Source organism: Pseudomonas sp. EA_5y_Pfl2_R50 (assembly GCF_963970475.1).
Lineage (GTDB): Bacteria > Pseudomonadota > Gammaproteobacteria > Pseudomonadales > Pseudomonadaceae > Aquipseudomonas.
The window spans coordinates 401,073-458,743 of record NZ_CAXAPT010000001.1; the positions used below are offsets into that span (position 1 = coordinate 401,073).

44 protein-coding genes (1 of these 44 only partly in view) are annotated in these 57,671 nt (G+C 59.8%); 22 read left to right on the plus strand and 22 right to left on the minus strand.

The annotated features are described in order from the left end of the window. The 15 genes from AACY19_RS01800 to AACY19_RS01870 form a co-directional block, all read left to right on the plus strand. Positions 1 to 16, plus strand: partial view of a NuoB/complex I 20 kDa subunit family protein gene (locus AACY19_RS01800; protein ID WP_003223809.1) — the 3' end only. It extends 659 nt beyond the left edge of the window; only the last 16 of its 675 coding nucleotides appear in the window; its start codon lies beyond the left edge, outside the window; it ends in the stop codon at positions 14 to 16. A gap of 74 nt (positions 17 to 90) precedes the next feature. Then, positions 91 to 1,875: an NADH-quinone oxidoreductase subunit C/D gene (gene nuoC / locus AACY19_RS01805; RefSeq protein ID WP_339447357.1), complete on the plus strand. Its 1,785-nt coding sequence runs from the start codon at positions 91 to 93 to the stop codon at positions 1,873 to 1,875. A 2-nt stretch (positions 1,876 to 1,877) separates the two neighbouring features. Then, entirely contained in the window at positions 1,878 to 2,375 is a 498-nt protein-coding gene (nuoE, locus tag AACY19_RS01810) for an NADH-quinone oxidoreductase subunit NuoE (protein ID WP_122590307.1), read from the plus strand. Continuing rightward, positions 2,372 to 3,727: an NADH-quinone oxidoreductase subunit NuoF gene (gene nuoF, locus AACY19_RS01815; protein WP_339447361.1), complete on the plus strand. Its 1,356-nt coding sequence runs from the start codon at positions 2,372 to 2,374 to the stop codon at positions 3,725 to 3,727. Before nuoE ends, nuoF begins: the two co-directional genes overlap by 4 nt. A 136-nt stretch (positions 3,728 to 3,863) precedes the next feature. Then, a complete protein-coding gene (gene nuoG / locus AACY19_RS01820; RefSeq protein ID WP_339447363.1) occupies positions 3,864 to 6,578 on the plus strand; it encodes an NADH-quinone oxidoreductase subunit NuoG in 2,715 nt (904 codons plus the stop codon). Then, positions 6,575 to 7,582: an NADH-quinone oxidoreductase subunit NuoH gene (nuoH, locus tag AACY19_RS01825; RefSeq protein ID WP_007920179.1), complete on the plus strand. Its 1,008-nt coding sequence runs from the start codon at positions 6,575 to 6,577 to the stop codon at positions 7,580 to 7,582. Before nuoG ends, nuoH begins: the two co-directional genes overlap by 4 nt. An 11-nt stretch (positions 7,583 to 7,593) precedes the next feature. Next, positions 7,594 to 8,142 carry an NADH-quinone oxidoreductase subunit NuoI gene (gene nuoI / locus AACY19_RS01830; protein WP_075120557.1) on the plus strand — a complete coding sequence of 183 codons (549 nt, stop codon included), beginning with the start codon at positions 7,594 to 7,596 and terminating at the stop codon, positions 8,140 to 8,142. 9 nt (positions 8,143 to 8,151) lie between these two features. After that, complete coding sequence (gene nuoJ / locus AACY19_RS01835) at positions 8,152 to 8,652, plus strand: NADH-quinone oxidoreductase subunit J (RefSeq protein ID WP_007951462.1); 501 nt, start codon at positions 8,152 to 8,154, stop codon at positions 8,650 to 8,652. Between the two features lie 3 nt (positions 8,653 to 8,655). After that, positions 8,656 to 8,964, plus strand: a complete 309-nt coding sequence (gene nuoK / locus AACY19_RS01840; RefSeq protein ID WP_003180046.1) for an NADH-quinone oxidoreductase subunit NuoK — start codon at positions 8,656 to 8,658, stop codon at positions 8,962 to 8,964. Further along, positions 8,961 to 10,814 (plus strand): NADH-quinone oxidoreductase subunit L, encoded by a 1,854-nt coding sequence (gene nuoL / locus AACY19_RS01845; protein WP_339447367.1) that lies wholly within the window; start codon positions 8,961 to 8,963, stop codon positions 10,812 to 10,814. Before nuoK ends, nuoL begins: the two co-directional genes overlap by 4 nt. A 39-nt stretch (positions 10,815 to 10,853) precedes the next feature. Next, a complete protein-coding gene (gene nuoM, locus AACY19_RS01850) occupies positions 10,854 to 12,386 on the plus strand; it encodes an NADH-quinone oxidoreductase subunit M (protein ID WP_203418622.1) in 1,533 nt (510 codons plus the stop codon). 7 nt (positions 12,387 to 12,393) lie between these two features. After that, a complete protein-coding gene (nuoN, locus tag AACY19_RS01855; RefSeq protein ID WP_339447371.1) occupies positions 12,394 to 13,857 on the plus strand; it encodes an NADH-quinone oxidoreductase subunit NuoN in 1,464 nt (487 codons plus the stop codon). Between the two features lie 415 nt (positions 13,858 to 14,272). After that, on the plus strand, positions 14,273 to 14,623 hold the full coding sequence (locus AACY19_RS01860) for a toxin (protein WP_339447874.1): 351 nt from the start codon (positions 14,273 to 14,275) through the stop codon (positions 14,621 to 14,623). Further along, positions 14,613 to 14,927: a helix-turn-helix domain-containing protein gene (locus AACY19_RS01865; protein ID WP_007964870.1), complete on the plus strand. Its 315-nt coding sequence runs from the start codon at positions 14,613 to 14,615 to the stop codon at positions 14,925 to 14,927. The genes AACY19_RS01860 and AACY19_RS01865 overlap by 11 nt, the downstream gene beginning before the upstream one ends. 173 nt (positions 14,928 to 15,100) lie before the next feature. Continuing rightward, a complete protein-coding gene (locus AACY19_RS01870; RefSeq protein WP_339447374.1) occupies positions 15,101 to 16,426 on the plus strand; it encodes an OprD family porin in 1,326 nt (441 codons plus the stop codon). Between the two features lie 768 nt (positions 16,427 to 17,194). Here the strand turns inward: AACY19_RS01870 and AACY19_RS01875 are convergent. From AACY19_RS01875 to AACY19_RS01895, 5 genes are all read right to left on the minus strand, one after another. Then, complete coding sequence (locus AACY19_RS01875; protein ID WP_339447376.1) at positions 17,195 to 17,527, minus strand: DUF2790 domain-containing protein; 333 nt, start codon at positions 17,525 to 17,527, stop codon at positions 17,195 to 17,197. 78 nt (positions 17,528 to 17,605) lie between these two features. After that, positions 17,606 to 17,809 carry a co-regulatory protein PtrA N-terminal domain-containing protein gene (locus AACY19_RS01880; RefSeq protein ID WP_150693910.1) on the minus strand — a complete coding sequence of 68 codons (204 nt, stop codon included), beginning with the start codon at positions 17,807 to 17,809 and terminating at the stop codon, positions 17,606 to 17,608. Positions 17,810 to 17,945: 136 nt separating this feature from the next. Continuing rightward, positions 17,946 to 21,095 (minus strand): CusA/CzcA family heavy metal efflux RND transporter, encoded by a 3,150-nt coding sequence (locus tag AACY19_RS01885; RefSeq protein ID WP_339447381.1) that lies wholly within the window; start codon positions 21,093 to 21,095, stop codon positions 17,946 to 17,948. 15 nt (positions 21,096 to 21,110) lie between these two features. Next, positions 21,111 to 22,298, minus strand: a complete 1,188-nt coding sequence (locus AACY19_RS01890) for an efflux RND transporter periplasmic adaptor subunit (RefSeq protein ID WP_339447383.1) — start codon at positions 22,296 to 22,298, stop codon at positions 21,111 to 21,113. Positions 22,299 to 22,347: 49 nt separating this feature from the next. Then, the gene (locus AACY19_RS01895; protein WP_339447385.1) at positions 22,348 to 23,595 is read right to left on the minus strand and encodes a TolC family protein; all 1,248 of its coding nucleotides are present in this window, start codon (positions 23,593 to 23,595) and stop codon (positions 22,348 to 22,350) included. 411 nt (positions 23,596 to 24,006) lie between these two features. Here AACY19_RS01895 and AACY19_RS01900 point away from each other — a divergent pair, with 411 nt between their 5' ends. Further along, a complete protein-coding gene (locus AACY19_RS01900; RefSeq protein ID WP_007920164.1) occupies positions 24,007 to 24,681 on the plus strand; it encodes a heavy metal response regulator transcription factor in 675 nt (224 codons plus the stop codon). Then, a complete protein-coding gene (locus tag AACY19_RS01905) occupies positions 24,678 to 26,111 on the plus strand; it encodes a heavy metal sensor histidine kinase (RefSeq protein WP_339447387.1) in 1,434 nt (477 codons plus the stop codon). The genes AACY19_RS01900 and AACY19_RS01905 overlap by 4 nt, the downstream gene beginning before the upstream one ends. Before the next feature lie 128 nt (positions 26,112 to 26,239). Here AACY19_RS01905 and AACY19_RS01910 read toward each other — a convergent pair whose 3' ends face one another. Genes AACY19_RS01910 through AACY19_RS01935 form a run of 6 tightly spaced genes read right to left on the minus strand, consistent with a single transcriptional unit; the run spans position 26,240 to position 32,190 of the window. Beyond that, a complete protein-coding gene (locus tag AACY19_RS01910) occupies positions 26,240 to 27,982 on the minus strand; it encodes an ABC transporter substrate-binding protein (protein WP_339447389.1) in 1,743 nt (580 codons plus the stop codon). Positions 27,983 to 28,030: 48 nt separating this feature from the next. Further along, on the minus strand, positions 28,031 to 28,303 hold the full coding sequence (locus tag AACY19_RS01915; protein ID WP_339447391.1) for a DUF2160 domain-containing protein: 273 nt from the start codon (positions 28,301 to 28,303) through the stop codon (positions 28,031 to 28,033). 10 nt (positions 28,304 to 28,313) lie between these two features. Next, positions 28,314 to 29,114 carry a carbohydrate ABC transporter permease gene (locus tag AACY19_RS01920; RefSeq protein WP_123450806.1) on the minus strand — a complete coding sequence of 267 codons (801 nt, stop codon included), beginning with the start codon at positions 29,112 to 29,114 and terminating at the stop codon, positions 28,314 to 28,316. 9 nt (positions 29,115 to 29,123) lie between these two features. After that, the gene (locus AACY19_RS01925; RefSeq protein ID WP_007912484.1) at positions 29,124 to 29,990 is read right to left on the minus strand and encodes a carbohydrate ABC transporter permease; all 867 of its coding nucleotides are present in this window, start codon (positions 29,988 to 29,990) and stop codon (positions 29,124 to 29,126) included. Next, complete coding sequence (locus AACY19_RS01930; protein ID WP_339447394.1) at positions 29,987 to 31,096, minus strand: ABC transporter ATP-binding protein; 1,110 nt, start codon at positions 31,094 to 31,096, stop codon at positions 29,987 to 29,989. Before AACY19_RS01930 ends, AACY19_RS01925 begins: the two co-directional genes overlap by 4 nt. Beyond that, positions 31,096 to 32,190, minus strand: coding sequence for an ATP-binding cassette domain-containing protein (locus tag AACY19_RS01935; RefSeq protein ID WP_122590316.1), 1,095 nt, complete (start codon positions 32,188 to 32,190; stop codon positions 31,096 to 31,098). Before AACY19_RS01935 ends, AACY19_RS01930 begins: the two co-directional genes overlap by 1 nt. Positions 32,191 to 32,511: 321 nt before the next feature. Here AACY19_RS01935 and AACY19_RS01940 point away from each other — a divergent pair, with 321 nt between their 5' ends. Beyond that, positions 32,512 to 34,350 carry a sigma-54-dependent Fis family transcriptional regulator gene (locus AACY19_RS01940; protein ID WP_339447397.1) on the plus strand — a complete coding sequence of 613 codons (1,839 nt, stop codon included), beginning with the start codon at positions 32,512 to 32,514 and terminating at the stop codon, positions 34,348 to 34,350. 124 nt (positions 34,351 to 34,474) lie between these two features. Here the strand turns inward: AACY19_RS01940 and cysS are convergent, their stop codons facing one another. Both cysS and AACY19_RS01950 read right to left on the minus strand, forming a co-directional pair. Beyond that, on the minus strand, positions 34,475 to 35,857 hold the full coding sequence (cysS, locus tag AACY19_RS01945; protein ID WP_077573639.1) for a cysteine--tRNA ligase: 1,383 nt from the start codon (positions 35,855 to 35,857) through the stop codon (positions 34,475 to 34,477). Between the two features lie 21 nt (positions 35,858 to 35,878). Next, positions 35,879 to 37,576, minus strand: a complete 1,698-nt coding sequence (locus AACY19_RS01950) for a glutamine--tRNA ligase/YqeY domain fusion protein (RefSeq protein WP_339447402.1) — start codon at positions 37,574 to 37,576, stop codon at positions 35,879 to 35,881. Between the two features lie 265 nt (positions 37,577 to 37,841). Here AACY19_RS01950 and AACY19_RS01955 point away from each other — a divergent pair, with 265 nt between their 5' ends. Both AACY19_RS01955 and lpxH read left to right on the plus strand, forming a co-directional pair. Beyond that, on the plus strand, positions 37,842 to 38,348 hold the full coding sequence (locus tag AACY19_RS01955) for a peptidylprolyl isomerase (protein ID WP_339447404.1): 507 nt from the start codon (positions 37,842 to 37,844) through the stop codon (positions 38,346 to 38,348). Continuing rightward, on the plus strand, positions 38,345 to 39,097 hold the full coding sequence (gene lpxH, locus AACY19_RS01960; protein ID WP_339447406.1) for a UDP-2,3-diacylglucosamine diphosphatase: 753 nt from the start codon (positions 38,345 to 38,347) through the stop codon (positions 39,095 to 39,097). Before AACY19_RS01955 ends, lpxH begins: the two co-directional genes overlap by 4 nt. Positions 39,098 to 39,381: 284 nt before the next feature. Here lpxH and AACY19_RS01965 read toward each other — a convergent pair whose 3' ends face one another. From AACY19_RS01965 to AACY19_RS02000, 8 genes are all read right to left on the minus strand, one after another. Then, a complete protein-coding gene (locus AACY19_RS01965) occupies positions 39,382 to 42,228 on the minus strand; it encodes an Ig-like domain-containing protein (protein WP_339447408.1) in 2,847 nt (948 codons plus the stop codon). 329 nt (positions 42,229 to 42,557) lie between these two features. Then, positions 42,558 to 44,087, minus strand: a complete 1,530-nt coding sequence (locus tag AACY19_RS01970; protein ID WP_339447410.1) for a DHA2 family efflux MFS transporter permease subunit — start codon at positions 44,085 to 44,087, stop codon at positions 42,558 to 42,560. A gap of 51 nt (positions 44,088 to 44,138) precedes the next feature. Next, on the minus strand, positions 44,139 to 45,341 hold the full coding sequence (locus AACY19_RS01975) for an HlyD family secretion protein (protein ID WP_339447412.1): 1,203 nt from the start codon (positions 45,339 to 45,341) through the stop codon (positions 44,139 to 44,141). A gap of 15 nt (positions 45,342 to 45,356) precedes the next feature. Then, entirely contained in the window at positions 45,357 to 46,826 is a 1,470-nt protein-coding gene (locus AACY19_RS01980; RefSeq protein ID WP_339447414.1) for an efflux transporter outer membrane subunit, read from the minus strand. After that, complete coding sequence (locus AACY19_RS01985) at positions 46,816 to 47,298, minus strand: MarR family winged helix-turn-helix transcriptional regulator (RefSeq protein ID WP_339447416.1); 483 nt, start codon at positions 47,296 to 47,298, stop codon at positions 46,816 to 46,818. Before AACY19_RS01985 ends, AACY19_RS01980 begins: the two co-directional genes overlap by 11 nt. A 265-nt stretch (positions 47,299 to 47,563) precedes the next feature. Further along, a complete protein-coding gene (locus tag AACY19_RS01990) occupies positions 47,564 to 51,238 on the minus strand; it encodes a translocation/assembly module TamB domain-containing protein (RefSeq protein WP_339447418.1) in 3,675 nt (1,224 codons plus the stop codon). Next, positions 51,235 to 52,962 (minus strand): autotransporter assembly complex protein TamA, encoded by a 1,728-nt coding sequence (locus AACY19_RS01995; RefSeq protein ID WP_339447420.1) that lies wholly within the window; start codon positions 52,960 to 52,962, stop codon positions 51,235 to 51,237. Before AACY19_RS01995 ends, AACY19_RS01990 begins: the two co-directional genes overlap by 4 nt. Before the next feature lie 66 nt (positions 52,963 to 53,028). Beyond that, positions 53,029 to 53,679, minus strand: coding sequence for a GNAT family N-acetyltransferase (locus tag AACY19_RS02000; RefSeq protein ID WP_339447422.1), 651 nt, complete (start codon positions 53,677 to 53,679; stop codon positions 53,029 to 53,031). 240 nt (positions 53,680 to 53,919) lie between these two features. On the opposite strand from AACY19_RS02000, the gene xthA reads away from it, so the two are divergent. Both xthA and AACY19_RS02010 read left to right on the plus strand, forming a co-directional pair. Then, positions 53,920 to 54,732: an exodeoxyribonuclease III gene (gene xthA, locus AACY19_RS02005; protein ID WP_339447423.1), complete on the plus strand. Its 813-nt coding sequence runs from the start codon at positions 53,920 to 53,922 to the stop codon at positions 54,730 to 54,732. A gap of 192 nt (positions 54,733 to 54,924) precedes the next feature. Then, positions 54,925 to 56,259, plus strand: a complete 1,335-nt coding sequence (locus AACY19_RS02010; RefSeq protein WP_339447425.1) for a phosphate ABC transporter substrate-binding/OmpA family protein — start codon at positions 54,925 to 54,927, stop codon at positions 56,257 to 56,259. 131 nt (positions 56,260 to 56,390) lie between these two features. Here AACY19_RS02010 and AACY19_RS02015 read toward each other — a convergent pair whose 3' ends face one another. Then, positions 56,391 to 57,620, minus strand: a complete 1,230-nt coding sequence (locus AACY19_RS02015; RefSeq protein ID WP_339447427.1) for an acyl-CoA dehydrogenase — start codon at positions 57,618 to 57,620, stop codon at positions 56,391 to 56,393. Between the last annotated feature and the right edge of the window lie 51 nt (positions 57,621 to 57,671).

Below are 57,671 nucleotides of genomic sequence, written 5' to 3' on the forward strand. Positions count from 1 at the left end.
CCCTGACGAAGTCTGATCCAGATCTGTTCTTACAAAAGAAACGAGAAGCTGGCTTCATTCTTTACGTTGACCGAAAGCGAAAAAATAACCATGACTACAGGCAGTGCTCTGTACATCCCGCCTTACAAGGCAGACGACCAGGATGTGGTCGTTGAATTGAACAACCGTTTTGGCGCCGAGGCGTTCACCGCTCAGTCGACCCGCACCGGCATGCCGGTGCTGTGGGTTGCGCGCGCCAGGCTCGTTGAAGTCCTGACTTTCCTGCGCAACCTGCCCAAGCCTTACGTCATGCTCTATGACCTGCACGGCGTGGACGAGCGTCTGCGCACCAAGCGTCAAGGGCTGCCGAACGGCGCCGACTTCACCGTGTTCTATCACCTCATGTCGCTTGAGCGTAATAGTGACGTGATGATCAAAGTCGCCTTGTCCGAGTGCGACCTCAGCTTGCCGACTGTCACCAGCATCTGGCCGAACGCCAACTGGTACGAGCGTGAAGTCTGGGACATGTACGGCATCGACTTCAAAGGCCACCCGCACCTGTCGCGCATCATGATGCCGCCGACCTGGGAAGGTCATCCGCTGCGCAAGGACTTCCCGGCGCGCGCTACCGAATTCGATCCGTACAGCCTCAACCTCGCCAAGCAACAGCTTGAGGAAGAAGCCGCGCGCTTCCGTCCCGAAGACTGGGGCATGAAGCGTTCCGGTGCCAACGAGGACTACATGTTCCTCAACCTCGGCCCGAACCACCCTTCTGCACACGGTGCGTTCCGCATCATTCTGCAGCTGGACGGTGAAGAAATCGTCGACTGCGTCCCGGACATCGGTTACCACCACCGTGGTGCCGAGAAGATGGCCGAGCGTCAGTCGTGGCACAGTTTCATTCCGTACACCGACCGTATCGATTACCTCGGCGGCGTGATGAACAACCTGCCCTACGTGCTCTCGGTCGAGAAGCTGGCCGGCATCAAGGTGCCTGAGAAGGTCGACGTCATCCGCATCATGATGGCCGAGTTCTTCCGGATCACCAGCCACCTGCTGTTCCTGGGGACTTACATCCAGGACGTCGGCGCCATGACTCCGGTGTTCTTCACCTTCACCGACCGCCAGAAGGCGTACACGGTGATTGAAGCCATTACCGGTTTCCGTCTGCACCCGGCCTGGTACCGCATCGGTGGCGTTGCCCACGACCTGCCGCGCGGCTGGGAAAAACTGGTGAAAGACTTCGTTGAATGGCTGCCAAAACGCCTCGACGAATACACCAAGGCTGCCCTGCAGAACAGCATTCTCAAGGGCCGTACCATCGGCGTCGCCCAGTACAACACCAAAGAAGCCCTGGAATGGGGTGTCACCGGTGCCGGCCTGCGTTCGACCGGCTGCGACTTCGACCTGCGTAAAGCGCGCCCGTACTCGGGCTATGAGAACTTCGAGTTCGAAGTACCGCTGGCGGCCAACGGCGATGCCTACGACCGCTGCATGGTCCGCGTCGAAGAGATGCGCCAGAGCATCAAGATCATCGATCAGTGCATGCGCAACATGCCGGAAGGCCCGTACAAGGCGGATCACCCGCTGACCACGCCGCCGCCGAAAGAGCGCACGCTGCAGCACATCGAAACCCTGATCACGCACTTCCTGCAGGTTTCGTGGGGCCCGGTGATGCCGGCCAACGAATCCTTCCAGATGATCGAAGCGACCAAGGGCATCAACAGTTATTACCTGACGAGCGACGGCGGCACCATGAGCTACCGTACCCGGATTCGTACTCCGAGCTTCCCGCATCTGCAACAGATCCCTTCGGTGATCAAAGGCAGCATGGTCGCGGACTTGATTGCGTACCTGGGTAGTATCGACTTCGTTATGGCCGACGTGGACCGCTAAGCATGAACAGCACGCTTATCCAGACAGACCGTTTCACTCTCAGTGAAACCGAGCGCTCGGCCATCGAGCACGAGCTGCATCACTACGAAGACCCGCGCGCGGCGTCGATCGAAGCCCTCAAGATCGTTCAGAAAGAACGCGGCTGGGTGCCGGATGGCGCCTTGTACGCAATCGGCGAGATGCTCGGCATTCCGGCCAGCGACGTCGAAGGTGTGGCGACGTTCTATAGCCAGATTTTCCGTCAGCCGGTTGGCCGTCACATCATTCGCGTCTGCGACAGCATGGTCTGCTACATCGGTGGCCACGAATCGGTGGTCAGCGAAATCCAGAACAATCTGGGCATCGGCCTGGGTCAGACCACCGCCGACGGTCGTTTCACCCTGCTGCCGGTCTGCTGCCTCGGCAACTGCGACAAGGCGCCGGCGCTGATGATCGACGACGACACCTTTGGCGACGTACAGCCTGCTGGCGTCGCCAAACTGCTCGAGGGCTACGTATGACCCTGACATCTTTCGGTCCTGCCAACCGCATCCAGCGTTCGGCCGAGACTCACCCGCTGACCTGGCGTCTGCGCGATGACGGCGAAGCCGTGTGGCTCGACGAGTACCAGGCCAAGAACGGTTACGCCGCTGCACGCAAAGCCTTCGCCGACATGGATCAGGACGCCATCGTCCAGACCGTGAAAGACGCCGGCCTCAAAGGTCGCGGCGGTGCAGGCTTCCCCACGGGCGTGAAGTGGGGCCTGATGCCCAAGGACGAATCCATCAACATCCGCTACCTGCTGTGCAACGCGGATGAAATGGAGCCGAACACCTGGAAAGACCGCATGCTGATGGAGCAGCTGCCCCATCTGCTGATCGAAGGCATGCTGATCAGTGCCCGCGCGCTGAAAACCTACCGTGGCTACATCTTCCTGCGTGGCGAATACACCACCGCCGCCAAGCACTTGAATCGTGCCGTGGAAGAAGCCAAGGCTGCGGGCCTGCTGGGTAAAAACATTCTGGGCAGCGGCTTCGATTTCGAGCTGTTCGTCCACACCGGCGCCGGGCGTTACATCTGCGGTGAAGAAACCGCACTGATCAACTCCCTCGAAGGCCGCCGCGCCAACCCGCGCTCCAAGCCGCCCTTCCCTGCCGCCGTGGGCGTATGGGGCAAGCCGACCTGCGTGAACAACGTCGAAACCCTGTGCAACGTGCCGGCGATCATTGCCGACGGCGTTGACTGGTACAAATCGTTGGCCCGCGAAGGCAGCGAAGACATGGGCACCAAGCTCATGGGCTTCTCCGGCAAGGTGAAGAACCCGGGTTTGTGGGAACTGCCATTCGGCGTCACCGGTCGCGAGCTGTTCGAAGACTACGCCGGCGGCATGCGCGACGGCTTCAAGCTCAAGGCCTGGCAGCCAGGGGGCGCCGGTACCGGTTTCCTCCTGCCGGAACACCTCGACGCACAAATGTACGCCGGCGGCATCGCCAAAGTGGGCACCCGGATGGGTACCGGCCTGGCCATGGCGGTGGACGACAGCGTCAACATGGTCTCCTTGCTGCGCAATATGGAGCAGTTCTTCGCTCGCGAGTCGTGCGGTTTCTGCACCCCGTGCCGCGATGGCTTGCCATGGAGCGTCAAGCTTCTGATGGCCATCGAACAAGGCCGCGGCCAGCCAGGCGACATCGAGACCCTGCTCGGTCTGGTCGGTTTCCTAGGCCCGGGCAAGACCTTCTGTGCTCACGCACCGGGTGCCGTTGAGCCGCTGGGCAGTGCCATCAAATACTTCCGTCCAGAGTTCGAAGCCGGTATCGCGCCTGCAAGCGCCGCCGTCCCGCCTCTGGCAAGGCCGATCGTAATCGGCGCGTAAACGCTTAAAAAGGCGAAGGGTCCGTGCCCTTCGCCTTTCGTCCGATGACGCCTTTCGGGGCTGACTGGATTCGGACGGATAACAAGATTCCATTAGCCACGCCCGCTGACACCGGGCCAACGAAGACCTTTGAACCATGGCCACTATCCACGTAGACGGCAAAGCGCTCGAAGTCGACGGGGCAGACAACCTGTTACAGGCATGTCTGTCGCTGGGCCTCGACATTCCATATTTCTGCTGGCACCCCGCGCTTGGTAGCGTCGGGGCCTGCCGCCAGTGCGCGGTCAAGCAGTACACCGACGAGAACGACACCCGTGGTCGCATCGTCATGTCCTGCATGACCCCGGCCACTGACAACACCTGGATCTCCATCGACGATGAAGAATCCAAGGCGTTCCGCGCCAGTGTTGTCGAATGGCTGATGACCAACCACCCGCACGACTGCCCTGTGTGCGAAGAAGGCGGTCACTGCCACCTGCAAGACATGACAGTGATGACCGGCCACAACGAGCGCCGTTATCGCTTCACCAAACGGACTCACCAGAACCAGCAACTGGGCCCGTTCATTTCCCACGAAATGAACCGCTGCATCGCTTGCTACCGCTGCGTGCGTTTCTATAAAGACTACGCTGGCGGCACCGACCTCGGTGTGTTCGGTGCCCACGACAACGTGTACTTCGGTCGCGTTGAAGACGGCACCCTCGAAAGCGAGTTCTCCGGCAACCTCACCGAGGTCTGCCCGACCGGCGTGTTCACCGACAAGACTCACTCCGAGCGCTACAACCGCAAGTGGGACATGCAGTTCTCGCCGAGCATCTGCCATGGCTGCTCGAGCGGTTGCAACATTTCCCCGGGCGAGCGTTATGGCGAACTGCGTCGCATCGAAAACCGCTTCAACGGTTCGGTGAACCAGTACTTCCTGTGCGACCGTGGCCGTTTCGGTTATGGCTACGTCAACCGCACCGACCGTCCACGTCAACCGCTGCTGGCCGACGGCACCAAGCTGGGCCTCGACGCCGCGCTGGATAAAGCCGCTGATCTGCTGCGCGGTCGCAACATCGTCGGTATCGGTTCGCCGCGCGCCAGCCTCGAAAGCAACTACGCGTTGCGCGAGCTGGTCGGCGCCGAGCACTTCTATTCGGGCATCGAAGCCGCCGAACTGGAGCGCATCCGTCTGGTTCTGCAAGTGCTGAAAGACAGCCCGCTGCCAGTGCCGAACATGCGCGACATCGAAGACCACGACGCTATCTTCGTCCTCGGTGAAGACCTGACCCAGACCGCCGCCCGCATGGCGCTGGCACTGCGTCAATCGGTCAAAGGCAAAGCTGAAGACATGGCCGAAGCCATGCGCGTTCAGCCTTGGCTCGACGCAGCGGTGAAGAACATCGGTCAGCACGCGCTGAACCCGCTGTTCATCGCCAGCCTGGCTGAAACCAGGCTCGACGACATCGCCGAAGAATGCGTTCATGCAGCCCCGGACGATCTGGCACGCATCGGTTTTGCCGTTGCTCATGCTCTGGATGCCAGCGCTCCGGCCGTTGAAGGTCTGGACGCTGAAGCACTGGAACTGGCCCAGCGCATCGCCGACGCCCTGCTCGCGGCCAAACGTCCGCTGATCATCGCCGGTACTTCGCTGGGTTCCAAAGCCCTGATCGAAGCGGCGGCGAACATCGCCAAGGCCCTGAAGCTGCGCGAGAAGAACGGCTCGATCAGCCTGATCGTGCCGGAAGCCAACAGCCTCGGTCTGGCCATGCTCGGTGGCGAATCGGTCGACGCGGCGCTGCAAGCCGTGATCGATGGCAAGGCCGACGCTATCGTCGTGCTGGAAAACGATCTGTACACCCGCACCGCCAAAGAGAAAGTCGATGCGGCGCTGAACGCGGCGCAGGTGGTGATCGTTGCCGACCATCAGAAAACCGCTACCACTGACCGCGCGCACCTGGTTCTGCCAGCCGCGAGTTTTGCTGAAGGCGACGGTACGCTGGTCAGCCAGGAAGGCCGCGCCCAGCGCTTCTTCCAGGTTTTCGATCCGCAATACCTGGATGCGAGCATTCTGGTTCACGAAGGCTGGCGCTGGCTGCACGCCCTGCGCGCGACCCTGCTGAACCAGCCAATCGACTGGACGCAACTCGACCACGTCACCGCTGCCGTGGCTTCGAGCACCGAGCAACTGGCGCGTATCGTCGACGCGGCACCCTCGGCGGCGTTCCGCATCAAGGGTCTGAAACTGGCGCGTGAGCCGCTGCGTTATTCCGGTCGCACCGCAATGCGCGCCGACATCAGCGTTCACGAACCGCGCACCCCGCAAGACAAAGACACCGCGTTCGCCTTCTCCATGGAAGGTTACTCGGGCTCTGCCGAACCGCGCCAGCAAGTACCGTTTGCCTGGTCGCCGGGCTGGAACTCGCCACAAGCGTGGAACAAGTTCCAGGACGAAGTCGGTGGTCACCTGCGTGCCGGCGACCCAGGCACCCGCCTGATCGAAAGCACTGGCGACTCGCTGAACTGGTTCGCCGCTGCACCACGCGCGTTCAATCCGGCGCCGGGCACCTGGCAGGCCGTGCCGTTCTTCCACCTGTTCGGCAGCGAAGAAAACTCTTCGAAAGCCGCTCCGGTTCAAGAGCGTATTCCGGCTGCCTACGTTGCTCTGGCCAAGTCCGAAGCAGATCGTTTGGGCGTCAACGACGGTGCCCTGCTGAGCCTGAACGTGGCCGGTCAGACCCTGCGTCTGCCGCTGCGCATCAATGAAGAACTGGGCGCCGGTCTGGTGGCATTGCCTGCGGGCATCGCCGGCATTCCACCGGCATTCGCCGGCGTATCCGTCGACGGTCTGCAGGAGGCAGCGCAATGACCTGGTTCACCCCTGAAGTGATCGATGTGATCCTCTCGGTCGTCAAAGCCATCGTGATTCTGCTGGCCGTTGTGGTGGCAGGCGCGTTGCTCAGCTTTGTCGAACGCCGCCTGCTGGGCTGGTGGCAGGACCGTTACGGTCCGAACCGCGTTGGCCCGTTCGGCATGTTCCAGATCGCCGCCGACATGCTGAAGATGTTCTTCAAGGAAGACTGGACCCCGCCGTTTGCCGACAAGGTGATCTTCACCCTGGCGCCGGTGGTGGCCATGTCCGCTTTGCTGATCGCCTTTGCGATCATCCCGATTACCCCGACCTGGGGCGTCGCGGATCTGAACATCGGCCTGCTGTTCTTCTTCGCCATGGCCGGTCTGTCGGTCTACGCGGTGTTGTTCGCCGGTTGGTCGAGTAACAACAAGTTCGCCCTGCTCGGCAGCTTGCGTGCTTCGGCGCAGACCGTGTCCTACGAAGTGTTCATGGGCCTGGCCCTGATGGGCATCGTGGTGCAGGTCGGCTCGTTCAACATGCGCGACATCGTCGAGTACCAGGCGCAAAACCTGTGGTTCATCATTCCGCAGTTCTTCGGCTTCTGTACTTTCTTCATCGCTGGCGTCGCCGTGACTCACCGTCACCCGTTCGACCAGCCGGAAGCAGAACAGGAACTGGCCGACGGTTACCACATTGAATACGCCGGTATGAAATGGGGCATGTTCTTCGTCGGTGAATACATCGGCATCATCCTGATCTCGGCGCTGCTGGTCACCCTGTTCTTCGGTGGCTGGCACGGTCCGTTCGGCATCCTGCCGCAACTGGCATTCGTCTGGTTCGCACTGAAGACCGCGTTCTTCATCATGCTGTTCATTCTGCTGCGCGCTTCCATTCCGCGTCCGCGTTATGACCAGGTGATGGATTTCAGCTGGAAATTCTGCCTGCCACTGACCCTGATCAATTTGCTGGTGACCGCTGCAGTCGTGTTGTGGAACACGCCAGCAGTCGCGGTTCAGTGAGGATTTGACCCATGTTCAAATATATTGGCGACATCGTTAAGGGTACTGGTACCCAGTTGCGCAGCCTGGTCATGGTCTTCGGCCATGGCTTTCGCAAGCGTGACACCCTGCAATACCCGGAAGAGCCGGTCTACCTGCCGCCACGCTACCGTGGCCGTATCGTCCTGACCCGCGACCCCGATGGCGAAGAACGTTGCGTAGCCTGCAACCTGTGCGCCGTGGCTTGCCCGGTGGGTTGCATCTCGCTGCAGAAAGCTGAAACCGAAGACGGTCGCTGGTACCCGGACTTCTTCCGTATCAACTTCTCGCGCTGCATTTTCTGCGGTCTCTGCGAGGAAGCCTGTCCGACCACCGCAATCCAGCTGACACCGGATTTCGAGATGGCCGAGTTCAAACGTCAGGATCTGGTGTACGAGAAAGAAGATCTGTTGATCTCCGGCCCCGGCAAAAACCCTGATTACAACTTCTATCGTGTTGCAGGTATGGCAATTGCTGGCAAGCCGAAAGGCGCCGCGCAGAACGAAGCCGAACCGATCAACGTGAAGAGCTTGCTGCCTTAAGGAAGAACGATGGAATTCGCTTTCTATTTCGCATCGGGTATCGCGGTGGTGTCCACGCTTCGTGTGGTCACCAACACCAACCCTGTGCACGCCCTGCTCTACCTGATCATCTCGTTGATCGCCGTGGCCATGACCTTCTTCGCACTCGGCGCCCCGTTCGCCGGCGTGCTGGAAGTGATCGCCTACGCCGGCGCCATCATGGTGCTGTTCGTGTTCGTGGTGATGATGCTGAACCTGGGTCCTGCCTCGGTTCAGCAAGAACGCACCTGGCTCAAGCCCGGCATCTGGGCAGGACCGGTGATTCTCGCCGCCCTGCTGCTGGCCGAACTGCTGTATGTGCTGTTCGCTCACCAGAGCGGGCAGGCCATCGGCCACACCACCGTAGACGCGAAAGCCGTGGGCATCAGCCTGTTCGGCCCGTACCTGCTGGTGGTCGAACTCGCCTCGATGCTGCTGCTCGCTGCAGCCGTCACGGCGTTCCATTTGGGCCGTAACGAGGCGAAGGAGTAAGACATGCCTGCTATCCCTCTCGAACATGGTCTGGCGGTTGCCGGCATCCTGTTCTGCCTTGGTCTGGTCGGCCTGATGGTCCGCCGCAACATTTTGTTCGTGTTGATGAGTCTGGAAGTGATGATGAACGCCTCTGCCCTGGCCTTCATCGTGGCGGGCGCCCGCTGGGCGCAACCGGATGGACAGATCATGTTCATCCTGGTGATCAGCCTTGCAGCAGCCGAGGCCAGTATCGGTCTGGCGATCCTGCTGCAACTGTATCGCCGCTTCCACACGCTCGATATCGACGCTGCCAGTGAGATGCGCGGATGAACCTGATCTTTCTGACTTTCGTATTCCCTCTGATCGGTTTCCTGCTGCTGTCGTTCTCCCGTGGACGCTGGTCGGAAAACCTCTCTGCGCTGATCGGCGTGGGTTCCATTGGCTTGTCGGCGATTGTCGCCGCCTACGTCATCTGGCAATTCAACGTCGCGCCACCTGAAGGCGGTCACTACACCCTGGTGCTGTGGCAGTGGATGGCGGTGGAAGGCTTCAAGCCAGACTTCGCCCTCTACGTCGACGGCCTGTCGATCACCATGCTCGGCGTGGTGGTGGGTGTGGGCTTCCTGATCCACCTGTTCGCGTCCTGGTACATGCGCGGTGAAGCGGGTTACTCGCGCTTCTTCTCGTACACGAACCTGTTTATCGCCAGCATGCTGTTCCTGGTGCTCGGCGATAACCTGTTGTTCCTGTACTTCGGCTGGGAAGGCGTGGGCCTGTGCTCGTACCTGTTGATCGGTTTCTACTACAGCAACCGCAACAACGGTAACGCCGCACTCAAAGCCTTCATCGTGACCCGGATCGGCGACGTGTTCATGGCCATCGGCCTGTTCATCCTGTTCCAGCAAGTGGGCACGCTGAACATCCAGGAACTGCTGGTACTGGCACCGCAGAAATTCCAGGTCGGCGACTTCTGGATCACTCTGGCGACCCTGATGCTGCTGGGTGGTGCGGTCGGTAAATCGGCACAACTGCCGCTACAAACCTGGCTTGCGGATGCAATGGCTGGCCCGACCCCGGTTTCGGCACTGATCCACGCTGCAACGATGGTGACCGCTGGTGTCTACCTGATCGCCCGTACCCACGGTCTGTTCACCCTGGCGCCGGACATCCTGCACCTGGTCGGCATCGTGGGTGGTGTGACGCTGGTACTGGCCGGTTTCGCCGCGCTGGTACAAACCGACATCAAACGTATCCTTGCTTACTCGACCATGAGCCAGATCGGCTACATGTTCCTGGCGCTGGGCGTTGGCGCCTGGGATGGCGCGATTTTCCACCTGATGACCCACGCCTTCTTCAAGGCCCTGCTGTTCCTTGCTTCCGGTGCGGTGATCGTTGCCTGCCACCACGAGCAGAACATCTTCAAGATGGGCGGTCTGTGGAAAAAACTGCCACTGGCCTACGCCAGCTTCATCGTCGGCGGCGCGGCACTGGCGGCCCTGCCACTGGTCACCGCAGGTTTCTACTCCAAGGACGAAATCCTCTGGGAAGCGTTCGCCAGCGGCAACCACGGTCTGCTCTACGCGGGTCTGGTCGGCGCGTTCATGACGTCGCTGTACACCTTCCGCCTGATCTTCATCACCTTCCACGGTGAAGCCAAGACCGAAGCTCACGCCGGTCACGGCATCGCTCACTGGCTGCCACTGTCGGTGCTGATCGTGCTGTCGACCTTCGTCGGCGCCATGATCGTTCCTCCGCTGCACGGTGTTCTGCCGCAAAGCGTTGGTCATGCCGGTGGCGAAGCCAAGCACAGTCTGGAAATCGCCTCGGGCGCCATCGCCCTGGCCGGTATCCTGCTGGCAGCGCTGCTGTTCCTCGGCAAGCGTCGTTTCGTCACGGCCATCGCCAACAGCGGCATCGGCCGTTTCCTTTCGGCCTGGTGGTTCGCTGCCTGGGGCTTCGACTGGATCTACGACAAACTGTTCGTCAAGCCGTACCTTGCGATCAGCCACGTACTGCGCAAAGACCCGCTCGACCAGACCATCGGTCTGATCCCGCGTATGGCCAAGGGTGGTCACACCGCCCTGAGCCGCACCGAGACCGGTCAACTGCGTTGGTACGCTGCTTCGATGGCCGCTGGTGCCGTGCTGGTGATCGGCGCCATCGTGCTGGTAGCGGTCTGATATGAACCTTGCGAATTTGCGAAAGGAAACGAGCCCGTCATGATTCTGCCTTGGCTAATCCTGATCCCCTTCATCGGCGGCCTGCTGTGCTGGATGGGTGAGCGCTTCGGCGCTACCCTGCCCCGCTGGATTGCGCTGTTGACCATGACCCTGGAACTCGCCCTCGGCCTCTGGCTGTGGGCCCACGGTGACTATTCATTTGCTCCGGCGCCTGGCGCCGATCCGACCTGGGCGCTTGAGTTCAAGCATGTCTGGATCCAGCGCTTCGGCATCAACGTGCACCTGGCCCTCGACGGCCTGTCGCTATTGATGATCCTGCTGACCGGTCTGCTGGGTATTCTCTCGGTACTCTGCTCGTGGAAAGAGATTCAACGTCACGTTGGCTTCTTCCACCTGAACCTGATGTGGATTCTGGGCGGCGTTGTCGGCGTGTTCCTCGCCCTCGACCTGTTCATGTTCTTCTTCTTCTGGGAAATGATGCTGGTGCCGATGTACTTCCTCATCGCGCTCTGGGGTCACAGTTCTTCGGACGGCAAGAAAACCCGGATCTACGCAGCGACCAAGTTCTTCATCTTCACTCAGGCTTCCGGCCTGATCATGCTGGTGGCGATCCTCGGTCTGGTGCTGGTCAACTTCAACAACACTGGCGTGATTACCTTCAACTACGCCGACCTGTTGAAAACCAAGATGTCGATGACCACCGAGTACATTCTGATGCTCGGCTTCTTCATCGCCTTTGCGGTCAAGCTGCCAGTCGTACCGTTCCACTCCTGGTTGCCTGATGCCCACGCCCAGGCGCCGACTGCAGGTTCCGTCGATCTCGCCGGTATCCTGTTGAAAACCGCTGCCTACGGTCTGCTGCGTTTCGCCCTGCCGTTGTTCCCGAACGCTTCGGCCGAGTTCGCGCCGATTGCCATGACCCTCGGTCTGATCGGGATCTTCTACGGTGCGTTCCTGGCTTTCGCACAAACCGACATCAAGCGTCTGATCGCCTTCTCTTCCGTTTCCCACATGGGTTTCGTGTTGATCGGCATCTACTCCGGCAGCCAACTGGCACTTCAGGGTGCCGTGATCCAGATGCTCGCGCACGGTCTGTCGGCGGCAGCACTGTTTATCCTCAGCGGTCAGTTGTACGAGCGCCTGCACACTCGGGACATGCGTGAGATGGGCGGTCTGTGGTCGCGTATCGCTTACCTGCCGGCCATCAGCCTGTTCTTTGCAGCCGCGTCCCTGGGCTTGCCGGGTACCGGTAACTTCGTTGGTGAGTTCCTGATCCTGATCGGTTCCTTCGCCAGCGCTCCATGGGTCACAGCGATTGCGACTTCCGGTCTGGTGTTCGGCTCGGTCTACTCGCTGATCATGATCCACCGTGCTTACTTCGGCCCGTCGAAATCGGACGCGGTGCTGCACGGCATGGACGCTCGCGAACTGATCATGGTGCTGGGCCTTGCGGTGCTGCTGATTTACCTCGGCGTTTACCCGCAACCGTTCCTCGACACGTCTGCCGCCACGATGCATGGCGTACAGCAGTGGCTCGGCACCGCCTTCACTCAACTCGCTTCGGCCCGGTAAGAGCGCTATGGAATTCACGATTCAACACTTTATTGCGCTTGCGCCACTGTTGATCACCAGCCTCACCATTATCGTGGTGATGCTGGCAATCGCCTGGCGCCGCAACCACTCGCAGACCTTCCTGATCTCGGTCGCCGGTCTGAACCTGGCCTTGCTGTCGATCCTGCCAGCCCTGAAAGTCGCGCCTCTGGCCGTGACCCCATTGCTGCAAATCGACACCTTCGCTTGCCTGTACATGGCGCTGATCCTGGTCGCCACCCTCGCCTGCGTCACCCTCGCCCACGCTTATCTGGGCGATGGCGGTTCGGGTTACCCGGGCAACCGTGAAGAACTCTACCTGCTGATCCTGATGGCCGCCGCCGGTGGTCTGGTTCTGGTCAGCGCGCAGCACCTGGCCGGCTTGTTCATTGGTCTGGAACTGCTCTCGGTACCGGTTTACGGTCTGGTGGCTTACGCCTTCTTCAACAAGCGTTCGCTGGAAGCCGGCATCAAGTACATGGTGCTGTCGGCGGCCGGTTCCGCGTTCCTGTTGTTCGGTATGGCGCTGCTGTACGCAGACTCGGGTTCGCTGAGCTTCGTTGGTATTGGTCAGGCCCTGGCTGCGACTGGCCTGCCTAGCTCGCTGGCACAACTGGGCCTGGGCATGATGCTGATCGGTCTGGCGTTCAAGCTGTCGCTGGTTCCGTTCCACCTGTGGACGCCGGACGTCTACGAAGGTGCTCCGGCACCGGTCGCCGCGTTCCTCGCGACGGCTTCGAAGGTTGCGGTGTTTGCGGTGATGGTGCGTCTGTTCCAGATCTCCCCTGCTGCCAGCAGTGGCGTACTGAGCGACGTACTGACCGTCATCGCCATCGCCTCGATCCTGTTCGGTAACCTGCTGGCCCTGACCCAGAGCAACCTCAAGCGTCTGCTCGGTTACTCGTCCATCGCGCACTTCGGCTACCTGCTGATCGCCCTGGTGGCGAGCAAGGGTCTGGCGGTGGAAGCCATCGGCGTTTACCTGGTCACCTACGTGATCACCAGCCTCGGCGCCTTCGGCGTGATCACCCTGATGTCCTCGCCGTACAACGGTCGTGACGCGGATGCCCTGTACGAATACCGCGGCCTGTTCTGGCGCCGTCCGTACCTGACCGCCGTGCTGACCGTGATGATGCTGTCGCTGGCGGGTATCCCGCTGACCGCAGGCTTCATCGGCAAGTTCTACATCATCGCTGCCGGTGTTGAATCGCACCAATGGTGGCTGGTCGGTTCGCTGGTTCTGGGCAGCGCCATCGGCGTCTTCTACTACCTGCGCGTGATGGTCACCCTGTACCTGATCGAGCCAAACCTGCGTCGCCACGACGCCCAGCTGCACTGGGAACAGAAGGCAGGCGGCGTGATGCTGCTGGCCATCGCCCTGGTCGCATTCTTCCTGGGTGTGTACCCGCAGCCATTGCTGACACTGGTTCAGCAAGCGGGTCTGGCGGGCTGATTGCTCCGTCGCTTTTAGCTACAAATAGAAACGGCACCTTCGGGTGCCGTTTTTGTTTTTGCGGGCAAGCCCGGCTCCCACAGGTTTCGATGGTGTTCACAAAGTCTGTAACCACCCTGGACCACAGTGGGAGCGAGCCTGCTCGCGAAGGCGTCGGCGCATTCAACCTCTTCTTAGCCTGACACCCTGCCGCTATCGCCATTCGGCGTTGAGCACTGCTGCGGGATTGTTCCGACACGGCTGCCGCGAAGCCTCTTCATAGATCAGTCGAACGTTCCCACCGCCCCCGTCAACTCGTCCTACAGGTGTTTCCACGACCGGCGTCTACCGTTGAAAAAGGGATGAAAAGCAAGGCCAGGAGGCCTTGACCGATTCGATTATCGAGACAAAACTATACGCAGGTAACGTACAAAGCATAGATGCTCTATTTATCGAATTGCCTGTGTTTCAGAAGCACCGAGACGACTATCTGGATGACGATCTGTTCCGCAGCTTTCAACTGGAGCTGCTGAAAAATCCGGAAGCGGGCGATCTCATCGAGGACATAGGCGGGCTTCGTAAAATTCGCTTTGGCGACCAACGAAGAGGGAAAGGTAAGCGCAGCGGATTACGAGTGATTTATTACTGGTGGTCAGGCTTCGATCAGTTCTGGCTCTTTACCGTCTACAACAAAAACGAGCAGGACGATTTGACGCCTGCCCAGAAAAAACTGTTCAGAAAAACACTGGATAGAGAACTCAACGCGAGAACCCACTATGAAACGTGACATTTTTTCCGAACTGATGGATGGACTGGAAGCACTGGCCGATGAACGCCAAGGCAAAATCACTTTGCGTACCCACAAGGTTCAGTTGCCAAAACTGATGCCGATCACTGCGGAGGAAGTGGTAGCCATCCGTCAGCAACTTAATCTTTCCCGGTCAGTATTCGCGATGTATCTACGCACCAACACGCGGACGCTCGAAAACTGGGAGCAAGGACGAGCAACGCCCAATGCTCAGGCCACAACCCTGATCCGTCTGGTCGAGCGTTTTCCACAGACAATCGAACAGCTCGCAGCCTTGACCTGATACAGGGTTTACATTCCAGACACATGACGAAATTGTAATTCCCTCATCACCTTGGCGTTATCCGCAGCTTGCAACGATGTGACCCGGCGACCCTGCCGGCGGGCCCTGCCCCGCCGAACAATAAAACCCACGCCGACGCACGTTCCCGTTCTGCCGAACCCAAGGAGTGTTTGATGGTTAACAATACAAAAATGTCGATGGCCGCTTTAGCGGTGGTGGTCGGCGCCGGGCCGTCCACGGTGTTTGCAGAGGACAAGCCCGAGGGCTTTGTCGAAGGCAGCAGCCTGACGGTGCTCAACCGTAACTTCTATTTCAATCGTGATCATCGCAACGGCCAGTCCAGCCCGACCGGCGACGGTTATTCCGAAGCCTGGGCGCATGCCGTGATCAGCAAGTTCGAATCCGGTTTTACCCAAGGCACCGTCGGGGTCGGGGTTGATGCGTTTGCGATGATCGGTCTGAAGCTCGATACCGGTGACGGGCGAAACGGCGGGCGCAGTTCGTTTGATGTGTTGCCGGTCACCAGTGATGGTGAGGCGCGAGACGAATACACCAAGGTGGGTGGCGCCGCGAAAATTCGGGCGTTTGATACGGTGGTGAGGGTTGGCGATGTGTTCCCGGCCAATCCGCTGGTGGCGGCGGGTGACTCGCGCTTGTTGCCGGAAAGCTTTCGCGGGGTGACGGCGACCAACACCAGCATCGACGGTTTCTCGGTGCAGGGTGGTCGGCTGCATGCCATGAGCCAACCGGTGTCCAGCGACATGCGTGAGAACTTCGCGACCTTCTACGCAGGTCCGGTCAATTCGCCGTGGATCGCTTATGGTGGCGGCGATTATGCGCTGAACAAGAATCTCAGTTTCAGCCTGTACTCCAGTCGGCTCAAGGATGCCTGGAACCAGTACTACGCTGGTACCGCATGGACGTATCCGCTGTCGGACGATCTGTCACTGTTCGGTGGCCTGAACTATTACAAGGCCGTCGATGAAGGCAAGCAACTGCTCGGCGAATTCGACAACAACATCTGGAGTGGGCGCGTCGGCGTCAAGCTTGGTGCCCACTCCGTCGCCCTCTCCCACCAGCGCAACAACGGCAATGACGACTTCGATTACCTGCGTCAGTCCGACTCGATCTTCCTCGACAACTCGATCCAGTACAGCGACTTCAACTCGCCGAAAGAGCGTTCGTGGATGGTGCGCTATGACCTCGACATGAGCACCTATGGCGTACCGGGTCTGTCGTTCATGACCCGTTACGCACGCGGCACCGACGCGGATTATTCCAATGCCAACGCGGTGTACATGCGTCGCGATGCCGAGGGCAATCCGCTGACCGATCAGAAGCGTTGGGAGCGCGATATCGAAGTCAAATACGTGGTGCAAAGCGGCTCGATGAAAGACTTGTCGCTACGTTTGCGCCAGGCCACCACCCGCGCCACGGCGTTCGAGTCGGATCTGGATGAAGTGCGGGTGATTGTCGAGTATCCGCTGGCGATTCTCTGATTGCGCGGTTGATGCAAATTCACCTTTAGAAGCTCCTTGCTCCTTTGGTAAGAGGTGAATCTTTTGGCGTCCTTCGGGGCGCTTTTTTTTGCTCTGCGTTTTGCCGTGGTTGTGTTTTCCAGATTTAGACCCGGCCCTCACCCTAGCCCTCTCCCAGAGGTAGAGGGGACTGACCGAGCGGGCTGTTGAAGATACATCGACCTGAAAAACCGGGGCGTACTTTGGTTTTGAATGGCTTGAAGATCGGCTCCCTTTCCCCCTCGCTCGGCGGCTTCGTGAAGTTTTCGGGTGTCGACGGAGGCGTAGGGGGATGTTGAGTTGGCGTCGGGGATTGCGTCTGCTTAGGGGGGATTTGGGGTTGGCTTTTTCATAATTTTTTACTCAGCTTGAAGGTGGAGCTGGCCCTTTCGGTTCCTCGCGAAAGGGTGGCAGCTGTACGCAGGTTGGAACCCGGGCAACTGAGCAAACCCGACAGACTCGAAGTCTCCCGCGCACAGCCGCCATAACGGAGTGCACACATGAAAGTGCGCAAGCATACGTCCTGAACAGTGCGTTTTGCTTCAGTTGAGCCACGGGGTTCCAATCCCGATCGCTGAATTGGCAGCGACCCACACAGGCTTGAGAGCGGATGTCCGACGGACAACCTGAAACCATTGTGGGAATGGTTCCGCACTTCCAACACAACCTTTAAACATCACGAATTGAAATACAGAACGTATAGGAGCTGCCGAAGGCTCCTACAGGGGACCGCGTTCTGACGTTACAGATTCAGCTCCCGCCGTTTCGACACACGCCCATCACGTTGTACTTGATGGTGTTGAGCTGCCCCTTGGAGTCCTCATAAGTCATGGCCGTTGGCACCACTTTGCACGCAGGCTGCGGCTTCACCACGCTCACCACCTTGACCACGTCCAGCTTCATCCCGTATTCGTAATCCTTCACCACTGGCGCCGGTTTGCCCTGTTGGGCGGCGTACTGCTCCATGGCTTTGCTGTTGGCACTGAGCGCACGTTCGAAAGTGCGGTCACCGCCACCTTCAGCCAGCACATTCACCGACATCGCCATAACAGCGACGAATGCGATCAACTTGAGTACTTTCATATCCCTTTCCTTCCCGTTCAGGCTTAAAAAAAGCCCAGCATCGATGCGCGATGACGGGCTTCTATAAAGGCAGCAGGCTTACAGATCGCGGGTCTTGTCGTCTTTCTTGTCGTTGACGACCACCGGGTTGCCGGCGGCTTTTTCCTTGGCGACGAAGAGTTCCATGGAGCGGTCGTGGCTGGTCATCATCCGCTCGAAAGTGCGGTCACCGCCGCCTTCCGCCAAGGCCACAGAAGAGATCGCCAGAGCGGCTGCGAAGGTACTGAGTTGGGCAAGTTTCATCGTTGATTCCTCGTTTAAGTAACTGACGGGATCAAGGTAACAAGGCGCACCTTTCGTGACGGTGGCGGGGAAATTACATATCCGTTATGTGCCCGGCACTCTTCTGAAGTCGAACACAAAACCTGTAGGAGATTACCTATTCAGATGAAAACGGTTCCTCATCCCGGCGATGGGCGAGTTGGTAGAGCGCCGGCAAGATCAGCAGCGTCAGGATCGTGGAAGACAGAATCCCGCCGATCACAACGGTTGCCAGTGGTCGCTGCACCTCCGCGCCGGTACCGGTCGCAAGCGCCATCGGGATAAACCCCAGCGACGCCACCAACGCCGTCATCAACACCGGCCGCAAACGCGTCAGCGCACCTTCGTGAATGGCAGCGGACAGCGAACGCCCCTCCTCACGCAAATTGCGAATAAACGCAATCATCACCAAGCCGTTCAACACCGCCACCCCGGACAACGCAATAAACCCGACCCCCGCCGAAATCGACAACGGAATATCCCGCAGCCACAGCGCCATGACCCCACCGGTCAGCGCAAACGGAATCCCGGTAAACACCAGCAAACCGTCCTTGAGATTATTGAACATCATGAACAACAACCCAAACACCAGCAGCAACGCCACCGGCACCACAATCTGCAAACGCTTGGCCGCCGATTGCAGTTGTTCGAACTGCCCGCCCCAACTGGTCCAGTAACCGGCCGGCACTTGCACGTCACGTTCGATCACTTCGCCGGCCTCACTGACAAACGAGCCGATATCACGCCCGCGCACGTTGGCGCTGACGATCACCAGTCGTTTGCCGTTTTCGCGGCTGACCTGATTCGGCCCAAGCACCAGGTCGAGGCTGGCGACTTCCTTGAGGGCGATAAAACCAATCTGACTCGCCGAGCCATTCACAGAAGGCACCGGAATCAGCAACGCCGAGAGCCCGCCGATGTCCTTGCGCATCGCATCGGACAAACGCACGACCATTTCGAAACGCCGATCGCCTTCATACAAAATCCCCGCCTGCCGCCCGCCCACGGCGACGGCAATCGTGTCCTGTACATCGCCAACATTCAGCCCGTAACGCGCAGCCTTGTCGCGATCGATGTTGATGGTCAGCACCGGCAACCCGGTGGTCTGTTCGACCTTCACCTCGGATGCGCCGCTTACCTTCTGCATCGCGGCGGCAATTTTCGCAGCGGTGGCATTGAGCACGTCCCTGTCATCGCCGAACACCTTCACCGCGACATCGCTACGTACACCGGAGATCAGTTCGTTGAAGCGCAATTGAATCGGCTGCGACAGTTCATAGTTGCTGCCCGGCAGCGTCGCGGCGGCCGCTTGCAGTTCCGCCATCAGGGTTTCGCGGGACTTGCCCGGGTCCGGCCACTGCTCTTTCGGTTTGAGCATCACGTAGCTGTCGGAGATGTTCGGCGGCATGGGGTCGGAGGCAATTTCGGCGGTGCCGGTGCGGGCAAAAACGCGCTCGACTTCCGGCACCTTCGCCAGAATCAACGTCTCCAGGCGCTGCTGCATGTCCACCGATTGCGTCAGGCTGGTACCCGGCACGCGCAGCGCTTGCAAAGCAAAATCCCCTTCGCTGAGGCTCGGCACAAACTCGCTGCCCAGGCGGCTAGTGAGCACGCCGCTGAGCACAATCACGCCCAGCGCCGCACCAACAGCACCGGCGCGATGCGACATCACCCACGCCAGCGCCGGCGCATACACACGACGCGCGCCACGCATCACTGCGCCCTCTTCTTCCTTGACTTTGCCGGTCACGAACAGCGCAATTGCCGCTGGCACAAAGGTCACCGACAACAGCATCGCGCCAAGCAAAGCGATGACCACGGTAAACGCCATCGGGTGGAACATTTTCCCTTCGACGCCGCTCAGGGCGAAGATCGGCAAGTACACGACCATGATGATCAACTGGCCGAAAATCAGCGGTCGTCGCGCCTCTTTCGCCGCCGCGAACACTTCCTTGAAACGTTCGGCGCGGGTCAGCAAACGACCGTGATACTGCTGCGCATGAGCGAGGCGACGCAGGGTGTTTTCGACGATCACCACCGCACCGTCGACGATGATGCCGAAGTCCAGCGCGCCGAGGCTCATCAGGTTGGCGCTGACCTTGTTGCTGAACATCCCGGTGAAGGTGAACAGCATCGACAGCGGAATCACCATCGCCGTAATCAGCGCCGCGCGGATGTTGCCGAGGAACAGAAACAGAATCGCGATGACCAGAATCGCGCCTTCGATGAGGTTCTTTTTCACCGTGGCAATGGCTTTGTCGACCAGGTGCGTGCGGTCGTACACCGGCACCGCGATCACACCTTGCGGCAAGGATTTATTGATCTGCTCCAGCTTGCTGGCCACCGCTTGCGAGACGGTGCGGCTGTTCTCGCCGATCAACATGAACACCGTGCCGAGCACCACTTCGCGGCCATTTTCCGTGGCCGCACCGCTGCGCAGTTCACGGCCGATATCCACGGTAGCGACGTTCTTCACCCGAATCGGCGTGCCGTCGACGTTGGCCATGACGATGTTGGCAATGTCCTCGGTGCTCGCCACTTGCCCCGGCGCGCGAATCAGCAACTGCTCGCCGCTGCGCTCGATGTAACCGGCGCCGACGTTGGCATTGTTGCGCTCCAGCGCGGTGACCAGATCGGTGAGGGTCAGTTTGTACGCCGCCAACCGTTTCGGGTCCGGCGCGATCTGATATTCCTTGGCGAAACCGCCGATGGTGTTGATCTCGGCGACACCCGGCACGTTGCGCAATTGCGGCTTGATGATCCAGTCCTGAATCACCCGCAGATCGGTCGGCGTGTAGCTTGTGCCGTCGTCCTTAAACGCGCCCTCCTTCGCCTCAACCGTCCACAGAAAAATCTCACCGAGCCCGGTAGAGATCGGCCCCATGACTGCCTCTGCGCCTTCAGGCAATTGCTCCTTGGCAATCTGCAGACGCTCGTTGACCAATTGCCGGGCGAAGAACAGGTCGGTGCCATCCTTGAAGATCACCGTGACCTGCGACAAGCCTGAGCGCGACAGCGAACGGGTCTGCTCCAGCGCTGGCAAACCGGCCATCGCGGTTTCAATCGGGAAGGTGATGCGCTGCTCGGTTTCCAGCGGCGAAAACCCGGCGGCGCCGGTGTTGATCTGCACCTGGACGTTGGTGATGTCGGGTACGGCGTCGATCGGCAGTTTTTGATAACTGGCGATACCGAGGCCGGCCATGAGCAGAACGGCGAGCAGCACGATGATGCGTTGCTCGATGGCAAACTGGATCAGGCGTTCGAACATGAGGACCTTCCAGAATTAATGACTGTGCTCGGCTGAGGCTTTGCCCAGCTCCGACTTGAGGACGAAGCTGCCGGCGCTGGCGACTTGCACGCCCGGTTCCAGGCCTTGAGTGATTTCCACATGGCCGGCGGCGCGACTGCCCAGCTCTACCGCGCGAGCTTCAAAGCCGTCGTCGGTACGCACGAACACCGTGGGTTTGTCCTCGACGGTCTGGATCGCGGATTCCGGTACGGCGACTTTCGCTTCGCGGCTGTCGGTGGCGACCAGTGCGGTGACGAACAGACCGGGGCGCCATGAGCCTTGGGGGTTTTCCAAGGTGACGCGAACCGTTGCGGTACGAGTCTGTTCACCGAGCAAACTGCCGACGTAAGCCACGCTGCCGACCACTTCAGCGTTCAGTTCGGGGGCGCTGACAGTGACCGCTTTGCCTACTTGAACCTTGTTCAGATCCTTCGGTGAAACGCCGAACGTCACCCACACTCGCGACAGATCCGAGAGCGTGAACGCCGCTGTGCTTTCATCGACCACCTCGCCCGGCGTCAGATGCTTTTCCACCACCACGCCATCGAACGGCGCGCGCAATTCATAGCGATTGCCGCCGGTGGCGACCACGCTGCCGCTGAGCACGCTGATTTTTTGTCGGGCGTTGCTCACGGCGATTTCGGCTTCTTGCAGTGCTTGGCGCGCCTGGAGAAAATCCTGTTCGGCAGAGATCTTGTCCTGCCAGAGCTTTTTCTCGCGTTCGTAGGTGGTGCGCGCCAATGCCAAACGGCGCTGCGCGGCGGCCTGCTCGCTGCGTTGATCGGAGATCTGCTGACTGGCGATCACCGCCAGCAACTGATCCTTCTTCACCGTTTGCCCGAGGTTGACCGCCACCGCCTCGACCACACCCGGCACGCGCGGCACGACGTGGGCGGTGCGGTCTTCGTCGAAGCGCACTTCGCCGGGGAACGGCAGGTCGCGGCTGATGTTTTGCGCCCGTGCTTCGGCGAGCTGGATACCGGCGGCGGTGATTTGCTCGGCGCTCAGTTCGATGTGGCCTTCTTCGGAATGTTCAGCCGCTGCGCCTTCTTCAGCGTGATCGGCATGTTCGGCTGCCTCATCGGCATGGGCATCGATGCTTGCATCGCCCGCCCACATCGAGCCGATACCAATGCCCAGCGCCAACGTCGCCACCGCGACCACCATCAGTTTTTTATCCATGGAAGCTCCTCTGCGCCGTACCTGCGCGCAGTGTTGTGAAAGGTGAAATTCAAGGGCTGACGGCGAGCTCGCCGAAGATCCGTTCAATGCGTACACGGGCGTCGGTCGCCTCGCTGACGGCCTGGATGTATTGGCTACGCGCGGCGATCAGCGTGCGCTGGGCGTCGAGTACATCGAGGAAGCCGAACTTGCCCATTTCGAAACCACGGGTGGCGCTGTCGACCGCACTTTGCGCCGCAGGCAGGATGGTCTGGTTGAATGCCTTTACCTCGCCGTTGGCGGTCTGCCATTGCTCGAGGCTGGTCTGGATTTCGGTGCGCAAACGCAGTTCGGTGGCGTTGCGCAGATCCCGCGCCTGATCGGTTCGGCGCGCGGCGGCGAGCACATTGCCCTGATTGCGGTTGAACAGCGGAATCGGCATCGACAGGCCGACCAGGTTGACGCGTTCGCGCTCGGTTTCACTGTATTGACTGCCGATGCTCACGGTGAGGTCGGGGATGCGCTGGGACTTTTCCAGGCCCAACGATGCTTCACGCTGATCGATCTGCAGTTTGGCTAGACGCAGTTCGGCGGTCTCGTTCAAGCGCTCGAGCAATCGTGTCGGTGGAGGGACGTCCGGCATGCTTTGCGTGGGTGCCTGCACCTTGGTCGATGTCGGCAACGGCGCGCCCATGACTTGCGCCAATTGTTGGTACGCGGTGGCCTGATCGCGCTCTGCCCGGCTCAATTCAAGGCGCACTTCCGAGAACTGCACTTGCGCGCGCGTGCCTTCGACCGGTGATGATTTACCTGCTTCGATGCGCCCTTGCGCCACACGCACACCGTGCTCGGCCAATTGCAGCGACTGGCGAGACAGTTGCAGGCGCTGTTGCGCGGTTTGCGCGCTGTTGAACGCCTGAATCACATCGGCACGCAAGGCATTGCGTTTGCGCTCCAGTTCAATCCCGGCGGCATCTTGTGCGCGGCTGGCGACATCGATCCGCGCGCCGCGTTTGCCACCCAGTTCGACCGGTTGGCTGAGCATCACTGTGGTGGTGCGCGACTCGCGGCGAGTGTCTTCGGCTTCCCACGACACCTCGGGGTTGGGGATCAGACCGGCCTGTTGGCGGTCACCTTCGGCAATGCCGATTTCCCATTGCGCGGCGGCTAAATCAGGGTTGCTGGCGAAGGCGCTTTGCAGGGCTTGATCCAGCGTCAGGGTCGAGGCATTTGCCACGCTGGCACTGACCAACAACAGCAGGCCGCTGGCGGTATTTTGCAGGCGTGATCGCGCCGTAAGTTCAATTAAGCCGGGCAATGGCAGACTTCCTTTATTCAAGAATCTTTGATGCCGCCACGGTAGGGTTTTGAACTTATCGACAAGGTGACTGGAACATTACAAATCCGTTATCCACGGTTTGCACAAGTTGTTTTGATCTACGATGCGGAGCGCGAACAGCGTTGTAGTAATACATCGAAACAAATGCTCTGTAGTTATCCGCCGAACAGTACTTGCCGGAATCAAAGCTGCAGGAATTTCGATCTTTATGCTGCGACAGGCTGTCGCAGAACGCCGATTTAAAGCCGCCAAGCGTTGACTCTGTAGTCACTACAGCCTTTACCGTGCACGCCATTCATTGATTTAACTCCGTCCGGAAGTCCTTACAAAAACAACAACTATCCCGGCCACCTTAATTACATACCGATTAAATAAAAGTGGTGAAAGATCATGCGAATCCTTGTCGTCGAGGACGAGCTTAAAGCTGCCGAATACTTGCATCAGGGCTTGACCGAAAGTGGCTATGTCGTTGACCACGCCGCCACCGGTGCCGATGGCCTGCATCTGGCGCAACAGCAGGCCTATGACCTGATTATTCTCGACGTAAACCTGCCGGAACTGGATGGCTGGGGCGTGCTGGAACAACTGCGTCGCACCCACTCCACACGGGTGATGATGCTCACCGCGCGCGGGCGTCTGGCCGACAAGATTCGTGGCCTGGATCTGGGCGCCGACGATTATCTGGTCAAGCCGTTCGAATTTCCCGAACTGCTGGCGCGAGTGCGCACCTTGATGCGTCGCAGCGAGAACATCCCGGTGCCGCAGGTGCTGAAAGTCGCTGATCTGGAACTCGATCCGGGCCGCCATCGCGCATTTCGTGGTGCGCAGCGTATCGACCTGACCACCAAGGAGTTCGCCCTGCTGCATTTGCTGATGCGCCAGTCCGGTGAAGTGCTGACGCGCACACAAATTATCTCGCTGGTGTGGGATATGAATTTCGATTGCGACACCAACGTGGTCGAAGTGTCGATCCGCCGTTTGCGGGCGAAGATCGACGACCCGTTCGACAGCAAACTGATTCACACCCTGCGCGGTGTCGGTTATGTGCTGGAGGCGCGGGAATGAAGCCCTCCAGCCTGTCGATGCGTCTCGGTTTGACGGTGAGTATTCTCGGCGCGCTGTTGGTGGTGTTCCTGGCGATCCTTGCCTATTTCGCGTTGACCCATGAACTGAACGCGCTATCGCGCGACAGTCTTGAGAAGAAAATGGCGCAGGTCGAACACAGCTTGTCGCTGTACATCGACGCCAATGAAATCAGCGGCAAACCGCACATTTTGCTCGATCAGGTCATGGGCCATGACAACCTCACTTTGACGATCTATGACCGCTTGAACCGGCGCTCGCCGCTGCTCAAGTCCGGTAGCGGTTTGACTGATCCACGGGTTGAATTGAAAGCGGTGCGGGCGACCACTGATCAATTGACTTACTCCGACAGCATCGATGCCGAAGGGGCCAAATACCTCACCGTGTCCAAGCTGATTCGTCTCAAGGACGGCAACAGCGTGCCGGTGCTGCTGTCGATGGACAACGCCCATGATCAGGCCTTGCTCAGCGCCTATCTGCGCTCGACGCTGATTGCCTTGCCGTTGTTGCTGGTGTTCATCGGCTTGACCGCGTGGGGCGCGGTGCAGCGTGGGTTAGCGCCGCTGCGTGAGTTTCGCAAAGTGGCGGCAATGGTCTCGACCCAGGACCTGGAACATCGATTGTCCGTGGTGAACATGCCGCAGGAATTGAGTGAACTGGCGCAAGGCATCAACTTCATGCTGCATCGGCTGGATGCCGGGGTGCAGCAGTTGTCGCAGTTCTCCGATGACCTGGCGCATGAACTGCGCACGCCGATCAATAACCTGATGGGCAAGGCGCAGGTGACCTTGTCCCGCGAGCGCACGACCGAGGAATACAAGGACGTGCTGGTGTCGTGCACCGAGGAACTGGAACGTGTGGCGCGGATTGTCTCGGACATGTTGTTTCTGGCGCAGGTCAGTCATCCGTCGGCGCTGACGCCGTTTGAAGCGGTGGCACTGGAGGTTGAAGTGGCGAACGTCGCCGAGATGTTTTCGTTGTCGGCGCAGGACAAGGATATTCATTTGAATGTCATTGGCAGCGCACAGGTGATGGGCGATCGGTTGATGATTCAGCGGGCTATTTCCAATCTGCTGTCCAACGCATTGCGTCATTGCCCGAACGGGAAAACCGTGACGCTGATGATTGAACAGAGTGCGACGCAGGCATCCCTGCTGGTCAGCAACCCCGGCGCCGGGATTGAGGCGCAACATCTGCCACATCTGTTCGACCGCTTCTACCGAGTCGACAGCAGCCGCTCGCGCTCGCAGGGCAGCACGGGATTGGGGCTGGCGATCGTGCGCTCGATCATGAGCCTGCATCAGGGCGTGGCGGAGGTGAAGAGTTTGCCGGGGGCGATGACCGTGTTCAGGCTTGGGTTTCCTGCGGTGCCGCCCATTGCCCCTTCGCTTGCAGGCAAGCTCCCACGGTGATTTCGGGGTACTCAGTTTTTGTGAACACCACTGAAACCTGTGGGAGCTTGCCTGCAAGCGAAAGCGCTAGATCAGGCAACAAAGAAAACGGCACCTTCCGGTGCCGTTCGCTTTTCACAGTTCCGCTATCACTTACGTGCATCCGCCCACGATTTCAGCAGTTCGTTGTAGCTCACGGTCTCGCCTTTCGGCTTCTCGTTCGCCAATTTCGGTTTCGGTGCGCCCGGCTGATCAAACCAGTATTGCGCATCGCGCTCCGGGTTCATCTTAGGTGCGCAAACGGCCTGGGCCTTGGAGCGTTCCAGGCGTGTCATGATCGCGTCCTGATCCTTGGCCAAACCGTCGAGCGCCTGTTGCGGGGTCTTCTCACCGCTGGCCGCTTCGGCGATGTGGCTCCACCACAATTGCGCCAGACGCGGATAGTCCGGCACGTTGGTACCGGTCGGCGACCATTGCACGCGGGCCGGGCTGCGATAGAACTCAACCAGACCACCCAGTTTCGGCGCCAGATCGGTCATCGCCTGCGAGTTGATATCCGACTCGCGAATCGGCGTCAGACCGACGATGGTTTTCTTCAGCGACACGGTTTTCGAGGTCACAAACTGCGCGTACAGCCACGCCGCAAGCTTCTGTTTCTCAGGCGTGGACTTCATGAATGTCCAGGAGCCCACATCCTGATAACCGAGCTTCATGCCCTCTTCCCAGTACGGGCCTTTAGGCGACGGCGCCATGCGCCACTTCGGCGTGCCGTCGGCGTTGACCACCGGCAGGCCCGGTTTGGTCATGTCGGCGGTGAATGCGGTGTACCAGAAAATCTGCTGAGCGATATTGCCCTGCGACGGCACCGGCCCCGACTCGGAGAAGGTCATGCCCGCCGCTTCCGGTGGCGCGTACTTCTTCAGCCAGTCGACATACTTGGTCGTGGCGAATACCGCCGCCGGACCATTGGTGTCGCCGCCACGGGTCACGCTGGAGCCGACCGGGTGGCAGTCCTCGACACGAATCCCCCACTCGTCCACCGGCAAACCGTTGGGCAGGCCCTTGTCGCCGCCACCGGCCATGGAAAACCAGGCATCGGTGAAACGCCAGCCCAGCGACGGATCTTTCTTGCCGTAGTCCATGTGGCCGTAAACGCGTTTGCCGTCGATTTCCTTGACGTCTTCGCTGAAGAATTTGGCGATGTCTTCATAGGCCGACCAGTTCACCGGCACGCCCAATTCGTAGCCGTACTTTTCCTTGAATCTGGCTTTCAGGTCGGCGCGCTCGAACCAGTCGGCACGAAACCAGTACAGGTTGGCAAACTGCTGGTCAGGCAATTGATAGATCTTGCCGTCCGGCGCGGTGGTGAACGAGATGCCGATGAAGTCCTTGAGGTCGAGGGTCGGCGAGGTGAAGTTTTTGCCTTCGTTGGCCATCAGGTCGGTGATCGATTCGGTCTTGCCGTAGCGAAAGTGCGTACCGATCAGGTCGGAGTCGTTGACCCAGCCGTCATAGATATTCTTGTCGGACTGCATCACCGTCTGCATTTTCTCGACCACGTCACCTTCTTGCAGAAGGTCGTGGGTGAGCTTGATCCCGGTGATTTCGCTAAAGGCCTTGGCGAGCACTTTCGACTCGTATTCGTGGGTGGTCAGGGTCTCGGAAACGACCTTGATGTCCATGCCGCGAAACGGCTCAGCCGCCTTGATGAACCACTTCAGTTCTTCGAGCTGTTGCTCGGCCGTCAGGGTCGACGGTTTGAATTCACTGCCGATCCATTTTTTCGCCGCGTCTTCGTAGGCATCCGCCCACGCGGCGGCGCTCAAACCGCTGAGAGCCAGCATGGCTGCCAATGAAATGCTATGTCGCAGCTTATTGTTTTTGTCGAACATAGAGACCTCCTGTTTAGGATTTCGGAGCACGGTTGCCGAATGACTCGACTAGCCCCAACGCATCACAGCCAACAGCCACACCAGGGACAACGCGGACGCCCCCCAGATGCTCCAGTCGGTAGCGCCGATGACCAGCAAATGCAGGTAGGCGCTGCCGAGAAGACCGATAAACAAGCGATCACCACGGGTGGTGGCAATCGGCAGAAAACCTCGCCGCAGGATGCTCGGCGAGCGCAACTCCCATGTCGTCATACCCACCAGAATCAGGCCGATGACGATGAAGAAAACTGCGGTAGGTGTAGTCCAGCTCATCCATTCCATCATCAACCCCTCAGACCCGACCGAGGGCAAAGCCCTTGGCCACATGGTTGCGAACAAACCAGATCACCAGCATGCCCGGCAGGATGGTCAACACCCCCGCCGCTGCCAGCACGCCCCAGTCGATACCCGACGCCGACACCGTGCGGGTCATCACCGCCGCAATCGGTTTGGCATTCACCGAGGTCAAGGTGCGCGCAAGCAGTAGTTCGACCCAGGAAAACATGAAGCAGAAAAACGCCGTGACACCGATGCCGGAGCCGATCAGCGGGATGAAAATCTTCACGAAGAACTTGGGAAAACTGTAGCCGTCGATGTAGGCGGTTTCGTCGATCTCCTTGGGCACGCCAGACATGAAGCCTTCCAGAATCCACACCGCCAACGGCACGTTAAACAAGCAGTGTGCCAGGGCCACGGCGATGTGCGTGTCGAACAGACCAATCGACGAATACAACTGAAAGAACGGCAGCAAGAACACCGCCGGTGGCGCCATGCGGTTGGTCAGCAGCCAGAAGAACAGGTGCTTGTCGCCGAGAAAGCGATAACGCGAAAACGCATACGCCGCCGGCAACGCCACACTCAGCGAGATCACCGTGTTGAGGCTGACGTAATACAGCGAGTTGATGTAGCCGCTGTACCAGCTCGGGTCGGTGAAGATCACCTTGTAGTTCGCCAGCGTAAAGTCCTGTGGGAAAAGGGTCAGGCCGCCGAGGATTTCGGTGTTGCTCTTGAATGACATGTTCAGCAGCCAGTAGATCGGCACCAGCAGGAACAGGATGTACACCAGCAGCGGAATAAGCTTTCTCTTGCTCATGGCCGGGCCTCAGCGGTTGGCGTCGGAGTGCGTCATGGCGGTATAGAACAGCCAGGACACCAACAGGATGATCAGGAAGTACACCAGCGAAAACGCCGCTGCCGGACCAAGGTCGAATTGCCCTACGGCCATCTGCGTCAACGTCTGACTCAAGAAGGTCGTGGCGTTACCCGGCCCGCCACCGGTGAGCACGAACGGCTCGGTGTAGATCATGAAACTGTCCATGAAGCGCAGCATCACCGCGATCAGCAGCACGCTCTTCAGTTTGGGCAACTGAATGTGCCGAAATACCGCCCAGGCCGAGGCGCGGTCGATGCGCGCCGCCTGGTAATACACATCAGGAATGGCGCGCAGCCCGGAGAAACACAGCAGCGCCACCAGCGACGTCCAGTGCCAGACGTCCATCACCAGCACCGTCACCCAGGCGTCCATGGTGTTGGCCGCGTAGTTGTAGCTGATGCCCATCGCGTTGAGGCTCGATCCCAGCAAACCGATGTCGGCACGGCCAAAAATCTGCCAGATCGTGCCGACCACGTTCCATGGGATCAGCAGCGGAATCGCCAGAATGATCAGCACCACTGAGGACCAGCGGCCCTTGGTCGGCATGGTCAACGCGACGGCAATACCCAGCGGGATTTCAATCAGCAACACGCACGCGGAGTAGATGAACTGGCGCAGCAACGAGTCGTGCAGGCGAGGATCGAGCAGCACTTGCTTGTACCAGTCGGCGCCGACGAAGTAGCGGCTGGACTGGTCGAAGATGTCCTGCACCGAATAGTTGACCACGGTCATCATCGGGATCACCGCGCTGAACGCCACCAGCAGAAACACCGGCAACACCAGCCACCAGGCCTTGTTGTTCTGCACCTTGTTCATGGCTGCACCTCATCATCGGCTTCAAGCAGAAACTCATCGGCATAAACCATCAGCCACTGCGCCGGAAAACTGATGTACGCCGTGCCCTGCGGCACCGGTTTGTCTTCGGCCAGACGTACTTTCAGCGGCGCGCCATCGAGGTCGAGGGTCATGATCTTGTAGGTGCCGAGGTCTTCGACGTGTACGACCTTTGCCTGCATCGCGTCATCAAAAGGCTCGTCCCACACATGAATGAACTCGGGACGGATGCCGACCTTCAGATTTTTCCACTGGCCGTGTTCGATATGGCGCTGCATGGCGTCGGACAACGGCAGGTGCGTGGAGGCGAAACCGACACCACCAGGCTGCGGCTGCACCTCGATCAGGTTCATGCCCGGGCTGCCAATGAAGTAGCCGACGAAGGTGTGGCTCGGCCGCTCGAACAATTCCCGTGGCGTGCCGAACTGGACGATCTGGCCGCCGTACATCACCGCGATCTTGTCGGCGAAGGTCGAGGCTTCCAGTTGATCGTGGGTGACGTAGACCATGGTGATGTTGAACTGCTCGTGGATCTGCTTGAGCTTGCGCCGCAGCTTCCATTTCAGGTGCGGGTCGATCACCGTCAACGGTTCGTCGAACAGGATTGCCGAAACGTCGTCACGGACCAGGCCACGGCCCATGGAGACTTTCTGTTTTTCGTCGGCGGTGAGGTTGCGCGCCTTCTTGCTCAGCAGGTTTTGCAGGTCGAGGACTTCGGCGATTTCCTGCACTTTGCTGTGCACTTTCGCCTCGGCCATGCCCTGATTGCGCAGGGGAAACGCAAGGTTATCGAACACGGTCATGGTGTCGTAGACCACCGGAAACTGGAAAACCTGAGCGATGTTGCGCTTCTCCGGCGTGAGGTCGTTGACCGCTTTGCCGTCGAACAGCACATGGCCCTGCGAGGGGCTGAGCAGGCCGGAAATGATGTTGAGCAAGGTCGACTTGCCGCAACCGGAGGGACCGAGCAAAGCGTAAGCGCCGCCCTGTTCCCAGACGTGATCCATCTCGCGGATCGCGTAATCCTCCGCGACGCTCGGGGTTTTGCTGTAGCTGTGGGCGAGGTGCTGCAAACGGATTTCGGCCATCAGGCAACCCTCGCGACACGCCGGCCCGGTGCTTGCACCAGACGGCCCTGCGCATCGAAAACGAACAGTTTGTGGGTCGGGATGTAGATACGAATCGGCGCGTCGACGTCGTATTCGTGAACGCCGGGCAAATGCAGCACCAGCAGGAAATGCTCGTTGCGCACATGCAGGAAGGTTTCCGAACCGCTGATTTCGGCGACCTCTACAGTGACCGCCAGTTCGAGGTCGTCATCGTTGCTTGGCACCAGCGAGATGTGGCTGGGGCGCACGCCGAAGCGGAACTCGCCCTCGCCCACCGGGCGCAGATCGACGTTCAACGGAAAGTGTACGAAGTTGGCAAAACTCACTTCATTGCCGGCGATGCGACCGGGCATCAGGTTGATCGGCGGCTCGGAGAACAATTCCGCCGCCAGCACCGTTTGCGGCTGGTGATACACCGAGGTCGACGGGCCGCTCTGGATCACTCGGCCTTCGTGAAGAATGGTGGTGGTGCCGCCGAGTGCCAGCGCTTCGTTGGGTTCGGTGGTGGCGTAGATGGCGATGGTGTGGCGTGCCTTGAACAGCTCGCGCATTTCCTGGCGCAGCTCTTCGCGCAGTTTGTAATCGAGGTTGACCAGCGGCTCATCGAACAGAATCAGCTCTGCGTCCTTGACCAGCGCGCGGGCCATGGCGGTGCGCTGCTGCTGGCCGCCGGACAGCTCTAGCGGATAGCGCTGCAAGAACTTCTCGATGCGCAGCATGCGCGCGGTTTCCTGCACTTTGCTGTGGATGATCTCTTTCGACACTCCGGCCTGACGCAGCGGCGAGGCGATGTTCTCGAACACGGTCATGGTCGGGTAGTTGATGAACTGCTGATAGACCATCGAGACGTTGCGCAAACGCACCGGTCGTTGGGTGACGTCGACGCCGTTCATCAGGATGCGGCCGCTGTCGGGCTTGTCCAGACCGGCCATTAAACGCATCAGACTGGTTTTGCCGGACAGCGTGCGGCCGAGCAAAACGTTGAAGGAACCGGGTTCGAATTTCAGGCACGCATCGTCGATCCAGGTCTGGCCTTCGACGGTGCGGCTGACGTGCTCCAGGGTGAGTGACATGGCTCGGCCTTTTTATTATTGGAGTCAAGCGACCTGTGCACAGGAGCGACTTTCGTGCCAGAAATGGCAAGTGATTGATTTGTCGTGAAAATCGTTAAACACGCGAGGATATGGCGTTCATTGCTGAACACATTTGAACAGTTGGGCGATTGACAATGAACAAGAGTGAACAACACTCTATGAACGCTTTTTGCCCTGTCTCGAATGCGAAAGAGATCCCTTGTGGGAGCGAGCTTGCTCGCTCCCACAAGGGGATTTGTGTCGTTTCAAAGACCGGGTTCATAACAACAATAAAAATCGCTGCATCAGAGGCTGACTGTCATGGTCGCACCCGTCCCGCCGCTGTCCCACGACGCCATCGTTCAGAGTTCCTGGCAACGTTGCCGGGCGTTCGGTCTCGACCACCAGAGCACGCCCGCGTTTGATCAACTGCCTGCGACCGGCATCGCGCAATTGCTCGAGCGTCATCACTCGCTGGTGCAAACCACGCACCAGGAAGTCCTGCCCTACTACGACAACATCCTGAGCAACTCCAACTGCCTGATCATGCTCGCCGACCATCAGGGCCAGGTGCTGACGTCCTGGGGCACGCAACGCTTTATCGAACCGAACCTCGCGCGGGGGTTTCAGGCCGGGGCCAGCTGGATGGAGCGCTGCAGCGGCACCAATGCCATCGGCACGGCGCTGGCCTGTGAACAGGCGGTGCATATCGAACACGACGAACACTTTCTCAAGGCCAACCGCTTCATGACCGGTTCCGCCGCGCCGATTTTCGACGCCGAACGCAAGGTCATTGCGGTGCTTGATGTCTCAAGCGACAGCTATCTGCCGCCCTCACACACGCTGGGCATGGTCAAGATGATGAGCCAGACGGTGGAAAACCGGCTGATCCTCAACCTGTTCCATGGCCAGCACTTTCAACTGACGTTCAACACCGGTTTGAACAACCTCGACAGCCAATGGGCCGGGCTGCTGATCTTTGATGAGAGCGGACAAGTGCTGTCGGCCAATCGCCGTGCCGATAATCTGCTTGGCGTGCGTTTGTCGCGGGTCAGCGTTGAGAGCCTGTTCAAAGTGTCGCTGCTGGAATTGATCAATCAGCCCGACGGGTTGCCGTTTGCCTTGCAGACCTCTGGGCGTAACCGTTTTCAATGTTTGTTGAAGCGGCCGAAACAGGCGTCGATTCAACCGCGCGTTTTTGCGGCTGAACCCAAAACCGCCGCGCCCACCGCCATCAGCCTCAACACCCTGCACTGGGGCGACAGTCGCGTGGAAAAAGCCGTGCGGCAGGCGGAACGCTTACTGGAGAAAGACATTCCGTTGCTGATCCACGGCGAAACCGGGGTCGGCAAGGAAGTCTTCGTCAAAGCCCTGCATCAGGCCAGCTCACGGAGCAATCAAGCGTTTATCGCCGTGAACTGCGCGGCGATCCCCGCCGAACTGGTCGAGTCGGAACTGTTCGGCTACGAGAAAGGCGCATTCACCGGCGCCAACCAGAAAGGCAGCATCGGCCTGATTCGCAAGGCGGACAAAGGCACATTGTTCCTCGATGAAATCGGCGACATGCCATTGCCGACTCAGGCGCGGTTGTTGCGGGTGTTGCAGGAGCGTTGCGTGCAACCGGTGGGCAGCAGCGAGTTGTTCCCGGTGGACTTGCGGATCATTTCGGCGACCAACCGATCTCTGCGAGAGCAAGTGCAGTTGGGGCGGTTTCGTGAGGATTTGTACTACCGCATTGGCGGGCTGACGCTGGAACTGCCGCCGCTGCGCGAGCGCAGTGACAAGGAGGCATTGTTCAAGCGGCTATGGGAGCAGCATCGTGAGCCGACGCAATGGGCGGGGTTGAGCCAGGAGGTGCTGGAGTTGTTCAGCCGTCATCCGTGGCCGGGGAATCTGAGGCAAGTCAGCAGCGTGATGCAGGTGGCGCTGGCGATGGCTGAGGAGCAGCCGGTCAGGCCTGAGCATTTGCCGGATGATTTTTTTGTCGATCTGGAGATGGAACCGGTTGAGGGCGCGGCGCCGTTGGGGCTGGATCTGAATGATGTTGAGGCGTTGAACCGGGAGTTGAAGGCTTCCGGGGGGAATATTTCCCATCTGGCGCGGCGATTGGGTGTTAGCCGCAATACGCTCTATAAGCGGTTGCGGCAGATTGAAGGTTGAGTGAACCCCGTTCCCCTCATCGGAACGCCACCCGCCCAGCCCTCTACCTCTGGGAGAGGGCTGTTCTTCGCAGCCAAAACAAAACCCGCACAAGGCGGGTTTTGTTTTAAACCAGATAAAGCAATCAGTCAGCCAGACGCCAGGTCGTCCCACCCTTGCCATCTTCCAGCACCACGCCCATGGCAGTGAGCTGATCGCGGATACGGTCGGATTCAGCCCAATCCTTGCCCGCCCGCGCCGCCAGACGCGCAGCAATCAGCGCATCAACCTCAGCCGCATCGACTCGCCCTTCGGCGCCCGCCTGCAGGAAGTCGTCCGCCTCCAACTGCAACACACCCAGCACGCTCGCCAGCTCTTTCAGACGCGCCGCCAGGCCCGCCGCGGCATCAAGATCGCTCTCGCGCAGGCGGTTGATCTCACGCACCATCTCAAACAGCACCGCGCAGGCTTCCGGCGTACCGAAGTCGTCGTTCATCACCGTGGTGAAACGCTCGACGAAGGCTTCGCCGCCGGCAGGTGCGACGTTCGGCAGGCCTTTCAACGCGTGGTAGAAACGTTCGAGTGCGCCTTTGGCGTCCTTGAGGTTGTCTTCCGAGTAGTTGATCGCGCTGCGGTAGTGGCTCGACACCAGCAGGTAACGCACGACTTCCGGGTGGTACTTTTCCAGCACGTCGCGAATGGTGAAGAAGTTGTTCAACGACTTGGACATCTTCTCGCCATTGATGCGGATCATGCCGCAATGCATCCACGCGTTGGCGTAGGTCTTGCCGGTGGCCGCTTCGCTCTGGGCGATTTCGTTTTCGTGGTGCGGGAACTCAAGGTCGCTGCCACCGCCATGAATGTCGAAGGTCTCGCCGAGGCAGCAGGTGGACATCACCGAGCACTCGATATGCCAGCCCGGACGCCCGGCGCCCCACGGCGATTCCCAGCTCGGCTCGCCCGGTTTGGCGGCTTTCCACAGCACGAAGTCCAACGGGTCCTGTTTCGACTCGTCAACCTCGATACGAGCGCCGATGCGCAAGTCTTCGATTTTCTTGCGCGACAGCTTGCCGTAGCCCATGAATTTGGCGACGCGGTAGTACACGTCGCCATTGCCCGGAGCGTAGGCGTAACCCTTGTCGATCAGGGTCTGGATCATCGCGTGCATGCCCGGAATGTGATCCGTGGCGCGCGGTTCCATGTCCGGCTTCTTGATGTTCAGGCGCGCTTCGTCTTCGTGCATCGCGGCGATCATGCGCTCGGTCAACGCTTCGAACGACTCACCGTTCTCGTTGGCGCGGTTGATGATCTTGTCGTCGATGTCGGTGATGTTGCGCACGTAGGTCAGGTCGTAACCGCTGAACCGCAACCAGCGGGTCACCAGGTCGAACGCGACCATGCTGCGGCCGTGGCCGAGGTGGCAGTAGTCGTACACGGTCATCCCGCAGACGTACATGCGCACCTTGTTGCCATCCAGCGGCTTGAAGACTTCTTTGCTCTTGGTGAGCGTGTTGTAGATCGTTAGCACGTTATTTCCTTTGACGCTGAATCACTGGCCCCACGAATCACGCAGGGTCACGGTACGGTTGAATACCGGCTGACCTGGTTTCGAGTCTTTCAGATCGGCGACGAAGTAACCTTCGCGCTCGAACTGGAAACGGTCTTCCGGCTGTGCATTGCCAAGCGATGGCTCAGCACGACAACCGGTCAGCACTTGCAGTGAGTCAGGGTTGATGTTGTCGAGGAAACTGGCGCTGTCTTCGGCCTTCTCCGGGTTGGCCGAACGGAACAGACGATCATACAGACGCACTTCGCACTCGACGCTGGCGGCGGCCGGCACCCAGTGGATCACGCCTTTGACCTTGCGCCCTTCCGGGTTCTTGCCCAAGGTGTCCGGGTCGTAGGAGCAACGTAGCTCGACGATGTTGCCGTCGGCGTCCTTGATCGCTTCGTCGGCACGGATCACGTAGCTGCCGCGCAGACGCACTTCACCGGCTGGCTCCAGGCGCTTGTAGCCTTTTGGCGGCTCTTCCATGAAGTCGTCGCGGTCGATGTAGATTTCCCGGGCGAATGGCAAGGCGCGCACGCCCATGTCTTCTTTCGGGTGGCGCGGCAGTTCGAGGTTTTCGACCTGGCCTTCCGGGTAGTTGGTGATCACCACTTTCAGCGGACGCAGTACGCACATGGCGCGCGGCGCGGTCTGGTCGAGGTCGTCACGGATGCTGAATTCGAGCATGCCGAAGTCAACCACGCCATCGGAACGGTTGGTGCCGACCATTTCGCAGAAGTTGCGAATCGATTTCGGTGTGTAGCCACGGCGGCGGAAGCCCGACAGCGTGGACATGCGCGGATCGTCCCAGCCATTGACGTGCTTTTCATCAACCAGTTGCTTGAGCTTGCGCTTGCTGGTGATGGTGTAGTTGAGGTTCAGACGGCTGAATTCGTACTGACGCGGGTGCGCCGGCACTGGCAATGCGTCGAGGAACCACTCGTACAGCGGACGATGGCTTTCGAATTCCAGGGTGCAGATCGAGTGGGTAATGCCTTCGATGGCATCCGACTGACCGTGGGTGAAGTCGTAGTTCGGGTAGATGCACCACTTGTCACCGGTCTGGTGGTGATGCGCGTGGCGGATGCGGTACATGATCGGATCGCGCAGATTCATGTTCGGCGAGGCCATGTCGATCTTCGCACGCAGCACACGGGCGCCGTCCGGGAACTCACCGGCACGCATGCGGGCGAACCAGTCGAGGTTCTCTTCGACGGAGCGGTCGCGGAACGGACTGTTCTTGCCCGGCTCGGTCAGGCTGCCGCGGTATTCCTTGGCTTGCTCAGGCGTCAGGTCGTCGACGTAAGCCTTGCCGGCCTTGATCAACTCGACGGCCCAGTCGTGCAACTGGTCGAAATACTGCGAGGCATAGCGCACTTCGCCAGACCACTCGAAGCCCAGCCATTTGACGTCGCTTTCGATTGCGTCAATGTATTCCTGGTCTTCCTTGGCCGGGTTGGTGTCGTCGAAACGCAGGTGCGTGACGCCGCCGAACTCCTGGGCCAGGCCGAAGTTCACGCAGATCGACTTGGCGTGGCCGATGTGCAGGTAGCCGTTGGGCTCAGGCGGAAAACGGGTGACGATCTGCGTGTGCTTGCCCGAGTCCAGGTCTGCCTGGATGATCGGCCGCAGGAAATTGACCGGCACGGCAGGGCCGGACTTGGCATTCGAGGTAGGGTCGACAGTGGGCTTGCTCATAGGATCCTTGACTTACAGGTGCGCGGCCGCAGAGGGGCCAGACAAAACAAAGCCGCTATCATAGCCGATGCTGTCAAGGGGCTGACAGAGCGCGGCCTATAAAGGAGTGCATTTAATCGCCGGGATGTGAAAAACAACCTCGAAATTCGCGCCTGTCACGCTAAACTGCGCACCTTGGCCGAAGCAGGCTGAACCGGTTTCGGGACTCAGTGTCCGAAAACCACGAATTCCTTATAAAACGCTTCATTGAAAAAGAGCACCGATCATGACTCAAGTCAAACTGACCACCAATCATGGCGACATCGTCATCGAACTGGACGCGGAAAAAGCGCCGATCACCGTTGCCAACTTCCTCGAATACGTTGAAAGCGGTCACTACGAGAACGTGGTATTCCACCGCGTGATCAAGGGCTTCATGATCCAGGGCGGCGGTTTCGAGCCTGGCATGCAGGAAAAGAAAGACAAGCGCCCGAGCATCCAGAACGAAGCCGACAATGGCCTGAAGAACGAGAAGTACACCCTGGCCATGGCCCGCACCCCGGACCCGCATTCGGCCTCGGCGCAGTTCTTCATCAACGCCACCAACAACAGCTTCCTCAACCACACCGCCAAGACCGCTCAGGGCTGGGGTTATGCCGTGTTCGGTAAAGTCGTTGCGGGCACTGAAGTAGTCGACAAGATCGAAGGCGTTGCCACCACCTCCAAGGCCGGTCACCAGGACGTGCCGAAAGACGACGTGATCATCGAGAAAGCCGAGATCATCAAAGCGTGATATTGCTGATTTCAGACTTGCATCTGGAAGAGGAGCGCCCGGACATTACCCGGGCGTTTCTGGATTTGCTCGTTGGACGCGCCCGCTCGGCGAGTGCGCTGTACATTCTCGGCGACTTCTTCGAGGCGTGGATTGGCGACGACGCCATGACCCCCTTTCAACGCTCCATCTGCCAGGCCCTGCGCCAATTGAGCGACAGCGGCACGGCGATTTTTCTGATGCACGGCAATCGCGACTTCATGCTCGGCAAGGCCTTCTGCAAGCAGGCCGGCTGTACGTTGTTGAAGGACCCGAGTGTCGTGCAGTTTTATGGCGAGCCGGTGCTGTTGATGCACGGCGACAGCCTGTGCACCCGCGACGTCGGCTACATGAAGCTGCGGCGTTACCTGCGCAATCCGGTCACCCTGTTCATCCTGCGCCATCTGCCGCTGAGCAGCCGCCACAAACTGGCGCGCAAGCTGCGCAGCGAGAGCAAGGCGCAGACGCGGATGAAGGCTAACGACATCGTCGATGTCACGCCGGAGGAGGTTCCGCGGATCATGCAGGAATTCGGCGTGAAAACCCTGATTCACGGCCACACCCATCGTCCGGCGATTCACAAGCTGCAACTCGGTGAGCAGGCGGCGAAGCGGATCGTGCTGGGGGACTGGGATCGTCAGGGTTGGGCGTTGCAGGTGGACGAGAGCGGGTACGCCCTGGCGCCGTTCGACTTTGCCCCGCCGCCGGCCCTGCCCGCTCCGATTGTCTAAAGCAGACACAAAAAACCTGGAGTGTAACGCTGTTCACTTAAGCCGAAGACCGAAAGTTTTTGATCTTGGTATTGAGGCGAAGCCCAAGAAAAACGGCGCTTTCCCATTTTGGGGTAAGCGCCTTTTTTCCTTAAGTGAACAGCATTACGCATCACTGCGGGCCTTCTTTTATAGCGGTGGAAGAGTGTTGTTAACCCGCCACCAACACCCGAATCGCTTCCAGTCGCAGCGCCACCTTGTCGAGCACAACCAGTATTTCTGGGAGTGGTTGTGGGTTGTTTTCTCTATTTCAGGTAGATCGTGCCGAGGTGGTATTGGTACCCCTCGTCCCACGTGGTGTACGGGACCCATCTCTGGGTGGTCACCCATTGATAGCAGTCACAAACGCCGTTGCTGTTGTCTGGTCCTATAAGCAATTTGTAATGTGGAAGTGTGGGGCGGTCAGTTGTGAATTTTGCCATGCGAGGATCGAGCGCAAGAGGGAAACGGCGGCCTCCCTGGCCCGCGATGAAGTTGGTAACGCCGCGAGCACTCCTGTGGTTGCCAACGACCAGTTCCTCGACCCCAGAGCATGCAACCTCAAATGACCCGGTATTACCTTGACTGTCCCGAACTGTAATAGTCGCCGTCCCGTTGCCTTGGCTTCTGACCCTGCCTGAGCCATCAACGGACGCTATGGCTTCGTTGGACGAGCGGTACGTGTATGGGGGGCGGCCGCCTGTTCCTGGGCGATTGGCTGCGGTGCCTGGAAGGTCGACTCCAGATAGTCGTAGCAAGGTTGATCTCGTAACCAAATTAGGCCCGGACAGAGTGAGTCGTGATGGGTCGACGATACGCAACTGTTCTACGGTCACTTTCCAGACTGTCGACACGGTGCTTGATCCATACCACGCTTTGGCCGTGAACTCATGTGTTACAAAGGTCAGCCCCGTGACTGTTAAAGTCCAGGCGCCGCTAGCATCGGCTCTGACCTTGTCTTTGGAGATCGCTCCATCAAAAATCTCGACCTCAAGAAATGCATTGGCCGTTCCCCTCAGACGCACGCTGGTATCTGAAGTGGTTCCCCCATTGGCAATCGCCCCACCTTTGGAATCATGCATGGCGGTGATGTTCGGCACCTGGCCTTGTACTGATGTAAGGCGCCGCACATTCGAAGGTGGCATGCTTGCGTACTGGCCCACTGCTTTGATGCTGTGCTGCACGTTAAGCGCCAAACTGCTCAGTGTGATTGTCCAGATCGAGTTGGTACCGGCCCTGGCCTTACCCATGGGGACGGTTCCGACGAAGACTTCCACCTCCTGACCGCGGGGCGCGCTGCCGGTGACGGTGATGCTGTCGTGGACCGTGTAGCCCATATCGGGGATTTCCCAATTGCTGGCATCTTTCACCGAGGTAATGGTGGGGCTCGTGGCCGCCACCACATTCACCACCCTTGCGGCCGACTCCGCCCCGCTGCCATACAATGCCTTGACCGTATAACGGTGATCCCCTTGCGCCTGGCCCGCCAGGGTATGGGTCCAGTCACCAGTGGCGGGAACCGTAACCGTGGCCTTCACCACGCCTTTGTCCCGTAGCTCGATCTTCTGCCCTGCGCTCGCCTTGCCACTGAACACGAACTCGGTTTCGGTGGTGAAGCCATTGTTGAGAACTTCGACGCCGCTGGGCAAGCCTTTGACCGAAACGAGGGTCGGCGCTACGAGTGCTGCCGCCCTGATTGTATAAACCCGATCCGGAAACACCACGGCATTGGCCAAAACATTGCTTTGATCCATCGCCACCTTGAATTTGAGCGTCAGTAAAGTCCCGTGCCCGAGTACCTTCAGGAAGCTGATGAGCAGAGCCTTGGGCCAGTAACCCTGGCTAAGCCACGTGTCATTGACTTTGGAGGTTCCGCCATTCCAGACCGGCAGGTTATGCGCCGTGCCGTCGGCTTTTTTCCCCTCCAGCGTCAACCAGACCTGTTGGCCGGTTGCGATCAGCGTCCAGAGCAAGCCGTGAAGGGTGGCGTTTTGCATGTTGAGTTTGGTGACGTCCAGGAAGTTGTTCGCATCGGCCTCCACAATCTTGGGCGGGATCAGGGCAGTCGCCGGCAGTGGCAGAATGTTCAGCGTCAATATCAGTGACAAATAGGTTTGGCCCTCTCGCAGGACGCTATACCAGACCGTGACGGGTTTGCCGAGGCTGTAGGCCAGCACCGACCTAGGGACGGCAATTTCCAGCCCGGCGCTGACCAGCCGTAGCGGGCTGGTGTAGGAACCTGCCGGTGCATTGGTTGCGCCTTTCCAGGTCACACTTAACTGGTCGTTGTCCCGTAATGCTCCCCGGGGCACCAGCACCCTGATTTCCGGCAGGGAGGGGCTGAAATTATTGCCGGTCATGCCCTGTACCGTCGGAGCGGGCCGATCAAAACGCTTAAGGTGAATATCCAGCCGCTTCTCGGGCGATTTGCTTCGGTTGCCCAATTGGTCGATGACATAGAACTCGGCCACCGCACTGGGGTTGTCATCCGCTTTCTCAAAGGCGTCCGTGAACAATGTTCGGGACACCGGTGCCGGTGCATCGGGAACGTCGAATCTGATCGTCGTATCGCCCAGCCAAAATTCGATGCGGTCGAAAGGCCGTCGGTTGTTATAGATAAACCCGAACACCACACCTAGCGCCGCACGTATGGCGTCAACTCCCTCTTTGAGGACATCGGGCGGAATCACCAGATCCAGGCTATCCGGAAGCCGCAGGTGATACAGCACAGTTAAGTCCCGGGAGGTTTCGGAGTTTCCACTGGGGCGGGTAACGATGTAATACAGCCGGTTGACGCCATGATTCAACCTTCCGTGCGGCAGGTACAAACGGATGCGCTGCTCCTCCTCACCCGGCGCGACGGTCTTGCCCGCTACAGAAGTGGGATCGTCGTTGACATACAAGTCAACGCGATCATCGACCGCCATTGTCCAGGAAGTAAGCCCGAACAATGGGTCAATCCAACATTCAAGGCCCTGCGACTGGCCGTCGTAAATGGCCTTGGGAATCCCGCCATGGGCAAGGCCCGCTGGTTTCACCGAGGACACCCAGCCTGGGATGATCACGGGATACAGCACAAACAATTCGTTCAATTCAGCGGACTGAATATCCATGGCTCTCTCCTGGAATGACGGGGCTGGTAGCGTTGGAGGCTCAGGGCTCATCACATACCGTTCGGGAGAGACTGGCTACTGTCAGATCTGACAGGTAAATGGAGGTTTTTGACGAGCGGTCGAGCCTCTGCGGATGCAGGACGGGGATAGTAATTGCGTCTGGCACTTCCCGTAGTAGCGAGGCTTGCCCGAGAAGGGGGGCGCGGTTTAACGGAGTGACCGTGTTGTTGTTCTTCGCGGGCTCACTCCTGCAGAGGTTGTTGTTTCAACCCGAATCTTCAGAAAGCAAGAAGGCCCGCATCACTCCTACACATTGATCGCGTTGCAAATCAGTGACCGCTGGCCGCAGGCCCTGCCTTGGCAGCAAACGGCGGTTTCGCCAGCCACACGATCAGAATCAAGCCCATAAAGCCCCAGCCCAGCAACGTGAAGTAATCCACGGTGGAGAGCATGTACGCCTGGCTGGTCAGGATCTGATCCATCTGCGCGTAAGCCGATTGGCTCGCTCCGCCCAGCGAATGCAAGGTCTCGCGGGTTGCCGGTTCGAAGGTGCTGATGCTTTCGCTCATGTACGCATGATGCTGATCCGCACGGCGAATCCAGATCCACGTGGTCAGGGATGCGGCGAAGCTGCCGCCCAACGTCCGCAGGAACGTCGCCAGCCCCGCGCCGTCGGCGATCTGGTTCGGTGGCAGGTCGGACATCAGGATGCTCAGCGTCGGCATGAAGAACAGCGCCACACCAATACCCATGAACAACTGCACCAGCGCAATGTGCTGGAAATCCACTTCATTGGTGAATCCGGCGCGCATGAAGCAGCTCAAGCCAATCGCCAGAAACGCCAGCCCGGCCAGCAAACGCAGGTCGAACTTGTTGGCGTACTTGCCGACAAACGGCGACAGCAGCACCGGCAGAATGCCGATTGGCGCCACGGCCAGGCCGGCCCAGGTTGCGGTGTAACCCATTTGCGTCTGCAGCCACTGCGGCAGGATCAGGTTGATGCCGAAGAACCCGGCATAACCCAACACCAGCACCAGCGTACCGATGCGGAAGTTGCGGTAGGCGAACAGCCTCAGGTTGACCACCGGATGCTGATCAGTCATCTCCCAGATGACGAACACCGCCAGCGCGATCACCGAAATTGCTGCGCCGATGATGATGAAGTTCGACTCGAACCAGTCCAGGTCATTGCCCTTGTCGAGGATCACCTGCAACGCGCCGACACCAATGATCAGCGTGATCAGACCGACGTAATCCATCGGCTGACGGCTGGTTTCCACCGGACGTTTGGCCAGTTGCGAACGCACCACCATCACCGCAAAGATGCCGATGGGCACGTTGATGAAGAAGATCCACGGCCAGCTGTAACTGTCGGTGATCCAGCCACCGAGAATGGGGCCTGCAATCGGCGCAACCACCGTGACCATCGCCAGTAGCGCCAGGGCCATGCCTCGCTTGGCGGGCGGATACACCGCGATCAACAGGGTTTGCGTCATCGGGTACAGCGGTCCGGCGACCAGACCTTGCAGCACGCGAAAGCCGATCAGTTCCGGCATCGAGGTCGAGATACCGCAGAGAAACGAGGCCAGCACGAACAGAATGGTGGCCCACAAAAACAGCTTCACCTCGCCGAAACGGCGGCTGAGCCAACCCGTCAGCGGCAACGCAATCGCGTTGCTCACAGCGAACGAGGTGATCACCCAGGTGCCCTGCTCCGAACTCACCCCGAGGTTGCCGGAAATGGTCGGCAGCGCCACGTTAGCGATGGTGGTGTCGAGCACTTGCATGAACGTCGCCAGCGACAGGCCGATGGTGCTGAGCAACAGGCTGGGCGGCGTGAAAGAGGCGTTATTGCTCATTGTGAATCCTATGAAGCCGGGTTGACGCCTTGCCCCTGTGGGAGTGGCGAATCAGCGTTGCGCGGTTTTGCTCACCGCGGCGCTGTTGTCGTGGATCAGCTGCGCAATCATCGCGTCAGCTTCGGCCAATTGGCGGTCGTAGACGTTGGTAGTGAACGAGGCTTTCTGCGGTGACTGCTGCGCCAGTACCGGGCCGCTCTGGTCGTGCAGGTTCACTTCAACCGTGGTCGACAGACCGACGCGCAACGGGTGCCTGGCCAGTTCTTCAGCGTTAATGTGAATCCGCACCGGCACACGCTGAACGATCTTGATCCAGTTACCCGTGGCGTTCTGCGCAGGCAACAGAGCAAACGCGCTGCCAGTTCCGGCGCCGAGGCTGTCGACGGTGCCGCTGTACTTCACGTCGCTGCCATAGATGTCGGATTCGATATCGACCGGCTGCCCGATGCGCATGTCACGCAGTTGGGTTTCCTTGAAGTTGGCGTCGATCCACAGTTGATCCAGCGGAATCACCGCCATCAACGCTGTACCCGGTTGCACACGCTGACCGAGTTGCACGGTGCGTTTGGCCACATAACCGGTGACTGGCGCGATCAAGGTGCTGCGGGCATTGGTCAGGTAAGCCTGACGCAGATCGGCCGCGGCCGACATCACGTCCGGGTGCGACGAGACCACAGTGTCATCGACCAGCGCGCTGGAGGTTTTCAATTGCTGTCTGGCGTTGGCCAGGGCGTTTTGCGCCGAGGTCAGGTCATCGCGCGCGTGGGACAGTTCTTCCTGGGAAATCGCCCCGCCCTGCGCCAGGTTTTTCCGGCGGTTGTAGTTGTCCTGCGCCTTCTGTACTTCGGCCTGCTGCGCGTTGACCTGGGCTTTCATGCCGTCAACGTTGCTGTACAAGCCGCGCACCTGACGCACAGTGCGCGCCAGTTTCGCCTTGGCACTTTGCAGACCGACTTCGGCGTCGTTCGGGTCGAAGTTGACCAGCACCTGACCTTCGTGAACCAGATCGCCGTCATCAGCACCGATGCTGACCACGGTGCCGGTTACCAGCGGCGTGATTTCGACGACATTGCCGTTGACGTAGGCGTCGTCGGTGCTTTCGTTGAAGCGTCCGATGAATTCGTGATACGCCCAGACGCCGGCGCAGGCGAGCGCCACCACAACGGCGAGCACCAGCAGCATCACTTTGCGTTTGCGCGGGTTGCCGGCGTCCGGGGTATTGGCTTGAGCTTGAGTGTTTTCGGCAGTGGCCATGACAAATACCTTGAATTAGTTGTGCGACGTGGCTGGGGTGGCGTTGGCTGCGGTCAGGGTTTCACCCTGGAAGCCGCCGCCCAGCGCTTGCATCAGTTGAATCGACAGGTCGATCTGCTCGGCATTGAGGTTGGCCAACTGACGTTGGGCCTGCAGCAATTGCTGCTCGATGCTGAGCACGTCCAGGTAGTTGCCGATGCCGGAACCGTAACGCTGGACGACGGTGTTGTAAGAATCCTGGGCAATCTCGGTGGCGTGCTGCTGCGCACCGATCTGCCGACCGATGTCACGCAACTGGTTGATCGTGTCGCTGACATCGCCCAGTGCCTTCACCAGACTTTTGTTGTACTGCGCCACCGCCAGATCGTAATCGGCGTCGCGCGCATCGAGGTTGGCGCGCAAACGTCCGCCGTCGAAGATCGGCACCGAAATGGTCGGCGCAATGTTGAAGAAGCGACTGGCCGAGCCGAACATCGCGTCGCCCAACAAGGATTCGGCGCCGGCCGAGGCCGTGAGGTTCAAGTTGGGATAGAAGCGGGTTTTCGCCGAGTCGATGTCTTTGCTCGCCGCTTCGACGCGCCAGCGCGCAGCGACCAGATCCGGGCGACGGCCGAGCAATTCCGCCGGCAGCACCGAGGGTACGGCCACGGCGCTGGCTTGCAGGACTTTCGGTCGGGCGATTTCGTTGCCGCGATCCGGGCCTTTGCCGAGCAAAACGGCCAAAGCGATCTTGGCGCTGTTCAGGCGTTTTTCCGCGTCGATCAGGCTGGCTTCGGAACTGGCTTCCAGACTCTGGGTTTGCTGGAACTGGTACTGGCTGTCGATCCCGGAGCTCAGGCGACGCTGGCTCAGGTCGAGCATTTGTTTGGTGCGCTTGAGGTCTTCGTTCGCCAGGTCATACACGATGTGCGCCTGACCCAGATCGCTGTAAGCACGGGCGACATCGGCGGCGAGAGTCAGCTGTGCAGCCTGACGGTCGACTTCAGCGGCGCGGGCCTGACCGAGTGCGGCTTCCCAGGCGTCACGCTGACCGCCCCAGAGGTCGAAGTTGTAATTGAAACCGGCGCTGACGTTGCGCACGGTGGCGTAGGCGTCGCCCTGCCCCCGCGGGTCCTGATCCTTCGCCAGACGCGAACGGCTGATGCCGGCGCTGGCGTCGAGGGTCGGATAGCGTTCGGCATCGGCGGCATACGCGGCGGCGCTGGCCTGATGCGCGCGGGCTTCAGCGATCTGCATGTCCGGGCTGTCGTGCAGCGCTTCACGGATCAGACCGTCGAGTTGCGGGTCGCCGAGGCGGGTCCACCAGTCGCTTTTCGGCCACGCGGCCGGCGACAGGGTCACACCGCTCAGCGACTGGCCGACTTTCAGGCTTTTCGCATCAAGATTCTGGCCTTGGGTGTCGAGGCCGCTGTAATTGGCGCAACCGGCGAGGATCATCGCCGACAGCACCAGGGTCAGGCTGCTGCGCAAGGTTTTACCGCTCATTGTGTTCACCTAACCGCTGGATCGTGATCGGGTCACCGGCTGCCAGCAGAATTTTCTTGAGGATGTATTCCAGGGTCTTCAACTCGTCCGGCGTGACGGCACCGGCCAGTTCATTCATCGCGTCGGCGCCGATGTGCGGCAGGCGATCAGCCAGTTGCTGGCCTTGCCCGGTCAGTTTCAGCTGCACCTGACGGCGGTCGCCTTCGCTGCGATGGCGAGCGAGAAAGCCTTTCTGCTCCAGACGATCAAGCATGCGTGTCATCGAACCGCTGTCGAGCGACAGGTGCCGGCACAGCTCGGCCGGGGTATCGACGCCATACTGGGCCATGATGATCAACACCTTGAACTGCGCGGCGGTGATGCCGTGGGGTTCCATGTGGGTGTCGATGATCCGGTCTTTCAGCAACGCGGCACGGCCAAGCAACAGGCCGAGATGGCAATGTTTGAATTCGTCCGGGGTGAAATGCTTCATTTGCTCACCTAATAACTGCCTAGGCAGTGAATGTATGTCGAGATGTTACTGCCTAGGCAGCGAATGTCAACGTAATAGTTAGGGGGCTTGGTAATTAGTTGACCAGTGGAGTGGGTTTTTGCGGCGCGCAGGCGCACGCCATCGCTGGCAGGCCAGCTCCCACAGGGTCCGTGTCGTGCACGATATTCATGTACGCCAGAGAAACCTGTGGGAGCTGGCTTGCCAGCGATTGCAGCGACCCGATTTCGGGGGGAAGGAACGCGCCTTAGAAATCGCGTTTGTAGAAGATATCCAGCGAACTCGCGACGCCACTCGCCACCTCGACATACACCTTCTTGCTCAGCTTGTACCGCAGCGCAATGGTACTGGCCGGCTCAAACACGCCAACGCCATAACGCAAACTGAGTTTCTCGGAGATGTTGCCGCTGGCGACCACACTGGTGGTGTTACCGCTGCCCTGGGTGTCGAGCTGGAAGTCCTGAATCCCCAGATCCTTGGCAAGATTGCTGGTGACCCCGGAACTGCCCATCAAGCCAAGCCCCAACGCCGCTTGCGCGAGCATGTTGTTGTCTTCGCCGCTGGTGCTCAGCGGGCGGCCGAGCACCAGATAGGACAACGCCTGCTCCTGGCTCATCGCCGGTTCGGAGAAGATCTGCGTGGTCGGCTGCTCGGCGCTGCCGCTCAAGCGAATACCGGCGATCACGTCGTCGGTCTGGCGAATCGCTTCGATGTCCAGATACGGCTGATCGATCGGGCCGGCGAACAGCAGACGCGCACGCCGCACTTGCAGGCGCTGGCCGTAGGCACTGTAGCGGCCATCGTTGAGCCACAGCTCGCCACGGGTGTCCATGTTGTCGCCGATGTGCACATGACCTTGCACGTTGGCGGTCAGGCCAAAACCGGCGAAGGCCAGTTTGTCGTCGCCGACCACCACGTCGATGTCCATTTTCATCGCCATCGGCGGCTTGCCCTCTTCGGTCTGCGCGCCAACGATGATCGTGTCGTCGGAGACTTTCACCGTCGAGGGTGGCAATTCGCGCACGGTGATTTCGCCCTTCGGCACCTGGACTTTACCGGCGATTTTCAGCTCGTCGCCGGCCATGGAGATTTTCAGGTCCGGCGCCACTTCCAGCTTGGCGTAGGGCTCGACCGTGACCGGCAATTGCGTGCCTTTCAATGCAAGATCGACCACCAGCGCCTGACCCCAGGTGACGTTGCCATTGAGACTGCCCTGCCCGCTCTTGCCGCTTTTCCAGCCGCCGTCGAGGCGCACCGATTCACCGGCGATCAGAGCGGTGAGTTGCAGATTCTGCAGCTCCATCGGCAACTCGGCGCCGGACACTTCGCCGTCGGTCAGTTGCACCGTGCCGTTGACCAACGGCGCCAGCAGACCGCCGGAAATCGTGCCGCTGCCATTCAGACGCCCAGTGAGTTTCTCGACCATCGGCACAAACGGCCGCGCCACCGACAAGTCGAGCCCGGTCAGGCGGAACGAGCCGCTCAACGGTTTGTTTTTCGGCAGTGGATTGAGCTGCGCCTGCACCATCAACTCACCCAGTTTGCCGCCGACGAAGTTGAGCTCGGTGTCGACGCGCTTCGGCGTCAGTTTGCTGGTCAGCTTGAGTGTCTGGTACGGGAAATCCAGCCACTGCTCCTTTTCCTTCATGCGCAAAGTGCCGCCGCTGGCGTCGATGCTGACCACGCCGTTGGGGCCGCTGGCGGGCAGATCCAGTTGCAGGTCGGCGTTGAGTTTGCCCTGCCAGGCGAAGTCTTTCGGCAGCCATTGCGCCAGGCTTTCAATCGGGAACTGCTTGAGGTGATAACGCAGTTTCGGCTCTGGCATCAGGCGTTGATCTTCGCCACACAGGCTGGCACTGCCGGATACCCAGCAATGCGCGCCGAAATTGATTTTGCCGTCCGCCAGACGTTCGAGTCTGGCCGGATTTTGCAGTTTCCAGTCCTGGCCGCCGGCCTGAATGTTGCCGCTGGCCAAACGCCCGCGCCAGTTGCCCTTGTCCAGATTGCCGTCCAGACCGAGGGCCAGTTTCAACTGCGGGCCGATCAGGTCGAGGTTGAGTTTCTGGTTTTTGATATCGCCCTGAGCGCTGGCGGTCAGCGTGCCCAGTGAGGTGTCGCCGGCGTGAATGCCGCTGCCCTTCAAATCGATCTTCGCCCGTTGCGCGCTGTCGAGCGTCGCGTCGAGGTTGAGGCTTTGCAGGCGATTGTCCTGAAAGACCAGTTGCGAACCTTGCAGACCGAGCTTTCCCTGCGGCGCTTTCAACGTGCCGGCGACGTTGACCTGGCCGTTGACCTGCCCGCGCAGTTGCGGCCAGAGCTGGGCCAGTCGCGGCAACTTGATGTCGATCTGCCCGGCAAGTTTCTGTTGCAGGCTGCCTTTACCGCTGATGCTGTTGTCGCCGAGGCGGATTTGCAAGGCATTCAGGTTCCATTGCTCGCCAGCGCCGTCCGCCTTGGCTTGCAGGATGGCCGGTTGTCCGCGCAGTTTGCCTTTGAGGTCGAGATCAGCGGTGAGGCTCAGACGTTCGTTCTTCATTTCGCCTGTGCTTTTCAGCGGCCCGGCCAGGGTGCCCGGCAACTCGGCGACCCAATATGCCGGGTTCAGCGCCGACAGATCCAGCGCCGTGTCCCAGGCGATGCCGTTGGCGAACTTTACGTTGACGTGACCTTGCGCCTTGCCCTGCCCGGCTTCCATTGTCAGTTGCGGCAAGGCGATCTGTTCAAGACTGCCGCTGAACGGACTGCTCAGGGTAAACGCGCCCGCCGGGCCGTCGAGGGCGGCAGCGAAGTTACCGAGGTACTGACCGTCGGTGTAGGAGACTTCGCCAGTGAAAGTACGCAAGGCGACTTGTGGCTCGTCGATTTCGTTATAGAGCCGGTGCCACGGAAAGTCCTGCCAATTGATGTTGGCTTGGGCGCTGAGGCCTTTGCTCCAGTCGACGCTGCCCGTGAGTTTCAGGCTTTGTTTGTCGTTGGCGGTCAGATCGAGGCCGGCGATCTGCGCGCCGCTGGCGTCGACCTTGCCTTTGAGCAAAAGCGCCACCGGGCCTTTGTCGGCGGGCAGCGTGGCATTGCCGTTGAGCTGATAACCGTTTTTCAGATCGCCTTCACCGGTCAGCACCAGTTGATTGAGTTGCAGGGTGTCCGGCAGATCGGCGCTCGGCTTGAACGCCTCGGCAGTGATGCGCACCTTGGCCGGCAGGTTTTCCACCAGGGGTTGCAACTCGCCGCTCAACTCGCCGTCGAGGTAGCCACGGCTGTCGGCGTGCAGGTTGAGGGTTTTCAACAGATCACCGTCAATCTTCAACGCCAGCGCCCATGGATCGCTGCCCGGCGACGGCAACGTCAGGTCACCGGCAATGTTCAGCGGCCAGTTGCCGGTCGGCGCGAGTGTGCCGGACAGGTTCAGGCTGAGGTCGTCGCGCTGCAGTTTCACGCTGTCGATCTGCAGGCCTTGGGCCGTCCAGTGCGCCGCCAATTGCAAGCCCTTGAGTTGCTCGCTGCCGTTGAACAACACGCTGCCGACTTGCACGTCACCCAATTCGATAGCCACCGGCAATTGCAGATCCGGCAGTTTGATCGGGCCACTCTCGGTGGTCTCTTCACTCGGCGGGAATTGCAGGATCACCTGATCAGCCTTGAGCTGTTCGATGCACAGGGTCATGCGCGTCAAGCATAGCGGCGACCAGGCAAAGATTGCCTGGTTCAGCTCGACACGGCTGCTGTCCTGCTGCCACAGCAGATGATCGGCGCTCCACTGCCCGCCGAGGCGGCCCTGGAAATTTTCCACCGTCAGCCCGGGCACAAGGCCCAGCACCCAACGGCTGCCGGCCTGCGTCCCAAGAACGGCGGCGACACTCAAAACAATCAACAAGACCAGCGCCAGCAGCGTCAGTGCCGTTATTTTCAAACCACGCTTCACAGCTCAGGCCCCATGGAAAAGTGCAGCCGGATGCCGCCATCGTCGTCGAGTGCGTGGGCCAGGTCGAGGCGGATCGGCCCCACCGGCGAAACCCAGCGCACACCAATGCCGACCCCGGTCTTGAGGTTCGGCAGTTCGAGTTTGTTGAAGGAGTTGCCCTGATCGACGAATGTCGCCACGCGCCATTTTTCGGCGACCGAGTATTGATACTCGACGCTGCCGGCGATCATGTAGCGGCCGCCGATACGGTCGCCGTCGGAGTTTTTCGGCGACAGGCTCTGGTAGTCGTAGCCGCGAACGCTCTGATCGCCACCGGCAAAGAACCGCAGCGACGGCGGAATCGAGTTGTAGCCGTTGGTGGCGCTGCCGCCGACCTGCACGCGACCGAGCAAGCGGTGTTTGTCGAACACCGTGGTCAGCCCTTTGACCAGCGCCGTGCCATATAAAAGGTTGTTGTCCGAGCCGAGGCCTTCCTTCGCCACTTTGCTTTCGAAGCTCAGGCGATAGCCGTTGTGCGGGTCGATGCGGTTGTCGCTTTTGAGGTACGAGTAACTGATGCCGGGCATCAGCAAGGTGCTCAGGCCGGAATCGTCGCCGAGTTCATATTCTTCGCGCTGCCATTTCAGCGAGATCACCCGCTGCCAGCCGCTTGGCAATTTGCTGTGCCATTCCGGGCCGAACGTCAGCAGTTTGCTCAAGGTGTCCGAGCCGTCAATGTCTTCGAATTGATAACCGCCGGCCCAGCGCAATTTGTCGGTCAATGGCGGGTCGAGGGGAATGTCGTAGAACAGCCCGACGTTTTGTCGCGGCGCTGATAGTTCCGCTTCCCAACCATAGCTGTCGCCCTGCGGGTTGACCCAGTGGCGGGTCCAGTTGGCTTTGACGCGCGGGCCGACGTCGGTCGAGTAACCGAGGCCCAGGCCCATGGTTCGTGGTTTGCGCGTGTCGAGTTTGACGTCCACCGGGATCACGTCGTTTTTCGCCGCAGTCGGTGCAGCGTCGACGCGCACGCCTTCGAAATAGCCGCTCGATTGCAGGTCACGATTGAGTTCGGCGATCAGCTCGGAGTCGTATGGCTCGCCTTCCTTGAACGGCACCATGCGCTGCAGCAGGTCTTCGTCGAACGGTGTGTCGCCTTCGAAGCTGACTTTGCCCAACGCATAACGCGGACCGCTGTCGTAGATCAATTCAATGTCGGCCACTCCGGCGCGCGGGTCGACCAACAGTTTCTGGCTGGTGAAATGACCATTGAAGAAGCCGAAGCGCGAGGCCTGATTCTGAATAAGTCGTTTGGCGTCTTCGTAACGGCCATGGTTGAGCACCGCGCCGGACTGGAGCGCGTCGCTTTTCGGTACACGAAAGGATTTGAGGGATGCCGCCGGGCCGTCGACCCGAATGGTGACGTTGCGCAGGCGAATCGGCTCGCCGGGATCGATCTTCAACACCAGGCGCGGTTTGTCGCCGCCCTTGACGTCACTTTCGATCTGCGGCTGGTAATAACCCAAAGCCTGGGCGGCTTTGCGCGCCTGCTCTTCGGCACCGCGACTGAAGCGCAGCAAGGCGTCTTCGTCACGATCCCCGAGGCCGCCGATATAGCCTTCTATATTGGCCTTGAGTTGGTCGTTGGACGGTTTGATCCGCACATCCAATTCACTTTGCGCCAGCGCCGCGCAGCTGGTTAACAGCACGAGCACGCCACTGGTAAATCTTCCTGGAAACTTCATAGGCGCGGATGCTATCACGGGCTTGGGAGCGTGATAGAACAGGAAATTTCCCGAGAAGTTCGATTGTCATGCTGTTGCAGTTTGTAACACCTGCGGATTGGCGTGGAAAAATACGTGTTCGCGCACCGGGCCGACGGCAACCTCGCCGATCTCCTCATAACCCTGCCTTTTATAAAATTCCAGGTAACGCGGATTGCCGGTGTCGAGCACCACGCCTTGGGAAGTTTCATCCACGGCGCACCAGTTGTGCACGGCGGTCAGCAGTTGTTCGCCGAAATGTTTGCCTTGGAACTGCGGATGAATCCCCAGCAGCGGCAGCATGTGCACCGAATCGCTGGGCACGCAGGCCGCGACCGCATCGTGGTATTCCAGATAACGGCGGGTGCAGCGCAAACCGGTGCTGAGCACCATGCGCAAGCGCCACGCCCAACTTTCGGTGATGCCCAGACGCCGCTGCGGTGGCGCGATCAGGGCGATGCCGATCAAGCGGTCGTTGACCAGCAGGCCAATGGCCGGCAAATCCTGCAGAAAATGTTGTTTGACCAGTTCCCGCACCGTTGCCCTCACCCGTTGCTCGTAGCCAGGACGCTCGGCTTCGAACAGGTAACCGAAGGTCGGCTCGTGGCGATAGGCCTGATAGAGCAGTGATCGGGCTTCGCGCGAATAACCGCGATCGAGCATGTGAATGTCGGCGATGGCAGTCTGGGTTTCAGGCATGACGATGATTCTCCCCGGGCGCGTTCAAATGGCGGCGCTCTAGTTGGTACGAACCTTTTGCGGGCGGCGTGGTTCCCCACAGGTATAGACCAACCCTGGATCTTCATCGACTGGGCGGACGCCTGCTCGCGAAGAGGCCCTCACAGACAACACCAATCCCACAGACCTAAATGATTTCTCCCACACTGGCCCATCTTCCCCATGTCAGCTAGCATCGCCCTTTTGCCAGGACTGCCGACCATGAAGATCGTTTCCTTCAACATCAACGGACTGCGCGCCCGTCCGCATCAGCTGGCGGCGCTGATCGAAAAACACCAGCCCGACGTGATCGGCCTGCAGGAAACCAAGGTTCACGACGACCAGTTCCCGCTCGAAGACATCCGCGCCCTCGGCTACCACGTGTATTTCCACGGCCAGAAAGGTCATTACGGTGTCGCGCTACTCTCGCGCAACGAGCCGATTGCCATTCACAAAGGTTTCGCCACCGATGAAGAAGACGCCCAGCGCCGTTTCATCTGGGGCACCTTCGCCGACGCCAATGGCGTACCGGTGACCATCATGAACGGCTACTTCCCACAGGGCGAAAGCCGCGACCACCCGACCAAATTCCCGGCCAAGCAGCGTTTCTACAACGATCTGCAAGCGCTGCTGGAAAGCCAGTTCCACAACGAACAGCCACTGGTGGTGATGGGCGACGTGAACATTTCCCCGGAAGACTGCGACATCGGCATCGGCCCGGACAACATGAAGCGCTGGCTGAAAACCGGCAAATGCAGCTTCCTGCCGGAAGAACGCGAGTGGATGGCGCGCCTGAAAAACTGGGGTTTGACCGACAGCTATCGCCACCTGAACCCGGACGTAACCGACATGTTCAGCTGGTTCGACTACCGCAGCCGTGGCTTTGAAGACGAGCCGAAGCGTGGCCTGCGCATCGATGTGATTCTGGCCTCGCACGGTTTGCTGCCTCGGGTAAAAGCAGCGGGCGTGGACTATGAATTGCGCGGGATGGAAAAGCCGTCCGACCATGCGCCGATCTGGCTTGAACTGGCCTGACCTTCGAATCCGACTGAAATCCCCCCGGTGGGAGCGGGCTTGCTCGCGAATGCGGTGTATCAGAAACACGTTTGTAACTGACACACCGCTTTCGCGAGCAGGCTCGCTCCCACACTCAGACCGCTGTCATCTTCAAGTAACGTTACTGACTTAATCTCCCCGGCAATCCCCTTGGCTTGATTCGGTGCCGGCATGACCCTGCGTGTTCTGTGCGTTTTTCTCTTGAGTGCGTGGCTGACGGTGTCTGCCGCCGCTTTGCCGGTGCTGGACGACGGCCCGGTGTTGCGCATTCAGGGCTCCAACACCATCGGCGCCGAACTCGGTCCGGCGCTGGTCGAAGGGTTGCTGCAGGAACAAGGCCTGCTGAAAATCCACCGCCAAACCCCGGACACCGCCAACGAACAGCGCATTGTCGGCCAGACCGCGCAAGGCAAACGCGTGGTGATCGAAGTCGCCGCCCACGGTTCCAGCACCGGCTTTACTGCGCTGAAAAACGCCAGTGCCGATCTCGCCGCGTCTTCCCGCGAAATCAAGGACAGCGAGTTGCTCAGCCTGCAAGCCCTGGGCGACCTGAAAAGTCCTGCCGCCGAACAGGTCATTGCCATCGATGGCCTGGCGATCATCCTGCATCCCGACAACCCGCTGCAGCAACTGGACACCGGGCAACTGGCGCGGATCTTCGCGGGTGAAGTCAAAGCGTGGGAAGACGTCGGCGGTCGCGGCGGCGCCATTCATTTATATGCGCGGGATGATCAGTCCGGCACTTACGACACGTTCAAGGAACTGGTCCTCAGTCGCCGTGGGAAAAATCTGAGTAATGCTGCGAAAAGGTTCGAGTCCAGCGAGCAGTTGTCCGATGCCGTCAGCAGCGACCCGCAGGGCATCGGATTTATTGGTTTGCCTTACGTGCGCCAGGCCAAAGCCGTGGCCATTGCCGATGGTGCTTCACAGTCAATGCTGCCGCTCGCCAGCCTGATCGCCACCGAAGATTATCCGTTGTCGCGGCGGCTGTTCTTTTATCTGCCGCCGGACAGCACAAACCCGTGGGCCAAGGCGTTGGTGACATTTGCGCAGAGCCGTCAGGGCCAGATGATTGTCGCGGCCAACGGTTTTGTCAGCCAGAGCGTGCACGCCATGACTGTTGCGCCGAATGCGCTGATGCCCGAGGGGTATCAATCCCTCAGTCGGCACGCCCAGCGTCTGACGGTGAACTTCCGTTTCGAGGAAGGCAGCGCCAACCTGGACAACAAGGCGCGTCAGGATCTGGCGCGGGTGCTCGACTATATAAAGAAGCATGACAAGCGCGAGCGCGCGGTGACCCTGGTGGGTTTCGGTGACGCCAAGGACGACCCGGCCCGCGCGGATTTGCTGTCGAAGCTGCGGGCGATGGCGGTGCGACGGGAGTTGGTCAAGAACGGCGTGGTATTACGCGAGGTTCGCGGGTTTGGCGCGTTGATGCCGGTGGCGGCGAACAATGCGGATGAGGGAAGGATCAAGAATCGGCGGGTTGAGGTTTGGGTGTATTGAGTCTGGCGTTGATGGGTTGAATGTTGAGGCCCCTTCGCGAGCAAGCCCACTCCCACATTTGATCGCATGCCTCCAATTGGAATGCGGTCAACTGTGGGAGCGGGCTTGCTCGCGAAGCAGGCAACGCAATCTTAATGACCGCTACGCAGCATTTCTTTCGGCACATATTTGCCGATCTCGAACTTGCCGATGGCCGCGCGGTGCACTTCGTCCGGGCCGTCGGCCAGGCGCAAGGTGCGCTGCATGGCGTACATGTAAGCCAGCGGGAAATCGTTCGATACCCCCGCCCCGCCATGCATCTGGATCGCCCGGTCGATCACTCGCAGCGCGACGTTGGGCGCAACCACTTTGATCTGCGCGATTTCGCTCTTCGCCACTTTGTTACCGACGGTGTCCATCATGTACGCCGCCTTCAGCGTCAGCAGACGGGCCATGTCGATTTCCATCCGCGAGTCGGCAATCTTGTCGACGTTACCGCCCAGTCGTGCCAGCGGTTTGCCGAATGCGGTGCGGCTCACCGAACGTTTGCACATCAATTCCAGTGCACGTTCAGCCATGCCGATCGAACGCATGCAATGGTGAATCCGCCCCGGACCCAGGCGACCTTGAGCGATTTCGAAACCACGACCTTCACCGAGCAGAACGTTTTCATACGGCACGCGCACGTTGTCGAACAGCACTTCGGCGTGACCATGCGGTGCGTCGTCGTAACCGAACACCGGTAGCGGACGGACGATTTTTACTCCGGGAGTATCGACCGGCACGAGTATCATCGAGTGCTGGGCGTGGCGCGGTGCGTCGGGATTGCTCAGCCCCATGAAGATGAGAATCTTGCAGCGCGGATCGCAAGCACCCGATGTCCACCACTTCTTGCCGTTGATCACCCACTCGTCACCATCACGCACCGCACGAGCCGCCATGTTGGTGGCATCGGACGAGGCAACGTCGGGTTCGGTCATGGCGAATGCCGAGCGAATCTCGCCGCGCAGCAGCGGTTCGAGCCAGCGCTGTTTCTGTTCTTCGTTGGCGTAACGCACCAGCACTTCCATGTTGCCGGTGTCCGGCGCCGAGCAGTTGAACGGCTCAGGCCCGAGCAACGAACGGCCCATGATTTCCGCCAGTGGCGCGTATTCGAGGTTGCTCAGGCCGGCGCCCAGTTCCGATTCCGGCAGGAACAGGTTCCACAGGCCTTCGGCCTTGGCCTTGGCCTTGAGCTCTTCCATGATCGCCGTCGGCTGCCAGCGATCGCCTTCGGCAACCTGGCGTTCGAACACCGCCTCGGCCGGGTAAACGTATGTGTCCATGAACGCGGTCACGCGCTCACGCAGTTCTTGCACCTTGGGCGAATAAGCGAAATCCATGAGCAGCTCCCGGTGGTTAAGGCAGGTCTTGAGCAGAGGTTGTTTAAGTCA

Excerpts from the sequence above, each read along its gene's own strand:
- AACY19_RS01995 (WP_339447420.1), bottom strand. The coding sequence starts at position 52,962 with ATGAAGTTTCCAGGAAGATTTACCAGTGGCGTGCTCGTGCTGTTAACC.
- nuoC (WP_339447357.1), top strand. The coding sequence starts at position 91 with ATGACTACAGGCAGTGCTCTGTACATCCCGCCTTACAAGGCAGACGAC.
- AACY19_RS01980 (WP_339447414.1), bottom strand. The coding sequence starts at position 46,826 with ATGAGCGGTAAAACCTTGCGCAGCAGCCTGACCCTGGTGCTGTCGGCG.
- nuoI (WP_075120557.1), top strand. The coding sequence starts at position 7,594 with ATGTTCAAATATATTGGCGACATCGTTAAGGGTACTGGTACCCAGTTG.
- AACY19_RS01970 (WP_339447410.1), bottom strand. The coding sequence starts at position 44,087 with ATGAGCAATAACGCCTCTTTCACGCCGCCCAGCCTGTTGCTCAGCACC.
- nuoM (WP_203418622.1), top strand. The coding sequence starts at position 10,854 with ATGATTCTGCCTTGGCTAATCCTGATCCCCTTCATCGGCGGCCTGCTG.
- nuoE (WP_122590307.1), top strand. The coding sequence starts at position 1,878 with ATGAACAGCACGCTTATCCAGACAGACCGTTTCACTCTCAGTGAAACC.
- AACY19_RS01930 (WP_339447394.1), bottom strand. The coding sequence starts at position 31,096 with ATGGCCGAAATCCGTTTGCAGCACCTCGCCCACAGCTACAGCAAAACC.
- AACY19_RS01900 (WP_007920164.1), top strand. The coding sequence starts at position 24,007 with ATGCGAATCCTTGTCGTCGAGGACGAGCTTAAAGCTGCCGAATACTTG.
- AACY19_RS01865 (WP_007964870.1), top strand. The coding sequence starts at position 14,613 with ATGAAACGTGACATTTTTTCCGAACTGATGGATGGACTGGAAGCACTG.
- nuoJ (WP_007951462.1), top strand. The coding sequence starts at position 8,152 with ATGGAATTCGCTTTCTATTTCGCATCGGGTATCGCGGTGGTGTCCACG.
- nuoN (WP_339447371.1), top strand. The coding sequence starts at position 12,394 with ATGGAATTCACGATTCAACACTTTATTGCGCTTGCGCCACTGTTGATC.
- AACY19_RS01905 (WP_339447387.1), top strand. The coding sequence starts at position 24,678 with ATGAAGCCCTCCAGCCTGTCGATGCGTCTCGGTTTGACGGTGAGTATT.
- AACY19_RS01915 (WP_339447391.1), bottom strand. The coding sequence starts at position 28,303 with ATGGAATGGATGAGCTGGACTACACCTACCGCAGTTTTCTTCATCGTC.
- nuoF (WP_339447361.1), top strand. The coding sequence starts at position 2,372 with ATGACCCTGACATCTTTCGGTCCTGCCAACCGCATCCAGCGTTCGGCC.
- AACY19_RS01985 (WP_339447416.1), bottom strand. The coding sequence starts at position 47,298 with ATGAAGCATTTCACCCCGGACGAATTCAAACATTGCCATCTCGGCCTG.
- AACY19_RS01940 (WP_339447397.1), top strand. The coding sequence starts at position 32,512 with ATGGTCGCACCCGTCCCGCCGCTGTCCCACGACGCCATCGTTCAGAGT.
- AACY19_RS01875 (WP_339447376.1), bottom strand. The coding sequence starts at position 17,527 with ATGAAAGTACTCAAGTTGATCGCATTCGTCGCTGTTATGGCGATGTCG.
- AACY19_RS01975 (WP_339447412.1), bottom strand. The coding sequence starts at position 45,341 with ATGGCCACTGCCGAAAACACTCAAGCTCAAGCCAATACCCCGGACGCC.
- AACY19_RS01925 (WP_007912484.1), bottom strand. The coding sequence starts at position 29,990 with ATGAACAAGGTGCAGAACAACAAGGCCTGGTGGCTGGTGTTGCCGGTG.
- AACY19_RS01910 (WP_339447389.1), bottom strand. The coding sequence starts at position 27,982 with ATGTTCGACAAAAACAATAAGCTGCGACATAGCATTTCATTGGCAGCC.
- nuoH (WP_007920179.1), top strand. The coding sequence starts at position 6,575 with ATGACCTGGTTCACCCCTGAAGTGATCGATGTGATCCTCTCGGTCGTC.
- AACY19_RS02010 (WP_339447425.1), top strand. The coding sequence starts at position 54,925 with ATGACCCTGCGTGTTCTGTGCGTTTTTCTCTTGAGTGCGTGGCTGACG.
- xthA (WP_339447423.1), top strand. The coding sequence starts at position 53,920 with ATGAAGATCGTTTCCTTCAACATCAACGGACTGCGCGCCCGTCCGCAT.
- AACY19_RS01950 (WP_339447402.1), bottom strand. The coding sequence starts at position 37,576 with ATGAGCAAGCCCACTGTCGACCCTACCTCGAATGCCAAGTCCGGCCCT.
- AACY19_RS01885 (WP_339447381.1), bottom strand. The coding sequence starts at position 21,095 with ATGTTCGAACGCCTGATCCAGTTTGCCATCGAGCAACGCATCATCGTG.
- AACY19_RS02015 (WP_339447427.1), bottom strand. The coding sequence starts at position 57,620 with ATGGATTTCGCTTATTCGCCCAAGGTGCAAGAACTGCGTGAGCGCGTG.
- AACY19_RS01965 (WP_339447408.1), bottom strand. The coding sequence starts at position 42,228 with ATGGATATTCAGTCCGCTGAATTGAACGAATTGTTTGTGCTGTATCCC.
- AACY19_RS01920 (WP_123450806.1), bottom strand. The coding sequence starts at position 29,114 with ATGAGCAAGAGAAAGCTTATTCCGCTGCTGGTGTACATCCTGTTCCTG.
- nuoK (WP_003180046.1), top strand. The coding sequence starts at position 8,656 with ATGCCTGCTATCCCTCTCGAACATGGTCTGGCGGTTGCCGGCATCCTG.
- AACY19_RS01955 (WP_339447404.1), top strand. The coding sequence starts at position 37,842 with ATGACTCAAGTCAAACTGACCACCAATCATGGCGACATCGTCATCGAA.
- AACY19_RS01880 (WP_150693910.1), bottom strand. The coding sequence starts at position 17,809 with ATGAAACTTGCCCAACTCAGTACCTTCGCAGCCGCTCTGGCGATCTCT.
- AACY19_RS01935 (WP_122590316.1), bottom strand. The coding sequence starts at position 32,190 with ATGTCACTCACCCTGGAGCACGTCAGCCGCACCGTCGAAGGCCAGACC.
- nuoL (WP_339447367.1), top strand. The coding sequence starts at position 8,961 with ATGAACCTGATCTTTCTGACTTTCGTATTCCCTCTGATCGGTTTCCTG.
- AACY19_RS02000 (WP_339447422.1), bottom strand. The coding sequence starts at position 53,679 with ATGCCTGAAACCCAGACTGCCATCGCCGACATTCACATGCTCGATCGC.
- AACY19_RS01870 (WP_339447374.1), top strand. The coding sequence starts at position 15,101 with ATGGTTAACAATACAAAAATGTCGATGGCCGCTTTAGCGGTGGTGGTC.
- AACY19_RS01890 (WP_339447383.1), bottom strand. The coding sequence starts at position 22,298 with ATGGATAAAAAACTGATGGTGGTCGCGGTGGCGACGTTGGCGCTGGGC.
- nuoG (WP_339447363.1), top strand. The coding sequence starts at position 3,864 with ATGGCCACTATCCACGTAGACGGCAAAGCGCTCGAAGTCGACGGGGCA.